This window comes from Pseudomonas sp. GV071 (assembly GCF_003050835.1).
Classification (GTDB): Bacteria; Pseudomonadota; Gammaproteobacteria; order Pseudomonadales; family Pseudomonadaceae; genus Aquipseudomonas.
This window is the reverse complement of the sequence record NZ_QAOJ01000001.1, coordinates 230,025-287,343: the sequence shown is the minus strand read 5'-3', so window position 1 is coordinate 287,343 and position 57,319 is coordinate 230,025. Positions and strand designations below refer to the sequence as shown.

Here is a 57,319-nt window from a genome sequence, read left to right as displayed (position 1 = left end):
TGCCAGCTATGGGAGCGTGTTACGGGGCGATCTACATATAGTCCAAGGTGCGGCGGACATCAGGTCCTATGCGTCTTCTGAATCGGTCATTCGTCAGTTCTGTGGCGAATGTGGGTCGTCGCTGTTTTGGTCTAGAAGTGAAGGTGAGTACCGGGATTGGGTATCAGTGGCGCTGGGGACATTGGACACCTTGTTTGTGCCGGTAAAGCAGCGGCAAGTCGAGGTAGCGTCCAAAGCATCGTGGTGCGACACCGAAGATCAATGACCGAAATATGACTGACTATTTATCGTCCAACGCGGTAGTTTTAGTAGAAAATAAAACTGTCACCTTTTGCGATTCATCTACTCCGAATCCGAGCGCAAGCCAGCCCCTCACCGCCGCATGCCAACCACCACCGAATCCCGCCACACCAGCAATCCGCCCCTCTCCCGCTTGCGGGAGAGGGGCGTGAGGGCAACAATCTCAGCCCCACTTCAACAGTGGAGTTCGCCACGTATCTAAACAGCCGAAACCTGCACAGAACGCAAAAACTTGGACTCTCGCCCTTCAAGTTGCGCTTCCAACCTTTCAACGATATGAGGGTGCGCCCATACCGCAACAGTCTCTAAACCTTCGACTTCAGCGTACGTCGCCCGCGTTTCGTTGCCCTCAAAGTAAATAGAGATCGCACCAGAAATGGGGTTTCGCTTGGCATACCGCTGAGGGGAGGAAAACTCGTCTGGCATGGCGCCCTTGCCAACCTTGGTCCAGCCATACCGATTGGGCGTATCCCGGAAAACAAGCACACGAAACGCGACAGGGAGCGCAAGGATTTCTGAGGGTGAAAAATCTTGAGAGGACGCACTAAGAAAAAAGCGCGCTGTGCCGTCCGCGAGCCATTGGCAACACCCGTACTTGCCCTCCGCTGATAACGGAAATATCAGCAGGTCACCGGGCTTCTTGACTATTCGGGCCACAATCCGCATTCCTTGCAGGGGTCTTAAACGGGATTGCCATTCTGCCAGCAATAAACCGACCCCAAAACGCAAAGAAGGGGACCAAAGCCCCCTTCTCACTTAAAGCGTAAAGGGGACGGATTTATTTTTGACTCTAAAAACCGAACAGCGCACGTCGATGGGCTCCTGTGCACCACTCACAGGCGCTCCATCCGTCGCTTACGCCGTTTGCGTTTTAACCAGGGCAATAAATAGTGCCGCAACACAACCATATTGAATCGCAAGGTAGAGCTTTTTGAACCGCTGAATATCGGTACCGCTGAGCTTGATAACTTCAGGGACAGCCACTACCACAGCCAGCAATACGGTTAGCGCAGACAACAGCAGCGCGCTTTCGCCAGCAACTTCGGCGCTGTTTTTTGAGGGGAGAAAGTAACGGCCTGAAATCAGCCCGTACACGCCAACCAGGAGGAATGGCAGGGTGGCAAACATGGTGCCTTGGCTAAGCATTTTTTCTTTGTACGTCATGGTTCTTCCTTGAACGAGTAGTGCGGCGAATGGCTGAATTAGCGCATAAAAGGTGACCGTATAAAAGAGCAACCTCTATGGATTATTGCTCCAACGCTCAACGAGCCGCCCGGAGTGTAGCGTCCCGCATCACCTCCACAAACTCCCCCACCATCCCCCCTGCCCCACGCCCAAAAGCCACGGCCACCGTACTGCTACACCCCTCCCCCTCCAATGGCACAAACCGCACGGTTTCATCGGCCAAAGCGCGCATGCCTTCCGGCAGCAACGCCACGCCAAAGCCGGCCTGGATCAATTGCAGCTGCGTGGTCTTGCGCGACACCACTTGTGCGGCGCGCGGGAAGAAGCCGGCTTGCATGCACAATGAGGCGGACAGGTAGCTGAGGCCGCCGCGTTGGCCGTGGGGGATGGAGATAAAACGTTCTTCGCGCAGTTGGCTGAGGGGCACGCTGGCGGCGTTGGCCAGGGGGTGGCCGGCGGCGACGGCGAGGTACAGGGGTTCGTCGAATAACGGCTGAAGGGTTACGCCGTCGTGTTGGCGCAGCACCGGCAGGCGCAGCAGGCCGATGTCGAGGTTGCCGGCGGCGATGTCGTGCAGTTGCGCTTCGGAGCCTTGTTGGGCGATGTCGATGGAGACGTCGGGGTTGACGCTCAGGTAGCTGCTCAGGCGCTGCAGCAGGCGGCCGGTGAGCGGCACGGTGCTGGAGTGGTTCAGGCGCAGGCTGCCGCGTAGGCCTTGGCCGACTTCCTGGGCCAGGCGTTCGGCTTGCTCGAGGTCGGCGAGCAGTTTGCGCGCGCGGGGGTAGAAGGCTTCGCCGGCCGGGGTCAGGCGCGGTTGGCGGGCGGTGCGTTCGAACAACGGGGTGCCGAGCTGCTGTTCGAGTTCTTTGATCTGCCGGCTGAGGGCGGATTGGGCGATGTACAGGTGCTCGGCGGCCGCAGTGAAGCTGCCGGATTCGGCAATTTCGACGAAGTAGCGCAGTTGGCGAATGGAGGTCATGGGGCTATCTCGTTTCGAGATGTCTTTTGGGGATTTTGCATATTAGTCGGCATGGCTCTGCGCTGGCTAACCTAATGCCTGGTTCAACCGCTGATGGAGCGCCCATGCTGGATTCTGTAACCACCCTGCTGCCCTTTTCTGCCCTGGACTGGTGGGTGATTGGCGTGGGCATAACGGCGGCCTATGTGGTGTTTGGCTTTGCCGGGTTTGGTACGGCGTTGGTGGCCGGGCCGGTGATGATTCACTTTATGCCGCTGTCGCGGATCATCCCGCTGCTGGTGCTACTGGATTTTGTCGCGGCGTTCGGCAACTGGCTGCCGGCGCGCAAGGCGGTGGCGCGCGAGGAGTTGCTGCGTTTGCTGCCGTGCATGGCGCTGGGGTGCACGCTGGGGGTGGTGTTTTTGCTGCAGCTCAAGGCCGATGTGCTGCTGTTGCTGATGGGGCTGTTTGTCAGCGGTTATGCGCTGTACAGCCTGGCGGTGAAGGCACGGCCCACCCAACTGAGCGCGGCATGGGCGGTGCCGGCCGGTACGGTGGGTGGGCTGTTTGGTGCGTTGTTCGGCAGCGGTGGGTTTTTGTATGCGCTGTATCTGAATGCGCGGCTGAGCTCGGTCGAACAGGCGCGGGCGACGCAGAGTGCGTTGATCAGTTGCAGCACGTTGGTGCGCCTCAGCCTGTTTCTGCTGGCTGGGGTGTATGCCGATGCGTCGTTACTGCTGCTGGCGGCGGTGTTGTTGCCGGTGATGGCGTTGGGGTTGTGGCTGGGGCGTCGGTTGGCGCAGCGCCTTTCTCGGGAAGCGTTTGTGCGGGTGGTGACGTGGTTGGTGCTGGGCAGTGGGTTGGCGTTGGTTGGGCGGTATTTTAGTAGCTAAGGGGATTGATCAAGTTGTGAAGGGCAAGATCAAAAGATCGCGGCTAAAGCCCCTCCCACAATTGATCTCGGTTTCCTGTGGGGGAGGCTTCAGCCTCGATGGGTTGGCCTGAAAATAGTGGGGTTCTGCCCTAACCAATAAGGTCAAAAGCATCGCGGCTAAAGCCGCTCCTACAGGTCCCACGAGCCCATGTGAGAGAGGCTTCAGCCTCAGTGGGTTGGCCTGAAAACGGGTGGGGTTCTGCCCTACCAATAGGGTCAAAAGCATCGCGGCTGAAGCCCCTCCCACAGGGATCACGGGTTGCCCATACGGCTGCGATCGTTGTGGGAGGGGGCGGTCCGGCGCTCCGGTTAGCCGCACTCCTGGAAACGCAGTTCAGTGCTTTTTCTTCTTGCGGGTCTTGCCGCCCATGGCTTTCAGGCGCTTTTCGGCTTCGGCCAGCACCTCGCGCTTGTGCGGTTTGTCCATTTTCTTCCAGGCTTTGATTTCGTCCTTGCTGCGCCCACAGCCGATGCAGATTCGGTCGTCGAATTTACAAATGCTGATGCAGGGATCTTTTGTGTCGCCCATGGCCGTTACTCAGTCGCGGGAGTATTGCTGTTCTTCGCGGATGGCGCGTGCCAGGGCCTCTTCTTCGCTTTCTTCCTCGGGCTCTGGCGTAAACGCCGGCGCCGGTGGCGTTACTGGTTGAGTAGCCACCTTGTTGCGCAGCACCTCTAGCGCCTCTTCGGCGGACATGGGCTCTTCGTCTTCGTCGTCGGCCCATGCGGCATCGGCGCGGGCTTGCAGGTCGGAGGGCACGGGCTTGTCGTCGCTGTATTCTTCGACAGGGACCGCCACGGGGGGCGGTTCATAGTCGTCGGGCACGTCGTCGAAGTCGGTTTTCAGGCCTTGTTCCATGTTGTCCAGTTCGGCCAGCAGGCTGCTGAAGCTCTTCTCTTCGCTCGGTGCCGGTGCGGCGCCATCTTCGCCTTCGCCGGCCACGTCGGCGCGGGCTTGCAGGCTTTCGGGTACGGGCAGGTCATCCTGGTCGAAGCCGAGCATGGGCTCGGGTTCCAGTTCGCGCAGGGCGGCGAGTGGCGGCAGTTCGTCGAGGTTCTTCAGGTTGAAGTGGTCGAGGAACTGTTTGGTGGTGGCGAACATGGCCGGCTTGCCGGGCACGTCGCGGTAGCCGACCACGCGAATCCACTCGCGTTCGAGCAGGGTTTTGACGATCTGGGTGTTTACCGCCACGCCGCGTACGTCTTCGATTTCGCCGCGGGTAATGGGCTGGCGGTAGGCGACCAGGGCCAGGGTTTCGAGCATGGCGCGCGAGTAGCGTTGCGGGCGTTCTTCCCACAGGCGGCCGACCCACGGCGCGTAGATTTCGCGCACTTGCAGGCGGTAGCCGCTGGCGACTTCTTTGAGTTCAAAGGCGCGGCCGGCGCAGGATTTTTCCAGGGCGGCCAGGGCTTTTTTGAACACGGCAGGCTCGGGCCGCTCGTTTTCTTCGAACAGCTCGTACAGGCGCTCCAGCGATTGCGGTTTGCCGCTGGCGAGCAGAAAGGCTTCGAGCAGTGAGGCCAGTTCTTTGGGGTCGTTCAGGTTCATGCGTGAGCCACTCTCTTCGGGGCGTTCTTATTCGGCACGTGCGCGCACATGGATCGGCCCAAAAGCCTCGTTCTGTACCAGTTCTACCAGCTGTTCTTTGATCAGCTCCAGTACCGCCATAAAGGTCACCACCACGCCCAGCTTGCCTTCTTCGGCGAGGAACAGGCTGACGAAGGGCACAAAGCCCGCGCCTTTCAGGCGCTCCAGCACGTCGCTCATGCGCTCGCGGGTGGACAGTTGTTCGCGGGTGACCTGGTGGCTTTCGAACATGTCGGCGCGGCGCAGCACTTCGGCCATCGACAGCAGCAGCTCTTCCAGGCTGACATCGGGTAGCAGCTTGCGCGCCCGCGCTTCCGGGGCGTCCAGGCGCGGTACGGTAAGGTCGCGGCCAACGCGGGTGATCTGGTCGATGCCCTCGGCGGCGGCTTTGTAGCGTTCGTATTCCTGCAGACGGCGGATCAGTTCGGCGCGCGGGTCGTCTTCTTCTTCCTCGGCCTCGGCGGAGCGCGGCAGGAGCATGCGCGATTTGATCTCGGCGAGCATGGCGGCCATCACCAGGTATTCGGCAGCCAGCTCCAGGCGCACCGACTGCATCAGTTCGACGTAGCCCATGTACTGCTTGGTGATCTCGGCCACGGGAATGTCGAGCACGTCGATGTTCTGTTTGCGGATCAGGTACAGGAGCAAATCGAGCGGGCCTTCGAAGGCCTCGAGGAATACCTCTAGCGCATCCGGCGGAATGTACAGGTCCACCGGCATTTCGGTGATGGCTTTGCCATACACCAGGGCGAACGGCAGCTCTTGCTGGGCGCTGGCCTGGGGGTCGACTTCGCTGGCGGTGGTGTCCTGCATGGTGTCTGGTCTGCTGCTTCTGTTAGCGGTAGTTAAGGCCGAGTGCGGCACGCACTTCGACCAGGGTTTCGCGGGCCTCGTCGCGCGCCCGTTCGGCGCCCTCGGCGAGGATATTACGCACCACTTCCGGGCTGTCCTGGTAGTCCAGGGCGCGCACGTGCAGCGGTTTCAGTTCGGCCTGCACGGCCTCTATCAGCGGGCCTTTGCAGTCGATGCAGCCAATCCCGGCGCTGCGGCAACCCTGTTGCACCCACTCGCGGGTGGCGTCGCTGGAGTACACCTCATGCAACTGCCAGACCGGGCAGCGCGTGGGCTCACCGGGATCGGCGCGGTGTACCCGTGCCGGGTCGGTGGGCATGCGCCGCAATTTGTCGTCGATCTCGGCCGGGGTGTCGCGCAGGTAAATCGCGTTGCTATTGCCGCCCTTGAAATGGGAAGTGGACATTTTGCCGCCGTCCAGCCCGGCCAGCCTCGGCGCCTCGCTAAGCAGCGCGTGGGGCTCGGGCAGCAATACTTTACCGCCGCCTTCGAGGTAGCCAAACAGGCGTTCTTTGTCGCCCAGGGTAATGCTCTGCACTTCTTTTAGCAGCGCGCGGGCGGTGTCCAGTGCTTCGCCGTCGCCCTGCTCCTGGAACGCTTTGCGCAGGCTGTTGTAGAGCTTGGCGGTCTTTTTCCCCAGGCGCAGGATGGCCGCTTCGGCCTTGGCTTCAAAGCCGGGCTCGCGACCGTACAGGTGGTTGAAGCGGCGCGCCACTTCGCGGGCGAATTCAATGTGCGGCAGCTGGTCCGAGCCGACCGGTACCAGGCCTGCGCGGTACAGCAGAATGTCGGCGGCCTGCAGCAGCGGGTAGCCAAGAAAGCCGTAGGTGCTGAGGTCTTTGTGGTGCAGTTGGTCTTGCTGCTCTTTGTACGAGGGCACGCGCTCCAGCCAGCTGAGCGGGCAGATCATCGACAGCAGCAGGTGCAGCTCGGCGTGTTCGGGCACTTGCGACTGAATGAACATGTTCGCCGAGCTGGGGCTGACGCCGGCGGCCAGCCAGTCGACGGCCATGTCCATCACGTGCCCGGCGATTTGCCCGACTTCGTCGTAGTCGGTGGTCAGCGCGTGCCAGTCGACGATGCAGAAAAAGCACTCGTATTCGTGCTGCAGCTTCACCCAGTTTTTCAGCACGCCGTGGTAGTGGCCCAGGTGCAACCGGCCACTGGGGCGCATGCCAGACAGCACACGGCGTTGCGGGTCGACCAGGCTCACGCGCGGGGTCCTGTCGCCATTTAGGCGTCAGCCTCGAATGGTGTCGGGTCGCCGCAGCCGACGCGCACCAGCACCACTTCGTCGTCCACCAGGCTGACCACGGTGGAGGCCTCCAGGCCGCCGAAGCCACCGTCGATAATCAGGTCGACCTGGTGTTCGAGGATCTGGCGCATTTCATAGGGGTCGCTCATCGGCTCTTTTTCACCGGGCAGAATCAGGCTGGTGCTCATCAGCGGCTCGCCCAGTTCTTCCAGCAGCGCCTGGGCAATCGGGTGGCTCGGCACGCGCAGGCCGATGGTGCGGCGCTTGGGGTGCAGGAGCATGCGCGGCACTTCGCGGGTGGCGTTCAGAATGAAGGTGTACGGCCCCGGGGTGTGGCCTTTGAGCAGGCGGAAGGCGCCGGTGTCGACCTTGGCGAACAGGCCGAGCTGCGACAGGTCGCGGCACACCAGGGTGAAGTTGTGTTTGTCGTCCAGTTGGCGCAGGCGGCGGATGCGCTCCACCGCCGTCTTGTCGCCGATGTGGCAACCCACGGCATAGGAGGAGTCGGTGGGATAGACGATCACGCCACCGGCTTTGATGATCTCGACCGCTTGCTTGATCAGCCGCGCTTGCGGGTTTTCCGGGTGCACCTGGAAAAATTGACTCACGGGAGTTCCCTTCTCGAAGGTTTGCGGCTCAGCCGGCAGCAGCGGGTTGGACATGATCGAAGCGCAGCCACAATGGTGCCAGGTCCTCGGGCAGCGGGCGGTACATGCCCAGCTCCGACCAGTCTCCCGGCGCATGGAAGTCACTGCCGACACTGGCCAGCAGACCGAATTCACGGGCAAGAATCGCCAGGCCGCCAATTTGCTCGGCCGGCTGCATGCCATTGACCACTTCCAGCGCCTGGCCACCGGCGGCGACAAAGTCGATCACCAGTTTGCGCCGCTTGCTGCGGGTGAAGTCGTATTGCCAGGCGTGCGCCAGGCTCACCCAGGCACCCGCTTCGCGCAGGGTGCCCACGGCGTCTTCGAGGGTTGGCCAGTGCTGTTTGACGTCGCCGAGCTTGCCCGAGCCCAGCCACTTGCGGAACGCTTCTGCGCGGTCCTTTACATAGCCTTCGCGCACCAGAAAGTCGGCGAAGTGCGGGCGCGCCGGGGCGTTGCCGCTGTCGCCGAGCTCCTGCTGAATGGCCCGTGCGCCTTCCAGCGCACCAGGCATGCCTTTGAGCGCCAGGCGCCGGTCGATCTCTTCGGCGCGCAACCAGCGGCCGCTGTGCAGGTCGGCAATCGCCTGCACCAGGGCCGGGGCGTTGGCGGCAAAGCCGTAGCCGAGCACATGAATGGTGGCGCCGCCCCAGGTGCACGACAGCTCGACGCCGTTGACCAACTGCATGTCCAGCTCGACGGCGGCGCTGCGCGCTTCGTCGAGGCCTTCGAGGGTGTCGTGGTCGGTGAGGGCCAGAACCCGCACGCCGCGCTCATGGGCGCGGGCAACCACCACGGCGGGCGCGAGGGCGCCGTCGGAAGCGGTGCTATGGCAGTGCAGGTCTACGGTCATCGGATACACATCTCGGTTTCAGGCTGTTTGTCTGTAATAGATCACAGAGCAGATAAACAGTTGGTACGAAAAAAACCACGCGGTGGCACAAAGTCTGCGCCGCTGCGCCTAGCTCTACGGTTCGGGTTTGTTATTATGCCGGCACATCCAGCTTCTGGCTTGCCACTGTGAAACAATTCCTCGACTTCATCCCGCTTATCCTGTTTTTCGTCGTTTTCAAGCTAGAACCCCGCGCCGTCGAACTCTTCGGCTACACCTACATGCTAGGCGGTATTTTCAGCGCCACCGCCATGTTGATCGCCAGCTCCATCGTGGTGTACGGCATTTTCTTCATCGTCCAGAAGCGTCTGGAAAAAAGCCAATGGCTGACCCTGATCGCCTGCCTGGTGTTCGGCAGCCTGACGCTGGCCTTCCACAGCGAAACCTTTCTGAAATGGAAAGCCCCGGTGGTCAGCTGGCTGTTCGCCCTGGCCTTCCTCGGCAGCCACTTCATCGGCGACAAACCACTGATTCAACGCATGATGGGCCACGCCATGAGCCTGCCCGAGCCGATCTGGGTGAAGCTGAACATCGCCTGGATCGTGTTCTTTATTGTCAGCGGCGCGGCCAACCTGTTTGTTGCGTTCACCTTCCAGAGTATCTGGGTGGACTTCAAGGTATTCGGCAGCCTGGGCATGACCCTGCTGTTTTTGATCGGCCAGGGCCTCTTCCTGGCCAAACATATTCATGACGTCGACGGCGACACCGCCAAGACCGCCGCCCCCGAAAACAAGGACTGACATGCTCTACGCGATCATCGCCACCGACGTGGCCAACTCCCTGGAACACCGCCTCGCCGCCCGCCCTGCCCACCTGGCCCGCCTGGAACAGCTGAAAAGCGAAGGCCGCCTGGTGCTCGCCGGCCCGCACCCGGCCGTGGACAGCAATGACCCCGGCGCCGCCGGTTTCAGCGGCAGCCTGATCGTGGCCGAGTTCGAGTCGCTGATCGCCGCCCAGACCTGGGCCGATGCCGACCCGTACCGCGCCGCTGGCGTGTACGCCAACGTGACGGTCAAGCCGTTCAAGCTGGTGTTGCCGTAAGTTTCAACGAGCCCCTGCCCTAGCGATTAACACTGCCGGTCATTTACACGCCAAGGAAAGCCGATGCGCCAAGGTCCACTGTCCCTGATGTTCGCTGCATCGCTGTTGATCGTTACCGCTGTCCACGCTGAAGAAACGCCCCTGGCGCCGACCACTCCGGCGCCGGACAGTAGCGCGGCGCTGAGCGCCCACCAGGCTCAACTCGACAGTCTGGAACAACGTCTGGCCGAAAGTGAGCGCTTGCGCGCTGAGCTCAATACGCAACTGCAAGGCAGTGCCGAGCTGCGCGAAAACGCGGTGGTTTCGCGCCTGCGCCAGGAAAACCAGCGCCTTAACCTGCGCCTCAAAGAGGCCCAGGCCAAGCAGGACCCGTCACTGCTCAACGAAGAGCAAACCTGGTTTGCCCTGGGCGGCGTCACCGTACTGGTGGCCATGCTCTGCGGCTCGCTGCTCACCGGTGGCCGGCGTAAAAGCCGCCGTGAATGGATCAACTGACAGCCCTCAACCTTGGCGACGTAGACCAGCCTTATGTCCACGCTCTTACTGATCGACGATGACGTAGAACTCTGCGAGCTGCTGAGCAGTTGGCTGAGCCAGGAAGGTTTTCATGTGCGCGCCTGCCATGATGGCCGCAGTGCCCGCGCGGCGTTAGCCAGCGAGTCGCCGGCCGCCGTGGTGCTGGATGTGATGTTGCCCGATGGCAGTGGCCTGGAGCTGCTCAAACAACTGCGCAGCGACCACCCCGACCTGCCAGTGCTGATGCTCTCGGCCCGTGGCGAGCCGTTGGACCGCATCCTCGGCCTGGAGCTGGGCGCCGACGACTACCTGGCCAAACCCTGCGACCCCCGCGAACTCACCGCCCGCCTGCGCGCCGTATTGCGCCGCAGCGTGCCGGTGGCGACGCCGAGCCAGGTGGAACTGGGCGACCTGGCGTTCAGCCCGATTCGCGGCTCGGTGACCATCGCCGGCCATGACGTGGTGCTCACTGTCTCCGAAAGCCGCCTGCTCGAAGCCCTGCTGCGCCAACCCGGCGAGCCGGTAGACAAACAGGAACTGGCGCAGCTCGCGTTAGGCAGAAAGCTGACCCTGTACGACCGCAGCCTGGATATGCACGTCAGCAACCTGCGCAAAAAGATCGGCCCACACAGCGACGGCCGCCCCCGCATTCTGGCCTTGCGTAGCCGCGGATATTACTACAGCGCCTGAGGCCCCACGATCTCGTAGGAGCGGCTTTAGCCGCGATGCTCTTGCCGTTTGCAGCCTCGATTCCTGGAAAAGGCCATTTCCCGGTAATTGCCCTGTGTAAAGGTGCAGGCCGGTTATGTAGCAACGTCTTTACCTAAGCTTTACTGCCACCTGACCGCGCTTGACCTTGCGTTCCCTAGACTGGGCACATCCGGCAAACGTGCCGGTTTGGAGACAAGGAGATACCCCATGCGTAAGACCCTCATCGCCGCTCTGTTCGCTGCTGCCCTGCCAACCATGGCCATGGCCATGCCATCGCCGGGCGAAGACGGCCCACGCCCCCCTTTCGCCCATGACGGCGGCCCTCGCGGTGAGCATCGCGGCCCAGGCCCGTTTGCCGACCTGGACCTGAACAAAGAACAGCGCCAAGCCATCGGCAAGATCATGGGCGAACAGGCCCACAGCCGTGACGAACTGACCAAGCGCTACCTGGACAAACTGTCGGACGCCGACAAAAAGGCCATGCACGACGAGATCAAAGCCAAGCGTGACGCCACCGACGGCAAGATCCGCGCCCTGCTGAACCCTGAGCAACAGAAGGCGTTCGACGAGAAACACAAACAGATGGAAGCGCGTCGCGCCGAGTGGCAAGAGTTCCAGGCGTGGAAGGCCAGCAAGGCTAAAGCGCAGTAACTGACGGAGACCGTACTAAAAACCACCGTCGTTCCAGCGCAGGCTGGAATCCAGAATGCTGGCCGGTGCACGATATCGCGCACGGCTCAGGACTCTGGTTCCCAGCCTGCGCTGGGACGACGGTGGTTTCCCATAGTTCTTGGTTAGATCCGTGACGGAAGATTCAACCCATCCGACCTAACCGTCGGATGGGTTTTGTTGGTTTATGAGGAATCGTTGTGCGCTCACTTTTTTGGCGAATCTTTGCCAGTTTCTGGCTGGCCATCGTGCTGGTGGCCGGGCTGTCGATCCTGCTCGGGCGGATGCTTAATCAAGACGCCTGGATTCTCAGCCAGCACCCCGCGCTGCAAGGGGTACCGGAAGCCTGGGCGAGCATTTACGAAAGCAAAGGCGCCGATGCCGCTCAGAACTATCTGCAGCAGCGCAAACGCGATTACCACATCGACACCCAGGTGCTCGACGACAGCGGCAACGCGCTGATTCAAGGTACCTTCCCACCGCGCGCCGCCGCCTTTGAAAAGCGTCAGCATGACGACCCGCGCCGCCTGCCCTGGCGCCGCCTGACCACCGACTACACCAGCCCCGGTGGCGACACCTACCTGTTCATTTACCGCATTCCCCACCCGGAGCTGGACGACTGGCACCGTGGCAGCCTGCTGATGCCCGCCAGCGCGCTGGGCATTGCCTTGGTGGTGCTGACCGCCCTCAGCCTGCTGCTGACGCTGTCGATCACCCGCCCGCTCGGGCAACTGCGCGGCGCCGTGCATGACCTCGGCCAGGCGGCCTACCAGCAACACACCCTGGCGCGCCTTTCCACCCGCCGCGATGAGTTCGGCGTACTGGCCGGCGACTTCAACCGCATGGGCGAACGCCTGCAGGACCTGATCAGCAGCCAGCGCCAGTTGCTGCGCGACGTCTCCCATGAACTGCGCTCACCGCTGGCGCGCCTGCGTATCGCCCTGGCCCTGGCCGAACGCGCCGCGCCGGAAGACCGGGTGAAACTGTGGCCGCGTCTGGAGCGTGAATGTGATCGCTTGGAGGCGCTGATCAGCGAGATCCTCGCCCTGGCGCGGATGGACGCCAATCTCGGCGCCGCGCAAGCAGTGGACGTCACCGCGCTGCTCGAAAACCGCCAGCAAGACGCCGAGCTCAACGAACCGGAGCAGCCGGTCAGCGTGCAGGTTGAACCAGGCCTGAGCCTCACCGGCTGGCCGGACATGCTCGAACGCGCCCTGGACAATTTGCTGCGCAATGCCCTGCGCTTCAACCCGACCGGGCAAGCCATCGAGCTGCGTGCCGAACGTTTAGGTGAGCAGGTGCGCTTGAGTGTGCGTGACCATGGCCCCGGCGTGTCGCCCGAGCACCTGGCGCGCCTGGGCGAACCCTTCTACCGCGCCCCCGAGCAGAGCGCCCCGGGCCACGGTCTGGGCCTGGCCATCGCCCGCCGCGCCGCGGAACGGCACGGCGGTACGTTGGAATTGGCCAATCATCCAGAGGGTGGGTTTGTGGCCAGTTTGGTATTACCCGAAGCATAAAAAAACCGTCTTTCGACGGTTTTTATGGCGCGCTTCGATCCAACCATCTGGACCCCAGCTTTCGCTGGGGTGACGGCAGTTTTGACCGCCATCACCGTCGCCCCAGCGCAGGCTGGGGCCCAGAATCTACCGTCTTACGCGTCCAGCAATGCCAGCGCCTCCCGGCTCACCTGCTCCACCCGCGCCCAATCCCCAGCCTTGGTCCAGGCGCTATCCAGCATCCAACTGCCGCCCACGCACATCACATTCGGCACGGCCATGTAGGCCAGCAAATTGTCAGGTTTCACCCCGCCAGTCGGGCAGAAACGCACCTGGTTGAACGGGCCGCCCAACGCTTTCAACGCGGGAATGCCGCCACAAGCTTCTGCCGGGAACAGTTTGAAACGGCGATAACCCAGGCCGTAGCCGAGCATCAAATCCGACGCGCCACCTACACCTGGCAAGAACGGCACCGGGCTGTCGACGGCAAAGCGCAGCAGTTCAGCGGTGCAGCCTGGGCTGACGATAAATTGCGCGCCCGCCTCTTCCGCGGCCTGGAACATTTGCGCATCGAGAATGGTACCGGCGCCGATGCACAGGTCCGGGCGCTCTTTGCGCAGCACTCGAATGGCGGTGAGGCCGTGCTCCGAGCGCAGGGTGATTTCCAAGGTGCGCAGGCCACCGGCGGCCAAGGCGTCGGCCATCGGCAGAATCTGTGCTTCGTTGTCGATGGTCACCACCGGCAGGATGCGCGCCTGGCGGCAGATCGCGTCGATCTGCGCGGTTTTCTCGTCCATGCTCGGGGTCACGCTGTTGAGGAGGGTCATCTTAGGGGCACCAGTAAATAGCCAGCGGCGAGCGCAGGAAAGCACGAATCGGCATGGCCAGGGCGTCGTCGCCGGCCAGTGCAGTACGCAAGGTCGCCAACTTGGCGGGGCCTTGCACGGCAAGGAAGATCGACCGCGCCGAGGCCAGCAGCGGCAGGGTCATGGTGAGGCGTTGATGGGGCACGCTGGGCGCCAGCATCGGCAGGCAGCGTTGCGGGCAATCGGCGCTCAAGGCCAGGGCCAGCTGCGGGCTGTTGGGGAACAGCGAGGCTGTGTGGCCGTCGTCGCCCATGCCCAGCACCAATACGTCCAGCGGTTGCGGCAATTCGCTCAGAGCCAGGTTGGCACCGGCCACCGAGGCGTCCAGGGTTGCCGGGCTGCGGTACAGGCCAATGAAATGCGCGCGCGCCGCTTCACCACGCAGCAGGTGGCGCTTGAGCAGCGCTTCGTTGCTGTCGTTGTGTTCGGTCGGCACCCAGCGCTCGTCGGCGAGGCTGACCACCACCCGCGCCCAGTCGAGTTTGTGGCTCGACAAGGCTTCGAGAAACGCCACCGGGCTGCGCCCACCGGACACCACCAGGCTGGCGAAATCGCGTTCACGCAGGGCCGCCGTCAGGGCGTCAGCTACCGCTTGCGCCAGCTCACTGGCTTGTTGTTTTGCCGAGGCTTGGCTGAGCGCCTGCACACCAGCGGGGAATTGCAGTTCAGAGATCGCCATACCAGGACCTCCCATCACGGGTAATCAACGCCATCGCCGCCATCGGTCCCCAGGAACCGGCCGCGTAAGGCTTGGGTGGGTCGCCGAGCTGTTTCCAGCCGGCAATCAACTGGTCGCACCACAGCCAGGCGTGTTCGACCTCGTCTTTGCGCACGAACAGGTACTGGTTGCCCTGAGTCACTTCCAGCAACAGCCGTTCATAGGCATCGGGAATGCGTGCCGCTTTGTAGGTTTCCGAGAAATTCAGCTGCAACGGGCCGCTGCGCAGTTGCATGCCTTTATCCAGGCCCTGGTCTTTGGTCATCACCTGCAGGGAAATGCCTTCGTCCGGTTGCAGACGGATGATCAGCCGGTTGCTCACCAGCGGCCGCTGCTCGGGGGCAAAGATGTAGTGCGACGACTCTTTGAAGTGGATGACGATCTGCGACAGCTTCTGCGGCATGCGCTTGCCGGTACGCAGGTAGAACGGCACGCCGGACCAGCGCCAGTTGCGGATTTCCGCACGCACGGCAACGTAGGTTTCGGTGTCGCTCTGCTGGTTGGCATTGTCCTCTTCGAGGTAGCCCGGCACCGGTTTGCCGGCGCTGCTGCCCGCCACGTATTGGCCACGCACCACCTCACGGCTCATGTGCTCGGGGGTGATGGGCGCCAGGGCTTTGAGCACCTTCACTTTCTCGTCACGGATGCTGTCGGCCGAGAGGTCGCTGGGCGGATCCATGGCGATCAGGCAGAGCAACTGCAACAGGTGGTTCTGGATCATGTCGCGAAGTTGCCCGGCCTGGTCGAAGTAACCCCAGCGGCCTTCGATGCCGACCACTTCGGCCACGGTGATTTCCACGTGGGAAATGTGGTGCTGGTTCCACTGGGTTTCGAACAGGCTGTTGGCAAACCGCAGGGCGATCAGGTTCTGCACCGTCTCTTTGCCCAGGTAATGGTCGATGCGGTAAATCTGCGATTCGGGGAAATGCGCGGCCACCGCGTCGTTGATCTTGCGCGACGACTCGAGGTCATGGCCGATCGGTTTTTCCAGCACCACGCGGGTTTTCTCGGCCAGGCCACACGCCGCCAGGTTGGCGCAGATGGGGCCGTAGACGAATGCCGGGGTCGCGAAATAGGCGATCAGGGTGTCCGCGTTGCCGACTTCCTTGACCAGCGCCGGGTAACTCTCAGCCTCGGTGAACTCCATGGTCAGGTAGCTCAGGCGCTGACGGAAACGCTCCAGCACTTCGCCGTCCAGGTCCATCACCGGGATATAGCGGTGCATCCAGTCATCGATAAACGCCAAGTGGGTGCTGGGCTCACCTTGATCGCGCGCCAGGCAGACGATGCGCGTATCGGTGTGCAGCAGACCGGCGCGGTCGAGCTGATAGAGGGCAGGAAACAGCTTGCGCAACGCCAGATCGCCAAGGGCGCCGAACAGGATAAGGGTGCAGGGTTTTGCAGTGATCACAGGCATGATATTTGTTCTTTTATCAAGTATTGGAAGAAATACCGCGTTAACAGGACTAAATCAAGCTTAAATGTTGTAAACAAAACAACATTTCACAGCAATCACCGGCGACAGTGGCCGTTGGCACGGCCCCACAGTTAGGATAGGCCGCCCTGCCCGCGCCTCAAGCGCAACGGCTGCATTGGCGTGCAATCACCGAGGACACTAGATGGAACGCGTGCGTAACCTGTTGGAGCAGATCCAGAGCCGGCTCAGTGAGTTGAACAAAGCCGAGCGCAAAGTGGCCGAGGCCATTCTGCGCAGCCCGCAACAGGCCACCCGTTTCAGCATCGCTACCCTGGCGCAGGAAGCCCAGGTCAGCGAACCCACGGTCAACCGTTTCTGCCGCTCGTTCGGGGTCAGTGGCTACCCGGAACTGAAAATGCAGCTGGCGCAAAGTCTGGCCAGCGGCGCCGCCTACGTGAGCCGCGCGGTGGAAGCCGACGACGTGCCCGAGGCCTACACGCAGAAGATCTTTGGCAGCGCCATTGCCTCGCTCGACAGCGCCTGCCGCCAGCTCGACCCTGTGAAAATCAGCCGCGCCGTCGACCTGTTGATCCAGGCCCGGCAAATCAACTTCTTCGGCCTCGGCGCCTCGGCCTCGGTGGCGCTGGATGCGCAGCACAAATTCTTTCGCTTCAACCTGGCGGTGACCGCCCACGCCGACGTACTGATGCAGCGCATGCTCGCGTCGGTGGCACACACCGGCGACTTGTTCGTGATCATTTCCTACACCGGCCGCACCCGCGAACTGGTGGAAGTGGCGCGCGTGGCACGCGAGAACGGCGCCTCGGTACTCAGCCTGACCGCGGCCAATTCGCCGCTGGCCAAGACCAGCACCTTGAGCCTGGACATTCCGCTGCCCGAGGACACCGACATCTATATGCCGATGACCTCGCGGATCATTCAGCTGACCGTGCTCGACGTGCTGGCCACCGGCGTGACCTTGCGTCGCGGAGTGGATTTCCAGCCGCACCTGCGCAAGATCAAAGAGAGCCTGAATGCCAGCCGGTATCCCAACGAAGACGATCCGGGCTGAAGGGGCGTGCTTGCAGCCACCCCCTCTCCCTAACCCTCTCCCCCACGGGGGCGAGGGGACTAGAACGAGTTGGAGCAGCTAGCTCCACCCCCAGCCTTATGCCGCTTAGGCTCCCCTCTCCCGCTTGCGGGAGAGGGGCTGGGGGAGAGGGCCGGCCTCACGCCATTACACAAGCCGCGCGTGCAACCTCAGCTCCGCCGTTTCCCCCGGCCCAATCGTCACACTATCTTCCCGACAACTCGCCGCCTGCACCGAGACAAACCCCAACGCCTCATGCCAGCCGACATCGGCCAGCGGCCTGGAGCCGGGATGCCAGACCACGGTGTTGGCGCCGCCGCTGGTGTCGATCTGCAAACGCCGACGCCAAAGCTGATCTTCCAGATCCACCCGCCCGGCCCGCCGGTAGACGCGGTGGCAGCCGTTGTCCAAACGCAGCGGGCTGGTCTGCTGAAAGTCTTCACGGGCCAGCAGGTCAAAACCCTCCGCCCGCTCCAGACCGCGCAAGGCCACTTGGGCCATGTCGCCTACTCGCCAATAGCCATGCAGCGCATGGCTGAGCTGACACGGCTCGCTGTCCTGATGCTGGGTCACCAAGCGCAGCTTCAGCTCGGCGCCCAGTTCGGCAAACAGGTCGACCTGCCACTCACACAACTCCAGCCGCCAATGCAGGCGTACACCGCTGGCATCGGCCTCGTGTTCGAGCAACTCCCAGTCACTCAAGCGCGCCCAGCCGTGGGACGGCCAACCGCTCTCGGTGGGGTGGCGGCTAAACCACGGCCAGCACACCGGCACGCCGCCGCGAATGGCACCGTGCTTCGGCCAGCGTGCGGCGCACCATAACCACGGGCGTTGGCCTTTGGGTTGGAAATGCAGCAACTGCCCGCCCTGGCGGCTGAACACCGCTTCGCAGGTCGGGTGGCTGATTAAAAACAGGTCGCGCTCCTGATGGCGCGTCCAGCTGAAAAGGGGCTTGCCAGCTCCAGCCAGCAGTGCGCTCAGAGGGTTCTCCTCCACACGCATCTGCTCGCTGGCAGCTACAAGTTCCGGGCGCGGCACGATGGGCCTGGCTGTTCTCCGGGTCATCGACCGCGCTCAGGCATCACTTCCACCAGTACTCGACTTGCACACCGAAGTTGGAACCGTGCAGATCGGTGCCGAAGGCGCCGGTATCCGACAGTGCCGAACCTGCGGCGACCATGCTGGCCGAACGTTGTGCCGCTTCGTTCCAGCTCGCATAGGTGTAGTACAGACGGAACTCGGGACGGGTGGTGAAACCCGGGCCCATTGGCGACCAGGTCGGTGCCACGGTGAACTTGGTCAGCTTGCGGGTGCCGCCAGGGGCTTCCACCTGGTCGCGACCCAGTTCGGTGACGAACTTGAAGGTGTCGGTAATCGCATACACCGGACGCACGCCAACGGAGAGCCAGTTCTGGTCCTGACCGTCTTCACGCTTGTCTTTTTCGTAGACGATTTCGAACTGGCCACCGAAGTGCTTGGTCACCTGCCAGTCGAAGAACTCCACTACGCGCCAATTCTTCGCGCTGCTATCCAGTGTGGTATCGCCGGTGTAGCCCAGGCCGGTGCCCGGACCTTCACCGTATTGCAGGGCCAGGGTGTTGACGCCGCCGAGGAATTCTTTTTGTTTGTGCTGCACGGTCACCGAGTAACCGCTGTTCTTTTCAGCGTCGTTGTTGCTGGGCTTGTCGATGTAGCTGACGCCCACCTGCACGGTGCCGTTGGGGTTGGTGTTGAAGCCATCGACGTTGAAGTCGTGACGGTTCACGTAGGGTTTCTGGTCGTAGTTGTCTTTACGCGAGAACACGTAGCTGTACTTCAGGTCACCGAGCTGCACTTCGTCAAAACCGAAACCGGTGGCGCTCTGGTTCCAGTAGTAGAAGTCGGAGATATGGATGTCGTTTCGTTTGTAGAAACGCCGCCCCGCCCAGAACGAACCGCCATTGAGTGCGGGCATGTTGCTCCACTCGGCGTACATCTGGTTCATCCGCGCAAAACCGTAGTCGCCGGTGTACTTAGGAGTCTTGTCGTATTGGTTGTAGAGCTGGGCCATGCCCTCGACGCTCAATACCGAACCGTCATCAAGCTTGAACAGGTCCTGACGCAGATCCAACTCGGTGTACTGCTCGCATTCGTTACCAAGACGGTATTTGGATTTGGCACCTTGCAACTGGAAGCATTGCTGACCGGAACTGTTCACCGAGGTACCAACACCGTTACGGGTGTAGCCACTGAATTCCAGGGCCTGGGCAGACCAGGGAAACATTGCCAGGGCACACGGCAGCGCCCAGAGGCCTTTCTTCATTGTGTTCATATCCACTCCACTCATTTTTATTGTTGTTGCGCTTCGGATAACACCCAGACGGGAGCGCACGAAAATCGATGCCCATCCCGCGCTGATCTGAGCGACCTTGCGGCCGCGTAAATCGCCCTGCCTTGCAGCAGAGGTACTTATCCATCCCCTCCCCCGGGCTACGTCCTTGCGGGTAAAAAAACAGCCGGGGCGCTAGCCAAAGGAACCGCGCACCACAGCTGCAAACCACGCAAACCCGGTCTCACTCCCACGCCTTAGCGCGGGATCAAACGCGTGACGCGGCCTGCCTTCTCAGCAGGCTGCGACTTTCCCAACAGCCCCAGGCGCTCTCCGCTTTTCGCGTCGAACAGCAGCACCTTGTCGGGATCAAATTGCAGTTCCAGGGTTTCGCCGACTTTCGGCGCCATGTCCGGTGCCAGGCGGCAGCAGACCTTGGTCTGGTTGAGGTTGACGAACACCAGGGTGTCCGGGCCGGTCGGCTCGATCACTTCCACCTCGGTGAGAATGCTCGGCAGGTTCGAACCGCTGGAGGCCAGGCTGATCTGCTCAGGGCGAATGCCGAGGATCACTTCGCGGTTCTCCAGGCCTTCGTCCTGCATCGCCAGCGGCAGCTCGCAGCGCGCCTGGCCGGAGTCCAGCAACGCCAGCAAACGGCCGTCACGGCGCTGCAGACGCAGGGGAATGAAGTTCATTGGCGGCGAGCCGATGAAGCTGGCCACGAACAGGTTGGCCGGGTCGTTGTAGATCTGTTGCGGGGTGCCGAACTGCTGAACGATGCCGTCCTTCATCACCGCCACTTTGTCGCCCAGGGTCATCGCTTCGATCTGGTCGTGGGTGACGTAAACGGTGGTGGTTTTCAGGCGCTGGTGCATCAGCTTGATTTCGGTCCGCATCTCCACGCGCAGCTTGGCGTCGAGGTTGGACAGCGGTTCGTCGAACAGGTAGATCTTCGGCCGCCGCGCCAGGGCCCGGCCCATGGCCACGCGCTGTTGCTGGCCGCCGGAAAGCTGGCCAGGCTTGCGGGTGAGCAGGTGTTCGATCTGCAGCAGCTTGGCCACCCGCGACACTTCTTCTTCGATGGCCGCCGGGCTCATCTTGCGCATCTTCAACCCGAAGGCGATGTTCTCGCGCACGTTCATGGTCGGGTACAGGGCGTAGCTCTGAAACACCATGGCGATGTCACGGTCTTTCGGGCTCATGCCGCTGATGTCGGCACCGTCCACCAGGATCTCGCCACCGGTGATGTTTTCCAGGCCGGCGATGCAGTTCATCAGGGTCGATTTACCGCAGCCAGATGGCCCGACCAGAATCAGAAACTCGCCAGACTCGATCTTCAGTTCGATGTCTTTGAGGGTGTCCGGCAGGCCGCTGCCGTAGGTCTTTTTGACGTTCTTGAGTTCGAGAGTTGCCATGCTTTACCCCTTGACCGCGCCGGCCGTGAGCCCACGCAGGAAATACTTGCCCGCGACGATGTAGACCAGCAGCGTTGGCAGGCCGGCGATCATCGCCGCCGCCATGTCTACGTTGTATTCCTTGGCCCCGGTGCTGGTGTTCACCAGGTTGTTGAGGGCCACGGTGATCGGTTGTGCGTCGCCGCTGGCGAACACCACACCAAAGAGGAAGTCGTTCCAGATCTGGGTGAATTGCCAGATCAGGCAGACCATGATGATCGGCACCGACATGGGCAAAAGAATCCGCCCGAAGATCGTGAAGAAGCCGGCGCCGTCGAGGCGCGCTGCCTTCACCAGGGCGTCCGGAATCGCCACGTAGTAGTTACGGAAAAACAGCGTGGTGAAGGCCATGCCGTACACCACGTGAATCAGCACCAAGCCTGCGGTGGTGTTGGCCAGGCCGAACTTGCCGAGGGTGAACGAGGCTGGCAGCAGCACGGTCTGGAACGGCAGGAAGCAACCGAACAGCAGCAGACCGAAGAACAGTTGCGAGCCACGGAAGCGCCACATCGACAGCACGTAGCCGTTCATGGCACCGATAAAGGTGGAGATCAGCACCGCTGGCACGGTGATTTTCACCGAGTTCCAGAAGTAGCCGCCGACGATGTCCCAGGCCTTGATCCAGCCGATGCCATCGACCACTTGCGGCCAGCTCAGCAGGTTGCCGGTGCGGATGTCATCGGGGCTTTTGAAGCTGGTCAGCAACATCACTACCAGTGGAATCAGGTAAACCGCCGCCGCGCCGAACAGGGTGACGTAGATCGCCAGCCGGCTGAAGCTGAAGGAGGACTTGGCGAACGGACGGGCCATTGGCGTTACAGCAATCGAATCAGTCATGGCGTTTGTTCCGCAGCTCGGAATACAGGTACGGCACCAGAATGGTCAGGATCGCGCCCAGCATCAGCATGGCGCTGGCTGAACCGATGCCCATCTGGCCGCGGCTGAAGGTGAAGGAGTACATGAACATCGCCGGCAGGTCGGACGAGTAGCCAGGGCCACCGGCGGTCATCGCCGCCACCAGGTCGAAGCTCTTGATCGAGATGTGCGCGAGGATCATGAAGGCGCTGAAAAATACCGGGCGCAGGCTCGGCAGTACGATGCGCAGGTAGATGGTCGGCAGGCTGGCGCCATCGACCTGGGCGGCGCGGATGATCGACTGATCAACGCCACGCAAACCGGCGAGGAACATCGCCATGACAAAGCCCGAGGCCTGCCATACCGCAGCGATCACCAGGCAGTACACCACGCGCTCCTGGTCCACCAGCCAGTCCAGGCGAAAGCCTTCCCAGCCCCAGTCACGCAGCATCTTGTCCAGGCCCAGGCCCGGGTTGAGCAGCCATTTCCAGGCGGTACCGGTGACGATCATCGACAGCGCCATCGGGTACAGGTAGATGGTGCGGATAAAGCCTTCCTTGCGGATGCGCTGGTCCAGCAGCACCGCCAGAAACACCCCGAGCACCAGGCTGATGCCGATGAACAGGCCACCGAACATCACCAGGTTCTTGCTCGCCACCCACCAGCGATCGTTGTCCAGCAGGCGCACGTATTGCTGCACGCCGACCCACTTGTAGCTCGGCATGAAGCTGGAATTGGTAAAGGACAGAATGAACGTCCAGAGGATGTATCCGTAGAAGCCCACCAGAATCAGCAACATGCTCGGCGCGACGACCAACTTCGGTAGCCAGCGCTGCAGTGCGTCGAATGGTGAAGCCTTGTTAAATACCGCCACGGTGCTCATCGGCAAAACCCATCTTGGAGAAATTCAGCCCGAATGCTCCCAGCGACAGCCGCAGGGGCCGCTGTCGTTGGCAGGGTTCGGATGTTTAAAGGGCCGCCGGCGAACCGGCGGCCGCATGCCTTACAGAGCAGCCTTGATAGCCGAAGCCATCTGCGCACCGGCCTTGGCCGGGTCGGCGTTCTTGTCGCTCATGAAGTTGGTCACCACATCGAAGATCGCCCCTTGTACCGCCAGGGAGGTCGCCATGTTGTGGGCCATGCTTGGCTTCAGGGTGCCGGCCTTGTCGGCGGCCTTGAAGTCGGCCATGGCGGCTTGGCCACAGCTGTCGAACTTGGTCATGTCCAGGTCATCACGCACCGGGATGGAACCTTTGTTCTGGTTGAACACGTACTGGAACTCAGGCTCGAGGATGATCTTCGCCACTTCGTTCTGCGCAGCAATGTTGCCCGGCGTGTTGTTCTTCGCCGAGAGTTTGAACATGGCCAGCGAGTCGATGTTGTAGGTGAAGCTGCCTTGGGTACCCGGGAACGGAACGCACTCGAAGTCGGTGCCGGCTTTCTTGCCTGCCGCGCTCCACTCGCTCTTCGCCCAGTCACCCATGATCTGCATACCGGCTTTGCCGTTGATCACTTTGGCCGCTTCCAGGTTCCAGTCCTGGCCAGTGCCGTCCGGGTCCATGTAACCCTGGAGTTTTTTCAGGGCCTTGAACACTTCGGTCATTTTCGGGCTGGTGAGGGTGGCCTCGTCCTGCTCGATAAAGGCTTTGGTGTAACCGTCAGCGCCCATGATGGAGAGCACCAGGTCTTCAAAGACGGTGCTGTCCTGCCATGGCTGACCACCGTGGGCCAACGGGATCAGGCCAGCAGCTTTGAACTTCTCGGCAGCGGCGAACAATTCGTCGAGGGTGGTCGGTGCTTTTTCCACGCCGGCTTTCTTCATCGCCACCGGGTTGACCCACAGCCAGTTCACGCGGTGAATGTTCACTGGTACGGCGACGTAGTGATCGTCGTACTTCATGGTGTTGGCGACGGTTTTGGACAGCAGCTTGTCCCAGTTGTTGGCCTTGGACACATCGTCCAGATTGGTCAGCAAACCGAGTGCGCCCCAATCTTGCAGGTCAGGGCCTTTGATCTGTGCAGCCGACGGCGGGTTGCCGGATACGGCGCGGGTTTTCAGTACGGTCATGGCTGCAGCGCCACCACCGCCGGCCACGGCGCTGTCTTTCCAGGTGTAGCCGTCTTTTTCCACCAGCTTGCGCAGCACATCAATGGCTTTTGCTTCACCACCGGACGTCCACCAATGCACCACTTCTACAGTGCCTTTTGACTCTGCAGGGGTATCGGCGGCAAGGGCGCTGAGGGGGAACAACGAGGCGAGGGAAATTACAGCAGCGAGTCGGTTGATCGCGTTCATCTGAAGTACCTTCTTGTTGTTATACAGGCAAGTCGGAAGCTTGCGTTGCGATGGATTCTAATCAAGCCGTTCGGCTCCTGAGGTAACGAAGGGATGCGTAAATGTCACCGCCTGGTTACATAGCGTGTGACTGTGTAGAAAGCTCGACAAGCGCCGCCGTCAGGCTTGGCGCCAAGCCCACTTGGGGTAGGCATACAGCCTGGTAAGCGTGGTACAGATCGGGCTTGCCGGCCCAAATAGTGGCCGCAGGTTTATTGCCGGTATCCAGCTCGTGGTGCCAGCTGCCCTGCTCGCGGTCGATGAAATGGCGCTCGATGAAATCCCAGAACCGCCGGTACCAGACTTCATAGCGCTGCTCCCCCGTGCGTTTGAGCAACGCCGCTGCGGTGGCACTGGCTTCGGCATGCACCCAATGCAAACGCGGGCGCACCACGGGTTTGTTCTGCCAGTCGAGGGTGTAAACCAACCCTGGCGCGCCATCGACATTCCAGGCGTAACGGCAGGCGCTGTCGAACAGGCCGACGGCGTCGTGCAGCAACCAATCCGGTGCGGCGTAACTGGCGCGCTGCAATGCCGCCTCCAAGTGCAACACCAGGCGCGCCCATTCATAGGCATGGCCCGGTGTGGTGCCATAAGGACGGAAACCGTCGGCGGGGTTCTCGGCGTTGTACTCGAGCTGGGGTTGCCAGTTGCGATCGAAATGCTCGATCACGGCGAAATCGTTGTTGGCCGCATGGCCATGAATCAGACGCTCGACAATCTCCAGCGCCCGTTCCAGCCAGCGGCTGTCGCCGGTCGCATCGGCCAAGGCGAGAAACGCCTCGGTGCCGTGCATATTGCTGTTGGCGCCGCGGTAGGCCTCTTCCTCGGTCCAGTCGCGAGCGAAGGATTCGCGCAAGGCGCCTTCCTCCTCGCTCCAGAAATGCGCGTCAATCACCTGCACCGCCTGCGCCAGCAATTCCTCCGCTCCCGCCGCGCCAGCCTGCACGGCAGAACTGGCCGCCAACGCGACAAACGCATGCAGGTACGCGGCCTTGCCGGTATTGCCATCGCGGTGCTCGGCCTGGGCATACCAGCCACCGAACTCGGCATCACGCAACGGCCCCAGCAAGGCAGCGACGCCGTGCTCGACCAGCTCCAGGCAACCGGGAACACCTTGCACATGGGCCATGGCAAAACTGTGGGTCATGCGCGTGGTGTTCATGGTTTCAGCGACGGCATCGGCCGGCAACCGGCCCCGGGCATCCAGATTGGCAAACCCCTGCTCGACCTTCGACGCCTTGGCAAACGCCAGCAGGCGCAGGCCTTCGGTTTGCAACCAGAGATGGTGGGTCGGGGCATTGAGCCAGCTGCCGAAATAGGCGTTGGTGCTGTCGCCGGTCATGGGCGTTTCCCTCTGCGGTTTTTGGATTTTAGGGGGTGGCCGGATTCTACCCAGCGTAGGAGCGGGATTACCCGAAACAGTGCAGAGAATAGTGTCACAGGGTTGTGACAAAGGGCGGGCTAGAGCGGCCCTTCAGATCAAGACCCCCTCTCCCCTAGCCCCTCTCCCGCAAGCGGACGAGGGGAACTGGATGGCGATCGACCGTCACATCATCACGCGGTCTAGCCCCCCTCCCGCTTGCGGGAGAGGGCTGGGGAGAGGGGCCTTTGATTTTCCCCGCGCAGACACTCAGTCCGAGAATCGCGGCAGATAAAGGGTCACACGCAACCCCCCTTCCCGCAGATTCTGCAGCGTCACTTCGCCGCCATGGCTGTGGGCAATATTGCGCGCGATGCCGAGGCCCAAACCGTAGCCCTGCTGCTTACCCGAAAGGCGAAAATGCGGCTCAAACACCTGCTCCAGGCGCTGCTCCGGCACGCCCGGGCCTTCGTCGTCGACATGCAGAATAAACGCGCTGTCGTTATCTTCGATATGCAGGTGCGCCTTGGTGCCGTATTTCAGCGCGTTGTCGATCAGGTTGCCCATGCATCGGCGCAAGGCCAGCGGCTTGCCGGCATAAGCGGCCATCGCCCGTCCGTGCAGGCTGACCCGACCATTACCCTGCGGCGGCAGATACGGTTCGATCAGGCAGTCGAGCGCGAGGTTGAGGTCCACCGGTTCGATATTTTCGTGTATGTCGGTGTCTTTCACGCACTGCAACGCGCCTTTGACCAGCATTTCCAGGTCATCCAGATCTCGGCTGAATTTGGCCTGCACCTTCTCATCGTCGAGCAATTCCACCCGCAGGCGCAGGCGCGTAATGGGTGTGCGCAGGTCATGGGAAATGGCGCTGAAGAGCTGGCTGCGTTCGATCAGGTAACGACTGATGCGCTCGCGCATGGCGTTGAAGGCTCGCCCTACTTCCACCACTTCACTGCCGCCGCCCTCCGCCACTGGCCGCACTTCGGCGGCGCCCAGCGACATATCCCGCGCAGCCCGCGCCAGGCGCTTGAGTGGCCGGCTTTGCCAGTGCACCAGCACACCGATGAACAGCAGCAGAAAGCTGCTGGTGAGGATGATGAACCACACCTGCTGCGCCGGCAGGCCCTCTTCTTCCAGGCTGGTGTAGGGCTCGGGCAGCAACGAGGCGATGTACAGCCATTCGCCGGGCGCCATCTGAATCTGGGTGACCAGCACCGGCGGTTTCACCGGTTCCAAGGTCAGCGCGTAGTGGGCCCAGGAACGCGGCAGTTCGTCGAGTTTCAGGCCGCCGTTAAAAATCCGCAGGTCATCGGGGCTGACGAAGGTCACCAGAATGTCGACGTCATTACCCATGGCTTCACGCAACACCTCATGCACCGATTCCAGCACGGCGGTTTTGCGCGGTGTGGCCGGCAGCACCTGCATGTCCAGGGGTTTGTCGTTGAGGGTCACCACGAAGCGGGTACCGCCCATGCTGCGCAGTTGGTCGAGTACCAGCGGCCGGTAGGCCAAGGGCAAAGAGCGCAGGTAGCTGACGCTGGCGGACATCGAATGGGCCAGGCTACGGGCGCTGGTGACCAGGCCTTCCAACTGGGTGGCACGCAGTTGCGACAGCCAGATCACGCTGGACAATCCCTGCGCCATCAGCACTGACAACAAAGTCAGCAGCAACATGCGCCCGAGCAAGGAGCGCGGCACCGGCACCCAGCCGAACCAGCGCTGGTACCAAGGTTTCGGCGCAACGGGCGGGCTAGGCAGCATTGTGCGGCGTCACCTGGGCGGCCAGAAGGTAGCCGGAGCCGCGCACGGTGCGGATCAAGCGCGGCGCCTTGCCGGTGTCGCGCAGGCGTTGGCGCAGACGGCTGACGGCCATGTCGACGATGCGATCGAGCGGCATCGGTTCACGGCCACGGGTGGCGTTGCCGATGGTGTCGCGGTCGAGGATCTGTTGCGGGTGATCGAGGAACAGCTTGAGCAAGGCGAAGTCGGCCCCAGAGAGAAACACCTCTTCGCCGTCGAGGTGGAACAGCCGGTGGCTGACCATGTCCAGCCGCCATTCATCAAAGGCCAGCACTTCCACGCGGCTGCGTTCCTGGCCGAACTGGGCGCGGCGCAGCAGGGCCTTGATCCGCGCTTGCAGCTCGCGCGGGCTGAAGGGTTTGCCCAGGTAGTCGTCGGCGCCCAGTTCCAGGCCGATCACGCGGTCGGCTTCGTCGGAACTGGCGGTCAGCATGATGATCGGCACCTGGGCCAGGCGCGGGTGTTGGCGCACCCAACGGCACAGGCTGAAGCCATCTTCGTCGGGCAGCATCACATCGAGAATCAGCAGGTCGGCGCTTTCCTCACCAAGGGCGGCGCGAAAGCCGGCGCCGTCAGCCACGGTGCGAACCTGAAAGCCGGCGCGGCTCAGGTAGGCTTCCAGCAGCTCACGGATTTCCTGATCGTCATCCACCAGCAGGATGGATTTTCCGGTCTGGCTCAAGGGGCCTTCCTTATAGTTTTTGTCGTAAAGGGCACTTGGATGTATTGCCTGCCAACTGGTTCAGCCGGCGATTCTAACGGTTACGCGCCCGGAGTGAACTGACGCTGCTCAAGGAGTTGCTGAAGGGCCACACCGGCGCCCATCAACCCCGGGTATTCGGCGGTCACCAGCCACACCGGCACATCGACCATGTACTTGCTCATCGGCCCCTTGGCAGCAAAGCTCTGGGCAAAACCGCTGCGCAAGAATAGCTCGGTGAAACGCGGCACGATGCCACCGACTATGTACACGCCACCGCGGCCGCCAAGGCTCAACACGTTGTTACCGGCCACCCGGCCCAGCCAGCAGGAGAACTGGTCGATCACGGCGCCGGCCACTTCGTCACCTGCCAATGCCGCTGCGGTAATCGCCGCTGGCGTTTTCAGAGTTTCTGCGTGGCCATCCAGCGCACACAGGGCGCGATACAGCAGCAGCAAGCCGCCACCGCTCAGCACGTCTTCGGCGCGCATATGGCCATTGAGGCGATACAGCTCCTGCCACAGCTGCGCTTCGCGCGGCGTGCCGATCGGCAGGTCGACGTGCCCGCCCTCGCCCGGCAATGCCTGCCAGCCGGCTTCGGCCGAGCCGATCAGGGTGCCGACGCCCAGGCCGGTGCCTGGGCCAACCACCACGGCCGGGCGATCCGCTTCAGCGGTGCCTGGGCAGACTTGCACGCGCTCATGGTCTTGCAGGCGGGTCATGCCCAGGGCCATGGCGGAAAAATCGTTGATCAGCAGCAGCTCGTCCACCTGCAGGTCGCGGCAGAACGCCGAACGGCTCAGGCGCCAGTGGTTATTGGTGAACACAAACAGATCGCCGCTGACCGGCCCGGCACAGGCCAGGCAAACCGCGTGCACGGCACCGACGGCCAGACCAAGGCCTTCGAGGTAGGCCACGATGGCCTGCTCGACGCCAGGAAAATCCGCCGTGGCCAGCACCTGCACCGACTCCAACTGGTTATCGCGCCACAGCGCGAAGCGTGCATTGGTGCCGCCGATATCGCCGACCAGGGCTAACTTCATTTCAATCCTTCCAAACTGGTAGTAAAGGCACTGGCGCCCTGCTCGGCGGTGCTGAACGAGGCGCGCATAAAGGCAAACAATTCACGCCCGGTACCGAAGGCCACGGGCAGACCTTCAGCATTGGGACGTTTGGCCAGTTCCGCTGCGTCGACCATCACCCGCAACTCACCTTTGGTGCCGTCGACGCGGACAATATCGCCGTCGCGCACGCGGGCCAGCGGGCCGCCATCGAAGGCTTCCGGGCAGACGTGAATGGCGGCCGGGATCTTACCCGAGGCACCCGACATCCGGCCATCGGTGACCAGCGCCACTTTGAAACCACGGTCCTGCAGCACGCCGAGGAACGGCGTCATCTTGTGCAGCTCGGGCATGCCGTTGCTGCGTGGCCCCTGGAAGCGCACCACCGCAACGAAGTCGCGCTCCAGCTCGCCGGCCTGGAAGGCGTCGGCCAGTTCCTGCTGGTCGTGGAACACCCGCGCCGGCGCTTCTACGATCTGGTGCTCAAGCGCCACGGCGGACACCTTCATCACCCCACGACCCAGGTTGCCATCCATCACGCGCAGGCCGCCCTCGGGCGAAAACGGGTTGGACAGCGGACGCAGAATGCTTTCGTCGAGGCTTTTGCTCGGGCCTTCGCGCCACACCAGTTTGCCGTCGTCGAGGAACGGCTCCTGGGTGTAACGGCGCAGGCCTTTGCCGACCACGGTGTGCACGTCTTCATGCAGCAGGCCGCCGTCGAGCAGCTCGCGAATCAGGAAGGCCATGCCGCCAGCCGCCTGGAAATGATTGATGTCAGATTTGCCGTTGGGGTAGACGTGGGCCATGGTCGGCACCACTTCCGAGAGGTCGGCCATGTCCTGCCAGGTCAGCAGAATGCCGGCCGAACGGGCAATCGCCGGCATGTGCAGGGTGTGGTTGCTGGAGCCACCGGTGGCGTGCAGGGCGACGATGGAGTTGACCAGCACCTTCTCGTCCACCAGTTCGCCGAGCATCAGCCGGTTGCCCGATTGCGCGGTCAGGCGGGTGACTTGTTGCGCCGCTTCGCGGGTCAGGGCATCACGCAGCGGTGTGTAAGGGTTGACGAACGAAGCGCCGGGCAAGTGCAGGCCCATCACTTCCATCAGCAATTGGTTGGTGTTGGCGGTGCCGTAGAAGGTGCAGGTGCCGGGGCCGTGGTAGGCCTTCATTTCCGACTCCAGCAGCTCGTCACGGCTGGCTTTGCCTTCGGCGTAGCGCTGACGGACTTCGGCTTTTTCCTTGTTGGAGGAACCGGTGGTCATAGGCCCGCCTGGCACGAACAGAATCGGCAGGTGGCCAAAGCGCAGCGCACCCATCATCAGGCCAGGCACGATCTTGTCGCAGATGCCCAGGCACAAAGCGGCGTCGAACATGTTATGGGACAGCGCCACAGCGGTGGACATGGCAATGGTTTCGCGGCTGGCGATGCCGATTTCCATGCCCGGCTCGCCCTGGGTCACGCCATCGCACATGGCCGGCACACCGCCGGCGAACTGACCGACCGAGCCGATATCGCGCAGCGCCTGTTTGATCTGTTCAGGGTAATGCTCGTAGGGCTGGTGGGCCGAGAGCATGTCGTTGTAGGCGGAGATGATCGCCACGTTGGCGGAATCCATCAGCCGCAGGCGCTGTTTGTCTTCACCGCTACAGGCCGCCACACCATGGGCGAAATTCGCGCATTGATGCTTGGCGCGGGCCGGCCCGTCTTCGGCGGCCGCGTGAATCATCTTCAAATAATGCTCACGGGTGGCGCGGCTGCGGGCAATCAAACGCTCGGTAACTTCTACGACACGGGGATGCATATCATCGGCTCCACACAGGCTTAATTTTTATATAAAACAAAATTTCGTAGGTATTTCGGCTTGGTTTTTTATATTACCGAGCCTAATCTTGTAATTCCAACAACAAAAAACAAGATTCGGTGATTCCATGACACTGCGTATCGCAATCAACGGCTTTGGCCGCATCGGCCGCAACATTCTGCGCGCCCTGTACACCCAGGACTACCGCGAACAGCTGCAGGTAGTCGCGATCAACGACCTCGGCGACAGTGCCATCAATGCCCACCTGTTCAAGTACGACAGCGTGCACGGCATTTTTGACGGTAGCGTTGAGGCACAAGCCGACGCATTGTTGGTCAACGGCGACCGCATTGCCGTCACCGCCATCCGCAACCCGGCCGAGCTGCCATGGCGCGACCAGCAGATCGACATCGTCTTCGAATGCACTGGCCTGTTTACTGACCGCGATAAAGCGGCAGCGCATTTAACCGCCGGCGCCAGGAAGGTAATTATCTCGGCCCCGGCCAAAGGTGCCGATGCCACCATCGTCTACGGCGTTAACCACGACACGCTGCGCCAGTCGCACCAGATCATTTCCAGCGCCTCCTGCACCACCAACTGCCTGGCGCCGATTGCCCAGGTGTTGCACCGCGAGCTGGGCATCGAAAACGGCCTGATGACCACCATTCACGCCTACACCAACGACCAGAACCTCTCGGACGTCTACCACAGCGACCCCTACCGCGCCCGCTCGGCCACTCAGTCGATGATCCCGACCAAGACCGGCGCCGCCGAAGCCGTGGGCCTGGTGCTACCGGAACTGGCCGGCAAGCTAACCGGCATGGCGGTGCGGGTGCCGGTGATCAACGTGTCGCTGGTGGATTTAACCCTAGAACTAAAACAGCCGGTCAGCGCCGAAACCGTCAATGCGCTGATGCTGTCGGCTAGCCAGCAGTTGCCGATTCTCGGCTACAACGCTTTGCCGCTGGTGTCCCACGACTTCAACCATAACCCGCTGTCGTCGATCTTCGACGCCAACCACACCAAAACCAGCGGCAAGCTGCTCAAGGTGCTGGCCTGGTATGACAACGAATGGGGTTTTTCCAACCGCATGCTGGATAACGCGTTGGCCCTGCGGGACGCGCCGTGAGCCGCGTCCCCTTCACCACTGCGCAACTGCCAGCGCGTAAACGCATCGCCCTGGTGGCCCATGACCACTGCAAGGAATTCCTCCTCGACTGGAGTGAACGCCAGCGCCCACGCCTGGCCCAGCACGACCTGCTGGCCACCGGCACCACCGGCCTGCTGCTGACTCGCCGCCTGCACCTGCCGGTGGAAAGCATGATCAGCGGCCCGCTCGGCGGCGACCAACAGATTGGTGCGCGCATCGCCGAGCGCCGCGTGGACATGCTGGTGTTCTTCTGGGACCCGTTCGAGCAACAACCCCACGACCCCGACATCAAAGCCCTGCTGCGGGTGGCGGCGGTGTGGAATATTCCCGTGGCGTGCAATGAAAGCAGCGCCGACTACCTGTTGAGCAGCCCGTTGCTGGAGCAGCGGCATGAGCATCGGGTGCCGGATTACGCCACGTATCTGGCGGCACGCGCCTAGGTTGGGTTGAGCGCTGCGAAGCCCAACGCCTGCCCCAGCTGCGCACAACCGAGCCTACAAATTGGGAAGGTGATTGCGGGCAAACACCTCCTCCCCCATCGCCTCGATCTGCCCCTCGATCAGCGCCTCAAACGGTCGCAACAGCTCGCCGAACGCGCTTGGCGCTTCGACAACTTCCAACGCCTGAACAATCGCCTCGATGGTCGACAACGCCCCCGCCATCGGCGCCTTGCGCAGGCGGTAACGCGACACGCCACCTGCCGGCAACATCACCTGCGGCAAGGCAGCCAACAGCGGGTTCACATGCAGCAGTTTGCTCGCCTTGCGCCAAGTGCCATCGGGCACCACCAGTTGCAGCGGCAGTTCGTTGGGCGCCGCTGCCAGCACAGTTGCCCCCTCCCCCGGAAATAACAGGCAGCTGCGATAGCCTGGCGGGTTCAGCAACCGCTCCAATTCACAAAACATCTCGCCCACGCACAGCTCGGCATTGGTCAACCCCAGGGCCGCCAGGCGTGCAGTGTTCAGGGCATGTTTGACTTCACTTGGGTGCTGCAGGATGAGCACGCGGGTACGGCTATCCAGGCTTGGGATCAGCGCACACAGGCAGTGGCTGAGTGGGCGGCAGCAGCGGGGGCATAGCGGGCGAGACATGGGCACTCCTTGGGAGCGCCAAGTTTGCCAGATAGACGGCCGGACTTCCCTGTCCGACCTTTGGGGAACACGGGGTTATTTGTTGAAACGCTCTGCCAGGCTGTGCAGATACTCAGCCATGTGTTCGAGGTCCTGGCTGATCACCACGCCTTCCTGGGCCTGACCGGCGCTGCGGTCAGAGAGCTGGGCGATGCGGGTGATCTGCTGACTGATGTCTTCAGCCACATGGCTTTGCTGCTCGGAGGCAGTGGCCATCTGCTGACTCATGCCGGTGATGCGCGTAACCGCCTGGCTGATGCCATCCAGCGCGTGGCGCACTGCCTCGACGCTGTGCACGCTATCGCGGGAAATATCCTCGCCCTTGCTGGCGGTGGCCACGGCGCGGTCGGCGCCGCTGCGCAGGGAAGAAATGATCTGATGGATCTGCTCGGTGGACTCGCGGGTGCGTGAGGCCAGCGACCGCACCTCATCGGCCACCACGGCAAACCCTCGGCCTTGCTCGCCGGCGCGAGCTGCCTCAATGGCCGCGTTCAACGCCAGCAGGTTGGTCTGCTCGGCAATCGAGGTAATTACGTCGGCGACGCTGCCGATCGACTGGGTCGAGTTGGCCAGGTCTTTCACCGCCTGCCCGATCTCGGTGACCGCATCAGCCATATGCTGCATCGCCCCCAGGCTGTCATTGGCCAGGCCACGGCCTTGCTGGGCGAGCTGGTCAGCCTCTTCGGCGGCATGCGCGGTGTTTGCAACGTTGGCGGCGACTTCCTGAATGGTGGCAGCCATCTGGTTGATGGCGGTGGCCGATTGGTCGGTTTCGCTGCGCTGCTGTTCCAGCAATTCAGCGCTGGAGTTGGACAGCTTCGACGACTCGGCGGCGCGCAACTTCACATTGACGCCGGCATCTTCCAGCCGCGTCAGCGCCGTTTGCAGGCGCGCTTCCTCGCTGATCATGGCCATGTCCAGCAGGCCTTGGGCGCCTCGGTTATCGGAATAGGTCAACGCCACCAGGGCACTGGTAAAGGCTTTCGGATGCGCGGCCAGGGTCTCGCGCACGCCCATGCGTTTGCGGTAGAGCTGAAAGGAGCCCAGGCAGAACATGATCACCAGCACTTGCAGGGCCTGAGCCCAGCCTTCGAGCAGGTAATCGCCGGCCAGAATCAGCAGCGCGGCGAGAATCACCGGCCAGGACTGAACAAAATCGCGGGTCCAATTTTCCACCGCAGGCACCGGCGCTTTGCCGGCACGCAGGCGCGCGTACAGCGCATCGGCTCGGGCCACCTGCTCACGGGTGGGCAGAGAGCGCACCGACTCGAAGCCGGACATGTGGCCGTTTTCATACACCGGGGTGACGTAGGCGCTGACCCAGTAGAAGTCGCCATTCTTCGAGCGATTCTTCACCAGCCCCATCCACGGCTTGCCCTGTTTGAGTACGTCCCACATATGGGCGAACACAGCAGGCGGCATGTCCGGGTGGCGCACCAGGTTGTGCGGCTGGCCAATCAATTCTTCGCGGGTGAAGCCACTGATCTCGACGAAGGCGTCGTTGCAGTAGGTGATTTTGCTCTGCAGGTCGGTGGTGGAAATCAGGCGTTCGTGCTCAGGAAAGGTTCTTTCCCGCTGTGTCACAGGCAGGTTCTGGCGCATCACTTCAATCCCTGGTCAGTAGGAGCATACGAACTTCCTTGCTCATGGGAGTTAGGTGTAGCACAGCGATGGCTAGGCGCCAGCAGGGACTAGGGACGTGGGTACATCAATTGCGTAGGAGCGGCTGAAACCGCTCCTACGAGACCAGGCTCAACTCGCCCGCGGCTGCGTCAGCTGGGTTTTCAGCAGATCACGGAAGGTTTGCAACAGGGGCTCGCGTGAGCGGCCGCGGCGGTAGGTGAGGGAAAACGGCGCCTGATAGCCAAAGGTGGTGGGCAGCAGCGGGCGCAGGCGTTTCTGGTCGACCCAGGCTTGCGCGTAGTGCTCCGGCAGGTAGCCGATATAGGCGCCGGAGAGCACCAGAATCAGTTGCGCTTCCATACTTTCCACGGTCGCGGCGCTGTGTTTGAAGCCGTGGCGGGCCAGTTCGGCCTGGCTCCAGTAACTGCGCCCGACCATGCGCTGCTGGGTGATCAGCTCCGGCGGAATACGCCGCTCGCCGAACAACGGGTGGCGGTCGCTGCAGTACAACCAGTGCTGCTCGCGATACAGCGCCTGGTACAGCAGGCCGTTCATGCGCGTGGAAAACGAACCGATGGCCAGGTCCAGGCGGTTTTCCAGCACCCCCAGTTGCAGCTCATAGGGGCTGAGCACCGACAGGTGCAAATGCACGGCCGGGTGCTCTTCGCTGTAGGTACCGATCACTTCGGCGAACGGCAAGGAACGGTCGCTCACGGTGGAATCGATCACCCCCAGATTCAGCGTGCCGCGCAGTTCGCCCTTGAGCGCGGCGGCGTAGCGCTCGAAGCCTTCCATCTCACCGAGCAGGCGCAGGGTTTCCTGGAAGAACAGCTCGCCCTTGCTGGTCAGGCTGAAACCGCCACGGCCTCGGTGGCACAGGCTCAAGCCGAGCTGGCCTTCGAGCTGGCTCATGTAGGTGCTGATGGCCGAAGTCGACAGGTTGAGTTCTTGCTGGGCAGCGGCAAAACCCTGGTGGCGCACCACACTGACGAAGATGCGCAGCAGTTTCAGGTCGGGCAGGACTTGGGACATGGAGGCTCCGGCTTTATCGAAGAGCATCGCGGCTGAAGCCGCTCCTACGGATTGTGCGATCTCGTAGGAGCGGCTTCAGCCGCGATAGCGTTTAAAGCTTACCCAATAGTTTAGAAATCTCTGAACTAAGAATTTGCCGGCCCCGGATTTTTCTCTGTCCTACCCCCTGCGCAGAATCGGCGCCATTACTAAAACCATAAAAACCGTGAGGCCACCCCGTGGACAAGAAGCTTCATCAACCCCTGGGCGGTAATGAAATGCCGCGCTTCGGTGGCATCGCCACCATGATGCGCCTGCCGCATATCCAATCCGACACTGAACTCGATGCCCTCGACGCCGCCTTCGTCGGCGTGCCCTTGGACATCGGCACCTCCCTGCGCTCCGGCACCCGCTTCGGGCCGCGCGAGATCCGCGCCGAGTCGGTGATGATCCGTCCGTACAACATGGCCACCGGCGCCGCCCCATTCGACTCGTTGAACGTGGCCGACATCGGCGATGTGGCAATCAACACCTTCAACCTGCTGGATGCCGTGCGCATCATTGAAGAGTCTTACGACAAGATCATCGGCCACGGCATTCTGCCCATGACCCTGGGTGGCGATCACACCATCACCCTGCCGATTCTGCGCGCGCTGCATAAGAAGCACGGCAAGATCGGCCTGGTGCATATCGATGCCCACGCCGATGTGAATGACCATATGTTCGGCGAGAAAATCGCCCACGGCACCACCTTCCGCCGCGCCGTGGAAGAAGGCCTGCTGGACTGCGACCGCGTGGTGCAGATTGGTCTGCGTGCCCAGGGTTACACCGCGGAAGACTTCAACTGGTGCCGCCGCCAGGGTTTCCGTGTGGTGCAGGCCGAAGAGTGCTGGCACAAATCCCTGACCCCACTGATGACCGAAGTCCGCGAGAAAGTCGGCGGCGGTCCGGTGTACCTGAGCTTTGATATCGACGGTATCGACCCGGCCTGGGCGCCTGGTACCGGCACCCCGGAAATCGGCGGCCTGACCACCATTCAAGCGATCGAGATCATTCGCGGTTGCCAAGGCCTGGACCTGATCGGTTGTGACGTGGTGGAAGTCTCTCCACCCTACGACACCACCGGCAACACCTCGCTGCTGGGCGCCAACCTGCTGTACGAAATGCTCTGTGTTCTGCCAGGCGTCTCCCACAAATGAGTGCCGCACAAATGAGTGACGCCCTGAAAGAACAGCAAGTGCTTAACGCGGCAGAACGTTTGGTCGCCGCCTTCGCCAGCACCAACACCGAAGCCTACTTCGCCGCCTTCAGCGAAGACGCCAGCTTTGTCTTCCATACCCTGCCAGAGCCGCTGCTGAGCCGCGCGGCGTACCAGAAGGTGTGGGCTGAATGGTTGGCGGGTGGCTTTGAAGTAGTCGAATGCACCTCAAGCAAACAGTTCGTCAGCCTGCAGGGCGACGTGGCGATCTTTGTTCACGACGTACGCACTCAGCTGCGCATCGCCGGCGAGGAAAGCACCAGTTACGAGCGCGAGACCATTGTGTTTCGCCAGGTAGAAGCCGGCCGCTGGTTGGCCTGCCATGAGCATTTGTCTGCAGTACCGCAATAAACGCTTTGAAAACGGCAATACAACAAAAACCGTAGCCATTAAAAACGCTTTGAAAACGTAGCGAGCGACGGTATGGCAAGGCAAAAACAGGCGAGCAAGCGGAGTTGGCTGTAGCCAATGAGCATTGCGAGTCTGTTTTTAACGCCGCCAGACCGAGCGCAGTAGTTTTCAGAGTGTTTTTCCCGGGGAGGGGAAAATGCATAACAACAATGAACACGCTTTGACGCGTATCGAAACCTTCGGGGTTGAGCAAATCCCCGACAACGAACGCAGCGCCAAACCGCTGGACCTGTTCCGCATGATTTTCGGCGGCGCCAACACCTTCGCCACCGCCGTCCTCGGCAGCTTCCCGGTGCTGTTCGGCCTGTCGTTCCAGGCCGGCGTCTGGGCGATTCTGCTGGGCGTGCTGGTGGGCTCGGTGATCCTCGCGCCGATGGGCCTGTTCGGTTCGCTGAACGGCACCAACAACGCCGTTTCCTCCGGCGCGCACTTCGGTGTGCATGGCCGGATCGTCGGCTCGTTCCTCTCGCTGCTCACCGCCATCGCGTTTTTCTCGCTGTCGGTGTGGAGCTCGGGGGACGCCCTTATCGGTGGCGCCAAGCGCCTGATCGGCCTGCCCGAAACCGACCTGACCCTGGGCCTGGCCTACGGCCTGTTCGCCCTGCTGGTGCTGACCGTATGCATCTACGGTTTCCGCTTTCTGCTGTGGGTCAACAAGGTCGCGGTATGGAGCGCCAGCGTGCTGTTCCTGCTGGGCATCTTCGCCTTCGCCAGCACCTTCGACAGCGCCTATGCCGGCAGCGTCAACCTCGGCACCGAAGGCTTCTGGGCCGCGTTTATCGGTGCCGCACTGGTGGCCATGAGCAACCCGATTTCCTTCGGTGCGTTCCTCGGTGACTGGGCGCGTTACATCCCCAAGGAAACGTCCAAGGGCCGCATCATGCTGGCGGTGATCTTCGCCCAACTGGCCACCCTGATTCCGTTCCTGTTCGGCCTGGCCACCGCCACCATCGTCGCCGTAAAAGCGCCGGACTACATCGCCGCCAACAACTATGTTGGCGGCCTGCTGGCCGTGTGCCCGACCTGGTTCTTCCTGCCGGTGTGCCTGATTGCGGTGATCGGCGGCATGTCCACCGGCACTACGTCGCTCTATGGCACCGGGCTGGACATGTCCAGCGTGTTCCCCCGCGTATTGAGCCGGGTGAAAGCCACCCTGCTGATCGGTGTGCTATCGATTGCCTTCATCTTCATTGGCCGCTTCGCTGCCAACCTGGTGCAGAGCGTGTCGACCTTCGCCGTGCTGATCATCACCTGCACCACGCCGTGGATGGTGATCATGATCCTCGGCCTGATCATTCGCCGTGGCGCGTACCACGCCGATGACCTGCAAGTGTTCACCCGTGGGCAAAAAGGTGGCAGCTACTGGTTCACCCACGGCTGGAACTGGCGCGGTATGGGCGCCTGGGTGCCGAGCGCGTTGATCGGCCTGTGCTTCGTTAACCTGCCGGGGCAGTTCGTTGGCCCGCTGGGCAACCTGGCCAATGGCATCGACATCAGCTTGCCGGTGACCCTGGGGCTGGCGGCAGTGCTGTACCTGGTGCTGCTGGTGCTGTTCCCGGAACCGGCTGAAGTCTATGGCCCGCAGGGCCCGCGCTGGATGCCGCTGCCCAAAGATGCCGAGGTAAAGGGCACTACTGAAATCGCGTAAGAAAAGCATCGCGGCTAAAGCCCCTCCCACAGGGGATCGCATTTCCTTGTGGGAGGGGCTTCAGCCGCGATAAATCGTAAGTCGTACACCGATGTAACCGGTTTTGCATAACAACAAACGGCTCTACAAGCCCTCGCTGGCTTGATTCTTGAACTGCCAATAACAGATGCACCCAGCCCCTTGAGGAATAACCGATGCGCACTCGTTCGACTCGCCTTATCGCTGTTCTCGGCCTGCTGGCCGCCGCTCTTAGCCCTGCTACCCAAGCGGCTGAAAAACCTTCTTTCGTCAGCGGTGGCAGCTTCAATGTCTGCTCCGACCCAACCTTCCCACCATTGGAATTTTTCGAAAAAACCGGTGACCGCGAACCCAGCGGCTTCGACGCCGACCTGATCCGCGCCATGGCGAAAACCTGGGGCGTGCCGGCGCGTTTTATCGTCACAGAGTTCACCGGCTTGCTGCCGGGCCTGGATTCAAAACGTTGCGACGTGGTCATCAGCGGTGCATTGATTACCCCGGAACGCACCCAGAAACTCGACGCCGTGCCGTACCTGGCCAGTGCCACCATCGTGTTTGGCAGCGGCAAGAGCGACGTTTCCCTGAGCAAGCTGGAAGACCTGTCCGGCAAAGTGGTGGCCGTGCAATCCGGTACCCGTTATGTGGCGATCATGGAGAAGCTCAACACCGAGCTCAAAGCCGCCGGCAAAACCGAAGCGACTATCCAGACCTACCCCAAAGGCAGTGACGTAGCCCAGCAAGTACTGGTCGGCCGTGCCGCCGCCGGCTTGTCGCAGGACACCGAACTGGCCTACCGCGAACTGCAAACCCCAGGGCAGTTCAAGACCCTCTACACCTTCCCCGAGAAGGACGTGTTTGGCGCCTATCTGCCAAAAGATCCGGCCAACAAGAAGGCTGTGGCAGAGGCGATCAAGGCGTTGAAAGCCGACGGCACGCTGAAAGCCATCAGTGAGAAATGGAAGCTCGACCCGGTCAACGTTGAAGGCGCTGGCGAGTAATACCGGACGAGCCTCGTTGCCCGTCCCCCTCTCCCCAGCCCCTCGCCCGCCTGCGGGAGAGGGGCTGGGGGAGAGGGCCGGGGCCAACACCGTTGCAAGCTGCTGACCCGCTAAAGCCAGCGCTTTTTCTCACCGCTCCATAGGGGATACCCCCATGCATTTCGACGTTGCCGTGTTCTGGGACGCGCTGTTTTCCTACCCCTTCTTCAAGGGCGCCTGCATCACTTTGCTGCTGGCCCTGCTCGCTCACTCGGTGGGCATCGCGCTATCGATTCCCGCCGCTTTGGCCCTGGATGGTCCACCAAATCCGCTGCGCATCATCTTGCGCGCCATCCTCAGCGTGTTCCGCGGCGCGCCGACGCTGTTGCAATTGCTGTTCGTGTGGAACGCTCTGCCGCAGTTCTTTCCGATTTTTCGTGAGAGCTGGTTCACGCCCTTTTTCGCCGCCTGGATCGCCCTGAGCCTGAATGAAATGGCCTACCAGGTGGAGATCAACCGCGCCGCGCTCAAGGCCCTGGATAAAGGCCAGCACGCCGCCGGCCACGCCCTGGGCCTGTCGGGCTGGCAGATCTTCCGTTACGTCACCCTGCCGCAAGCGGCGCGCATTGCCATTCCGCCGACCGCCAACGAGTTCATCACCCTGCTGAAAATCACCTCGCTGGCCTCGGTGATTTCCCTGCAGGAACTGATGGCCGTGACCTCGCAGACGGTATCCACCACCTTCCAGTTCTCCGAGTACTACGCGGTGGCCTTGGTCTACTACCTAGTGATGGTTTACACCCTGACCTGGCTGCAGAGCCGCCTGGAACGACGCCTGTCTTGGGACCACGTGAGCCCGGCGGCAAAGAACGTCGGCCTGGTGCAACGCACCCTTGCCCGTATGCGTCGCATCTAAGGAGCACGCCATGAACGAAGAAATCATCCGCCTGGACAACGTCGGCAAACGCTACGACGACTTCCAGGTGCTGCAAGGCATCAACCTGTCGGTGCGCCAGGGCGAGAAGATCGTCATCTGCGGGCCGTCGGGCTCGGGCAAGTCCACCCTGATCCGCTGCATCAACCGCCTGGCACCCCATGACACCGGCACCATCACCGTGGAAAACCAGGACGTGGCGAGCAAAGCCGGCAGCGCCAATGTGCGCCGCGAAGTGGGCATGGTGTTCCAGAACTTCAATCTGTTTCCGCACCTGACGGTGTTGGAGAACTGCACCCTGGCACCGATGAAGGTCCGTGGCGTGTCGCGCGCCCAAGCCGAAGAGCAGGCGCTGCGCTACCTAAACCGTGTGCATATCGGCAGCCAGGCGCAGAAGAAACCCGGCCAGCTGTCCGGCGGCCAACAGCAGCGCGTGGCGATTGCCCGGGCGCTGTGCATGAACCCGAAGGTGATGCTGTTCGATGAGCCGACCTCGGCGCTCGACCCGGAAATGGTCGGCGAAGTGCTGGAGGTGATGACCGAACTGGCGCTGGAAGGCATGACCATGCTGTGCGTCACCCACGAGATGGGTTTTGCCCGCAAGGTGGCCGACCGCGTGGTGTTTATGGACGCCGGGCAGATTGTCGAAACCGCACCGCCCACCGAGTTCTTCGAGCAGCCCAAGCACCCTCGCCTGCAAGCCTTTCTGTCGCAGATCAGCCATTGAGCGCGCCTATGTCCACTGCACTCAGGCCCACCGAAGCCACCCTGCGTCGTGACCTTGCCGCGGCCTATCGTTTGGCCGCGCTGTTTGGCTGGGACGACACGCTGTACACGCATTTTTCCGCGCGCCTGCCAGGGCCCGAGCCGCGCTTTCTGATCAACCCGTTCGGCCTGTTGTTCGAAGAAGTGCGCGCCAGCGACCTGCTGGTGGTGGACATGCATGGCCACGTGCTGGACGGCAACGCCGACTACAACGTTGCCGGCTTCACCATTCACAGCGCCGTGCACATGGCCCGCGACGACGCCCATTGCGTGATCCACACCCACACCCTGCCAGGCATGGCAGTGGCGGCCAGCGATCAGGGCCTGGCGCAGCTCAACCAGATCAGCGCCGAGTTCTACCGCCGCGTCGGTTACCACGCGTACGAAGGTATTGCCCTCGATCTCGGTGAGCGCGAGCGCCTGATTGCCTCGCTGGGCGACAACATCGCGATGATCCTCCGTCACCACGGTTTGCTCAGCGTCGGCACCAGCGTCGCCGATGCCTTCTACGTCATGTACTACCTGAACAAGGCCTGTGAGATTCAACTGACGGCTGCCGTGCTCGATGGCGTCAGCGAGATTCCCGGCAAGCTGGCCCAGCATGCGTGCGAGCAGTTCCAGGGCTGCGAATGGCAGCGGCCGCTGTTGTGGGATGCCTGGCTGCGCAAACTCGACCGGCTCGACCCCACCTATAAAAATTAAGGAAGGCCCATGACCACCTGCGGCGAATTTCTGGTTAAGCAACTCGAGGCCTGGGGCGTCGACACCGTGTTCGGCATTCCTGGCGTGCATACCGTGGAGCTGTATCGCGGTTTGCCGCAGAGCGGCATCCGCCATATCACTCCGCGCCATGAACAGGGCGCCGGCTTTATGGCGGATGGGTATGCGCGGGTGACCGGCAAACCGGGGGTGTGTTTCATCATCACCGGTCCTGGGATGACCAACATCCTCACCGCCATGGCCCAGGCGTACGCCGATTCGATTCCGATGCTGGTGATTTCCAGCGTAAACGAGCGCTCGCGCCTGGGTAGCGGCAACGGCTACCTGCACGAACTGCCGGACCAACGCGGTCTCACGGCTGGGGTTACCGCCTTCAGCCACACCGTGCTCAGCGTTGAACAATTGCCTGAGGTGCTGGCCCGGGCCTTTGCCGTGTTCGACAGCGAGCGCCCGCGCCCGGTGCATATCGAGCTGCCGCTGGACATCATCACCGCCAACGCCGCGCACATGCGCGTGTTACCGCGCGCCAGGCTGAGCCGCCCTGCTCCGGCCTTGGCGCTGATTCGCGAAGCCGCCTCCAAGCTGAGCGCAGCGCAACAGCCACTGCTGCTGATCGGCGGCGGTTGCCTGGACGCCGCCGAAGAAATCGCCGCCCTGGCCAACGCCCTCGATGCGCCGACAGCGCTGACCATCAACGCCAAAGGCCTGCTGCCCGCCGACCATCCGCTGCTGCTTGGCAGCAACCAGTCACTGATTCCGGTACGTGAACTGGCGGCGGCTGCCGACGTGATTCTGGCCATCGGCACCGAGCTCGGCGAAACCGATTACGACGTGGTGTTCAACGGCGGTTTTGCCCTCAATGGCGAGCTGATTCGCATCGATATCGACCCGCAGCAACTGGTGCGCAACCACGCCCCGACCCTGGCGATTCACAGCGACGCCAAGCAGGCAATGAGCGCACTGCTGGCCGAGCTGCCGGCGCGCGCCAGCGACGCCAGCAGCCCCGGCGCCCAACGCGCCGGTGATGTGCGCGGACAACTGGCCGAAGACTTCAGCGGCTGGGCGCACTACCGCGCGCTGTTCGCCACCCTGCTGCGGGTTCACCCGCAGGCGCGGTTTGTCGGCGATTCGACGCAGACCGTATACAGCGGCAACCACCTGGTGGACCTCGACGGGCCGCGCCGCTGGTTCAACTCTTCCACCGGCTACGGCACCCTCGGCTACGCCCTGCCCGCCGCCATCGGCGCCAAACTGGCAGAGCCAGAAACTCCGGTGATTTGCCTGATCGGCGATGGCGGCCTGCAATTTTCCCTGCCGGAACTGGCCAGCGCAGTCGAAGCCAAGGTCGGCATCGTGCTGCTGCTGTGGAACAACTTCGGCTACGGTGAGATCAAGGGTTATATGCAGCGCCGGGATATCACCCCGATTGGAGTGGATATCTATACCCCGGACTTTATTGCCATTGCCCGTGGGTTTGGTTGCGTGGCGGAACGGGCCCGCGATATGCCGCATTTGGCCGAGCTGTTAGAGAGTGCGCCGAGCGATCGGCCACTGGTGATCGAGATCGTTCAAGCGCCGCCGTTTGCTCCATAAATTCTGGATCCCAGCCTACGCTGGGATGACAGATTTTTTTGCAAAGATCGCCGTCATCCCAGCGAAGGCTGGGATCCAGAATAGTGAGAACAACCGAGACACCCCATGAAAATCGTCAGCCGTGACAAATGGTTCGAGGTACGGCACTGCTACGACGGCATCAGCCTGATCCACGAGCCCTATATCCGCCCCTTCTACCGCTGCAACCTGTGGCATATCCAGGGTCGCGACAAAGACCTGCTGCTGGACAGTGGTTCCGGCCTGGTCAGTCTGCGTGAACAGCTGCCTTGGCTCACCGAGAAACCCTTGCTGGCGGTGGCCAGCCATTGCCACTTCGACCATATCGCCGGCCACCACGAATTCAGCGAACGCCTGGTGCACCCGGCCGAAGCAGACATCCTCGCCCACCCCGATGGCGCCAATACCCTGAGCACCGCCTTCGTGGGCGACGACATGTTCGAGGCCCACCCCGACTGCCCGCTGTGCTACGCCGAATACCAGGTGAAAGCTGCGCCGGCCACCGGTTTTGTCGAAGACGGCGACGTGCTGGATCTGGGCAACCGCGTGCTACAGGTGCTGCACACGCCCGGCCATTCACCCGGTGGCATCAGCTTGTGGGAAGCCAACACCGAAACCCTGTTCAGCGGTGACATCATCTATGACGGCCCGCTGATCGAAGACGCCTACCACTCCAACCTCGAGCACTACGCCGCTAGCCTGGAACGCCTGCGCCGGTTGCCCGTGCGCACCGTGCATGGCGGGCATTTCGACAGTTTTTCCGGGGAGCGTTTGCGCAGCATGATTGATGATTGGTTCGCCGCTCACAAATAAACACGGAGATCCTTGTAGGAGATCAAAAGCGCGACCTATACAGATTGAGAAGCAAAAAAAACCGCAGCTCTTGGCTGCGGTTTTTTTGTTGCGGTTGCGGCTTAGTGCGCGAGCAGCGAACCACCGACCTTGCCGGCCAACTTCTCCGGTTTGATCAGGAAGCGCGCCAGTGCTGGCAGCAGCCACAGGGCGCCAAACATGTTCCAGAGGAGCATGAAGGTCAGCATCAGCCCCATGTCGGCCTGGAACTTGATCGCCGAGAAGATCCAGGTGCACACGCCGATGGCCAGGCACAGACCGGTGAACAGTACCGCTTTACCGGTGGACTTCAGGGTCTGGTAGTAGGCCTCTTGCAGCGGCATGCCGGCACGCAGGAAGCTTTCCAGACGGCTGTAGATGTAGATGCCGTAGTCGACCCCGATACCTACACCCAGCGCGATCACTGGCAGGGTTGCCACCTTCACGCCGATGCCCAGGAAGGTCATCAGCGCGTTACCCAACACCGAGGTGAGGATCAGCGGCAGCACGATACACAGGGTCGCAGCAATCGAGCGGAAGGTGATCATGCACATGGCGGCGACGCAGATGTACACCAAGATCAGGATGGTGAACTCGGTTTCCTTGATCACTTCGTTGGTCGCAGCTTCGATACCGGCGTTACCGGCGGCGAGCAGGAACTGCAGGTCCTCGGTGTCGTGATCCTTGGCGAAGGCTTTCACGGCATTGACCGCGCGATCCAGGGTCTCGGCTTTGTGGTCGTTGAGGAACACCAGCACCGGGGCCAGCGAGCAGTCGTTGTTGAACAGGCCATCGGCACGGGCGATGGAGTTGTTCAGCACGTCTTTGTTGCGCGACAGGGTTTCCCACTTCAGGTTGCCCTCGTTCATGCCCTTGATCATCTGCTTGGACACAGTGACCAGGGAAATGGCCGATTGCACGCCCTCGGTGTTGCTCATGGTCCACATCAGCTCGTCGATCGGCTGCATGGTTTCATGGATCGAGCAGCCTTCCGGTTTGCTCTTGACCATTACCACCAACACATCCGAACTGGTCGAGTAGTTGTTGATGATAAAGGCGTTGTCCTGGTTGTAGCGCGAGTCCGGACGCAGCTCCGGTGCACCCTGATCGAGGTCACCGATTTTCAGCCCGTGGCCGTACCACAGGCCGCCACCGAAGGCTGCCAGGGCAATGACCACCGAGATCGGTGCCACCACCGGGTGAGCGAAGTTCGACAGCAGGCGCCAGAACGGGTGTTCACGCACGGCGTCTTTCTTGCTGCGCTCGATGGCCTTCTTGCTGATGCCGACATAGGAGATGGCAACTGGCAGCAGGATCAGGTTGGTGAAGACGATCACGCCCACACCAATCGAAGCACCGATGGCCAGCTCGCGGATCACGCCGATGTCGATGATCAACAGGGTGATAAAGCCCACGGCGTCGGCCAGAATCGCGATGGCGCCCGGCAGGAACAGTTGGCGGAAGGTCAGGCGCGCGGCGGTCAGCGAGCTGTCCGCTTCACTCGATTGCAGGGCGATACCGTTGATTTTCTGTACGCCGTGGGAAATACCGATGGCGAAGATCAGGAATGGCACCAGCATCGAGTACGGGTCCAAGCCAAAGCCCACGGTGTGCATCAGGCCCAGTTGCCAGACCACCGCCACCAGGGTGGTGAACAGCACGGCAACGGTGGAGCGGATGCAGCGGGTGAACCACATCAGCAGCACCAGGGTGATCAGGAATGCGATGGCAAAGAACGCTACCACCATTACCAGACCATCGATCAGGTCACCGACCTTCTTGGCAAAGCCGACAATGTGAATTTCCACATTGGGGTTCTGTGCTTCGTACTTGTCGCGGATCTTCTCTTCCAGTTCATGGGAGAACTGGCGGTAGTCGAGTTTCAGCAAGGTGCCTTGGTCTTGCGGGTCCGGGTAGGACTCCAGCAACGGCACGTCGACGATGCTCGACTTGAAGTTGTTGGCGACCAGTCGGCCGATCTGGCCCGACTTGAGCACGTTGTTGCGCAGTTCGTCGAGACTGTCGGGCGAGCCGTCGTAGGTCTGCGGGATTACTTCACCGCCGGCAAAACCTTCTTCGGTCACTTCGGTCCAGCGAACGCTCGGGCTCCACAGCGACTTCAGACCGGAACGGTCGACGCCTGGAATGTAGAACACCTCGTCGTTCACCTGACGCAGGGTTTCCATGTATTCCTTGCTGAAGATATCGCCATCTTTGGCTTCCACCGAGATACGCACGGTGTTGCCCAGGTTGGCCAGATCATTACGGTGCTCGAGCATCTTCTGAATGAACGGATGCTGCAGCGGAATCATCTTTTCGAAGCTGGTGGACGGACGCACCTGCAACGCTTGGTAGAACAGGAACACGCTGACCAGCAGGCAGATGAGGATCACTGTCGGCCGGTTGTTGAAGATCAGGCGCTCGAGAAGGGAGCCCTTATCCTGATGATGGTTACTCATCGTACTCATACCTCAAAGCCACGGCTTATTGTTTTGGGCTAGCGTCTTCGCCGGAAGGCGAAGTGACATGGACGCCACCTTGGCCGACCAGGACCAGATCACCTTTGTCGTCACCCGCAACGCCGGACAAGGACAGGCGATCGGGACGGTTGATCAGGCTGAAGGTCAGGCCGTTATCGGTGCTTTTCAGTACGCTGCCGCCGTGCCCGACGATGACAATCGAGCCATCTTTGAGCAGTGCGCCACCGGACAGACCGAAGTCGAGTTTGCCGCGTGGCGACTTGACTTTGATGGCGGTCCAGGTGGTACCGAAATCGGTAGAGCGGAACAGGTTGCCGCGCAGGCCGTAGGCCAGAACGGTGCCCGGCTGGTTGGTGCCGAGGACGCCGAACAACGAACCCTCGTAAGGGCCCTTGATGGTTTCCCAGGTTTCGCCATCGTCCGAGCTTCTGAACATGCTGCCCATTTCACCGACCACGAAAAGGCCGGAGCCTTTCACTTCGGTAATGGCATTGAGGTGGTAGCCGTCGGGGTTGTCGAGACGGTCACCGGCATCTTCCCAGTTCTTGCCGCCATCGGTGGTGGCGAACAGCGCACCATAAGCACCTACGGCAAAACCGGTGGAATCATCTTTGAACCAGACGTCGAGGAAAGGCGCGCCCTCCTCCCGCTCCTGGTCACTGAACTGTTGAGTCCAGGTGCTGCCACCATCTTCAGTGGCGAGGATCAGTGCATCGTGACCAACCGCCCAGCCGTGCTTGTCGTCACCGAAGGCCACCGCCGTGAGCATCATCCGGGTCGGCACTTTGGCCTGGGTCCAGGATTTGCCTTCGTCGTCGGAATACAGAATGTGGCCACGATCACCTACAGCCACCAGGCGCTTGCCGGCGTTGTCGATGTCGAGCAACAGAGAGTCTGCAGCCTTGGCGGATTCGATCGAGTAAACGGTGGCCGACGCATCGGTCGCCGCTTGCACCTGAAGCGGTGCCACGAAACTCAGAACGGACAACACACTACACAGCGAAAGCACGTTAGCCAGCGGCGAGTGGAAGCGGAACGCTGGTGTGCGGAACTTCGTAGCTTCACCAGACTGGGTGCGCCGCATGACGGGCTCACTCATACACCTTTCCCCTTTATTGTTATGGGATATCAGCCTTTTAGCAGGCCGCCTATCCTATCCAGCTTTCGAAAGGTCTGACAATCAACGTGACGTTATGTTTTGTTAAGGCAAACCCGCGTGATTGACACGTTATAGGCACCTCTGATGCACCGGAATAGATACTCCTGATGCACAAAGGCCGCTACGACTGTAGCGGCCTTTGCCGAACACTACACAACTGGCGTTGTGTTGCCTATGGTCAACCTCGACCGCAGCGTATGTTTGTCGATTGCGTTGGGCCGGCCCGTGTTGGGCTTCGCTTCGCTCAACCCAACCTACCCCAGGACGCGTAGGTTGGGTTGAGCCGCAGGCGAAGCCCAACAGTTCAACCCATCAACGAGTACCGCGACGACGCAGAGCGGCTGGCTTGAAGTAGCCATCGTCTGGAATCGGCTGGCTGAAGTCGATGGTGGTCGGCTCTTCGTTGTCCAGGTTCTGTACGTGGTAACGACGGGCTTGCAGGTCGTGGAACACGTCCAGTGCAGACCAGGTGGTCGGCAGCTCGTAGAAGTTTTTCAGGTACGCCAGGGACACGCGCCACAGTTCGCCACGGCCGTCGTACTGGTCAACTTCTGCTGCTTGCCAGCTGTCCTCGTCGAGGAACAGCACACGCTTGGAGTAGATGTGACGAGCGCCGGCTTTCAAGGTGCCTTCTACAACCCACACACGGTGCAGTTCGTAGCGGGTGTAGGCCGGGTTCAGGTGACCCACTTTCAGCAGGTCGGCGTATTTCACGTCGGGGCTGCTGACCTTGTAGTTGTTGTACGGAATGTAGATCTCTTTCTTGCCGACCAGCTTCCAGTCATAACGATCTGGCGAGCCGTTGAACATGTCGGTGTCGTCTGCAGTGCGCAGGCCATCAGCGGCAGCGATCGGGGTGTCGTAAGCCAGGTTCGGCGCGCGACGGACGCGACGCTGACCGGCGTTGTAGCCCCAGGCCTGACGCGGCTCTTTAACCTGATCCAGGGTCTCGTGTACCAGTACTGCACCGCCGGCCAGACGGGCTGGGCTCTTGGTGAAGGACAGGTAGTAGAACAGGATGTTGTTCAGGTTCGAGTAGTTACTTTTCGGGTCGTAGAAGCGGAACATCGCTTCTTGCTGCGAGGTCACCAGGGTGTAGTCGCCATTGCGCTGTACAGCTACTTCCGAAGCGCGACGCACGATGTAGGTACCCCGGTAGCGAGCAATGTGGTTCCAAACCGCTTCCACGCCGTTTTGCGGGATCGGGAATGGCACGCCGCCGTAGGCGTCAGCGAAGCCGTTGCCGCCGTCCAGCAGTTTGGCGGTGGTGGCGTTCTTCACGGTGTTGTCATACACCCACTGCGGCGCGGAGCCGGAGCGACGGGTCTGGTACACCGGCAACTGGTAGTCCGCCGGGTAGGCGTTGAACAGGGCGATCTGACCCGGGGTCAGGTTGGCCTTGTACTGGTCCAGGTTGGCTTTGGTGATGGTGAACAGCGGCTTGTCGCCCGGGAACGGATCGACGTGGTGCTGGCCAGGGGTTTTATACTCGGCCGGGGCCTTGGTGATACCACCGGTCCAAGCCGGAATGGTATTGGCGGCGTTACCGGCTTTTTCAGCACCGAACGGCGTCAGAGTGGTACCCAGCTTGGCCGCTTCGGAAGGCGAAACGGCTGCCAGCGCGCTACCGGCGGTCAACGCCAGAGCGATCGCGGCGCTAATCAGCGTGTGCTTTTTCAGCATCATAGTTCTCCGTGGTCAATCATCGTCCGAGCGCCCGTAGGCGCCCGGCTTCTTTTATAGAGGGGTGTTAGAACGAGTACTTAACGTTGACGCCGATGTTGTCGCGGTCACGGCTGGAGTTGTTCTCGCCGGCACCGTAGAACTCGGTGTAGGCCAGTTCGCCTTCCAGGCTGTTCAGGTAGCTGGCTTTGACGCCCAGGGTGTAAGCCTTACGACCTTCGATGAAGTTACCGGTCTGATAGGAGTTACCCTCGAAGTCGTCCTTGTAGACCACGTACGGGGAAACGTTCACGCCAGCGTATACGTCGTTCCAGGTACCCGAGAGCACCAGGGTGTAGCCGTAGGCGTTCTTGTTGACCTGGTCGTCACGGTCGCCGCCACTCACGTAAGAGTTGTTGCCGCGGCCGGAGTAGTAACGGGTGGTGCCGTCATAGGCGGTGTACTTCAGATCGTCGCCACGCAGGTGCTCGGACGCCAGTTCGGCAACACCGAACAGCGAGTCGAAACCAGCAACTGGACCGAAGTTGTAAATGGTACCCAGGGAGGTGTTGTACGCCTCGACACGCGTCACGTTGTGGATTTCGTCGCCCAGGTGAACGGCCTGGCCGCCAATGTTGACGGTCTGACGAGTTGCCAATGCCGGCGCTTGCAGCAGCAGATCACCCAACAGGTCGTTGGTGGTTGCGATGCCGATTGGAAGGTTCGGACGGTAGGCCAGCTCACCAAACACCGAGGCGTTGCCAAGGGTGGTGTTGAAGCTGAAACCGTACATACGGATGTCTTCGGAATACTCACGCTGGGCGTTGACTTGGTTGGCCACATCGAGAGTCGCCAAGCCACCGGCGGCGGTAGCGAAGTTCGCCAGCACAGCAGGGTTCGCACACGCCCCAGCCAGCCCTTGAGCCACACAGGCGGCGCCGGCGAGAGTAGTCAAGCTAGTAATACCGTCGTAATCACCCAGGTTGGCCGCGATGGTCGGCTCTTTAGAGTGATAGTTAACGAAGTAAGCTCCGAACTCGGTGGAGTTCAATTCTTCAGCGATGTATTTGAAGTTAACGCCGTACTGACCGTCGTTCTTCGCGTTGATATCAGACCCAATTTTCGCAACCTGGATATTGCCGTTGCTGTCGATTGTCCGACCGCCATTCAGGCCACCAGTGCCCAGACGACTCAGGCCGGAGTACAGCGCAGCAAGCGGTTGCAGTTTTGGCTGGGTGGAGTAGGCAGTATTACCACCTTCAGCAAACAGGTCGGTCTCGGAGAAGTAAGTACCAGCCGGGTCGATGGCCGACTCTTTCCAGTTGAACTGGTAGAAGGTTTCCATCGACAGGTTGTCGGTCAGGCCCAAGTTGAAGCTCAGCGCCTCGACCGGCACCAACACTTCTTTCAATTCAGAACCTGGCAGACGGAATTTCGCAGCGTCGACCGGGTTGGTGGTGTTGACGCCACCACGGTAGAACAGGCCTTCACCCCAGTTGAACACCTGGTTACCCAGACGGGCGGTAACCGGCATATCGGCTACGTCCCAGTTGCCATAAACGTAGGCATCGAGAATCTGAGCATCACGACCAGCCTTGTGGCGAGCGTCGTAAGTCAGGCTGTCGTTGTTCGGGTAGTTCTGGCTTGGCTGAGACGGGCTGTTGTTGTCGCCGTAGTCGGTGCGCTTGTCCATGATCTGAGTGTCATAGAAAGCGGTACCGCGCACGAACAGACCGTAGTTCTTGTAGGTCGCTTCCAGGTCGGAAGTGATCTTGTACACCTCGGAAACCAGACCGGTGTCGAAGTTGCGGTTGCCGTCGTTGGTATTGATGTCGTCGTTGTTCTTGTCACGACCCTGTACACGCCACAGTTGGCCGTAGGACACGGTGGTGTCGATGGAACCGGTGACTTCGTCGTCGGCAAAGCTGAATTCCACCGCTTGAGCTTGTACAGCAACCAGCAACGGCAGGAGACCGGCGAAGGCGAAACCAGCCTTGGACGGTGCGAAACGCAACATAGGACTACGGGACTTGAATTCCATCGAGACTTTACTCCGTGGACAGATCGTTATTCTTATTGGCCCTCTCTAGTGAGAGAGCTCATTCAACGCCGCTGGCTCGTGCTGAGCAGGCGGTCTTTTTGGTTGATCGGAAGATTTCCTTCCAACGCGTCTAGCACGCACCCCCGAGCATTACCTGCACCATTGCGGGGCCAATTACAGTCGAGCAATGCAACCATGGTGCCAAACAAGCGTTTCAATCCAATTAAATGGCGCCAACGTTTTATGGTTTGCCAGCCGCAACGTGACTGATCATTCATTAACCAGCTCGCGCATCATTCAGGAAACATTTGCACAATTTGTCCTACGATCTGGCGCGCATAGTCACTCGGGGTGTTTGTAAGTTTTTTTCCTGGCCGCACAATCAGAAAACAGTCAAGAGCAAAGCCCCAACCTATTAAGGGTTTTCTAATAAAAAGTGGGCGCGTTATTTCGGTAAGTAACAGAAAAGTGTTACCGGCCAGGTGCCAGTAACACTTCCCAGATGTTGCGGGGAGGTAAGGACCAACTGTTACGCCAGGCTCTTGCTGACCACTTCGTAGACGTCGGAAGACAGCTCACCAGAGGCGAGAATCCGCTCTAGCTCGGCCTTCATCAGCGCCTGACGGCTGGCGTCGTACTTGCGCCAGCGGGTCAATGGCGCCAATTGCCGCGAAGCGATCTGCGGGTTGAAGCCATTCAGGGTAATCACCAGATCCGCCAGGAAGTGGTAGCCCGAACCATCGGCGCGGTGGAAATTGACCAGGTTCTGACCGGCGAAAGCACCGATAAGTGCCCGCACCTTGTTGGGGTTTTTCAGGGTGAAGGCCGGGTGTTCCATCAGCACCTTGACCCGCTCCAGGCCGCCAGGTAGAGCGCTCGCCGCCTGCACGCTAAACCATTGATCCATGACTAGCGGGTTGTCTTTGAAGTGTTCGGCAAACGCCGCCAGGGCTTTGGCCTTCTCCGTTTCGAAGGCGGAATTGACCAACACGGCCAGCGCGGTGAGGCGTTCGGTCATGTTGTCACAGGCGTCGTACTGCTCCAGGCAGGCTGCCAGTACTTCCGGTTTGCCACTCAGCATTAAGTATGAGAGCGCGATGTTCTGCAGGCTGCGGCGGGCGAAATGCTCGGCCTGGGCCACGTACTCACTGTTACGAGACACCTCGCGGTTCTGCTGATAACGCTGCCACAGCGGCGCATACAGGGCGTCGGCCAGCTCTTTACGGACGAATTCACGGGCGGCGTGGATGGCGTCGACTTCAGCTACTTCACTTATTTCGGTGAGGTAGGCCTCGCTCGGCAGCGAGAGCATTTCCGCGACCATGGCCTGATCCAGGCTGTCATCAGTCAGCAAGGTTTCGAAGGCGCTGACCAGACGCTTGTCCAGCACCAGCGTTTCGCCGCGCTGGTAGTGGCCAATCAGCTCTTGCAGCACCTGTACCGACAATTGCTGGCCGGCTTCCCACCGGTTGAAGCCGTCAGCGTCGTGCTGCATCAAAAACATCAGTTGGTCGCGGTTGTAGGGGAAGCTCAGCTTCACCGGCGCCGACAGGCCACGCAGCAACGACGGCAGTGGCTGCTCGGCCACCTCGACGAAGGTGAAGCTCTGCTCGGCTTCGGTGACCGCAATCACAGTGGACTCACCGCGAGCAGCGCCCTCACCCGCCAGCTTCAGGGTCAATGCCTGGCCTTTGGCGCCGAGCAAGCCCAGCTCCACCGGAATCACGAATGGCAGCTTCTCGGTCTGCCCCGGGGTCGGCGGGCAGCTCTGACGGAACGTCAGCGTGTAGGTTTTCGCGGCAGCGTCATACGCCTCGCTCACTTGCAGGCGCGGCGTGCCGGCCTGGCTGTACCAGCGTTTGAACTGGGTGAAGTCGGCGCCGTTGGCATCTTCCATGGCCTTGATGAAGTCATCGCAGGTCACGGCCTGGCCGTCGTGGCGCTCGAAGTACAGGTCGCTGCCTTTGCGGAAGCCTTCGCCGCCCAACAGGGTGTGGAGCATACGCACCACTTCCGAGCCTTTTTCGTACACGGTCAGGGTGTAGAAGTTGGAGATCTCGATAAAGCTGTCCGGGCGCACGGCGTGAGCCATGGGGCCGGCGTCTTCGGCGAACTGGTGGGTGCGCAGGTAGGCCACGTCTTCGATGCGTTTGACTGTGCGCGAATTCATGTCCGCCGAGAACTCGGCGTCGCGGTACACGGTGAAACCTTCTTTGAGCGACAGCTGGAACCAGTCGCGGCAGGTCACGCGGTTGCCCGACCAGTTGTGGAAGTACTCGTGCGCTACCACCCCTTCAACGCGCTGGTGCGCAGCGTCGGTGGCGGTGTCGGCCTTGGCCAGTACGCAGCTGGAGTTGAAGATGTTCAGGCCCTTGTTTTCCATGGCGCCCATGTTGAAGTCGTTGACGGCGACGATCATGAAAATATCCAGATCGTATTCGCGGCCGTACACCTCTTCATCCCAGCGCATGGATTTTTTCAGGCTGTCCATGGCGTGCTGGCATTTGTCGATGTTTTCCGGCTCGACATAAATACGCAGCGCCACTTCGCGCTTGCTCATGGTGTCGAAGGTGTCTTCGATGGCCCACAGGTCACCGGCTACCAGGGCAAACAGGTAGGCCGGTTTCATGAACGGGTCTTCCCAGGTCGCCCAATGACGACCGCCGTCTTCCGGGCCGCTGGCAATCGGGTTGCCGTTGGACAGAAGCACCGGGTACTTGTGCTGCTCGGCGCTGAGGGTGGTGGTGAACTTGCTCATCACGTCCGGGCGGTCGAGGTAGTAGGTGATCTTGCGGAAACCCTCGGCCTCGCACTGGGTGCAGAACATGCTGCCAGACTTGTACAAGCCTTCCAGCGCAGTGTTGCTTTCCGGGTGGATGCGCACGCTGCTGTCGATCACGAAGGTATCGGCGGCCGGTTGCAGGGTCAGGTGGCTGTCGGTGAGCTGATAGTCACCCTCCTCCAGGGCCTTGCCGTCCAGGCTCAGCGACACCAGCTCCAGTTCCTGGCCATCCAGCACCAACGCCGGCAAACCGCTGCCGTGCGCCGGGTTGCGACGCATCACCAGCTGCGCGTGGACCAGGGTGTGGTCCTCGAACAATTCGAAAGTCAGATGGGTCTCGTCAATCAGGTAATCCGGCGCCTGGTAGTCCTTCAGGTAAATCATCTTCGGTTGTTCGGTGCGCATGACGGGTTCCCTTCACGTTCAGGAATGCACGGCCAATTGGTAGGCCGTGTATTTGCGAATATTGATGACGCCGGTATCGAACATCAGGTACTGGCCCTTGATGCCCAGCAAAGTGCCTTCGGCAACCGGGTCTTTATCCAGATTAAAGCTGGTGATCTTCGCCGGGTAGGCTTCGATCGGATAAGTAATTTCAATCGGCTCGACGTCTGTGATCGGCTGAATCGCCTGCAAGCCAAAGCGCTGCTGCAACCCCAACAGACCATCGGCGCAGGTGGCGAACAGTTCGTCGCGCACAGCGGCGAGATCCACCGGCGCAGCATGGCTTTTCAGCAGTGCACGCCAGTTGGTTTTATCCGCTACCTGGCTGCGCAACACGTCTTCGACGAAACCGGACTGCTGGCGGGTGCTGACGCGCATGATCGGTAGCGCCTGGCTGGCTCCCTGGTCGAGCCAGCGGGTCGGCACCTGGGTGGCGCGGGTAATGCCGACCTTCACCCCCGAGGAGTTGGCCAGGTAGACGATATGGTCCGTCATGCAGAACTGCGCTGCCCACTCCGGCTCGCGGCAGGTGCCGGCCTCGTGGTGGCAGCGCTCGGGGCTCATCATGCAGGTGTCGCACTGCGCCAGCGAGGTCATGCACGGGTAGCAATAACCCTGGCTGAAACTGGTTTTGGTTTTGCGCCCGCAGTGGCTGCAATGAATCGCACCCAGGTACTCAAGCCGCACGGTCTGACCGATCAGTGGATTGACCGGCACTTCTTCATCGCCCAGACGAAAGGCGTACTGCACGGGCGCGCCCAAACGGGCGGCCATTTTGCTCAAGGCACCACGACCCAATTCACTCAATGGATAGCGTCCGACTTGAACAAAATATTCGGCACGGGCTTGGACTTGGAGCTGCACTCCTGCAATTCCATGTAACCGGTGCGCTGGTCTTCCGGCAGGTTCTGCAGCTCCCAGGCGATCACTGCCTGCAGGCTCAGCTCTTTCTGCTCCTGGGTCAGTTTGCGGCCGTCGGACCATTTACCGATTTCCACTGCCAACTTCAGGCTTTCGTAGATATCCGGGGTGATGTTTTCAATCATTTCAGCAAAGGACGACATAGACGCCTCCAAAAACAAAGTCGCAGTTTAACGGCGACGGCGCGCCAGTGCACCGCCCAACAGACCGGTGAGGCAGCCCGCCACCAAGCCGCCGGTGTGCGCGGCGTTGGCAATCCCGAAGCCTGCTAGCTCTGTAATGCCGCTCATGCAGATAACCCACATGATCAACATCATCACCACCACGCCCTTGGGCAGGTGATACGCGCGATTGGGCGCCAGCAGCTGGTAAATCCAGCAGTAGCCGAGCAAACCGTAAAGCACACCCGACAGCCCGCCAAAAATCGACGGCCCTGCCCACCAGAACTGCACGGCGTTGGAGACCAGGCCAAAGAACAGCGTCAGCCCCAGCAGCAGCCACTTGCCCTGATAGAACTCGATGCGCCGGCCCAACTCCCAGTACCACATGCTGTTCATGGCCAGGTGCAGGATGCCGAAGTGGATAAAGATCGGCGTGATCAGCCGCCAGTATTGGCCGGCGGCCATGCTGTCAAGCCAGGGCACGAAATAGGCGTATTCGCCCTGCACGCGGTAGTCGAACCAGCTCAGCCAGTGAATGGTGCCGTGGTTGTCGCCGAGCAAGGTGATGCCGGCAACGATCAAGGTCAGCAGCAACACTGCCGCCGTCAGCGGGCTGTCGCGCAGTTGCTGAACGAAGCCGCCGGCCTTGGGCTGCACGGCGGGTGGCAGCTGTAAACGCTGCTCCGGATCGCCCTCGGGGTACTGCTGATACAGACCGCGCACCTGGCCAGCCAGCTCCTCGCCCGGCACCCACAACACCTGCTCG

54 protein-coding genes (2 of these 54 only partly in view) are annotated in these 57,319 nt (G+C 61.4%); 20 read left to right on the top strand and 34 right to left on the bottom strand.

The window, feature by feature from the left end:
* Positions 1-265, top strand: partial view of a GFA family protein gene (locus C8K61_RS01225; RefSeq protein ID WP_108094357.1) — the 3' portion only. Its footprint begins 122 nt before the window's first position; only the last 265 of its 387 coding nucleotides appear in the window; its start codon lies off the left edge, out of view; its stop codon occupies positions 263-265.
* A gap of 233 nt (positions 266-498) precedes the next feature.
* Here the strand turns inward: C8K61_RS01225 and C8K61_RS01220 are convergent, their stop codons facing one another.
* From C8K61_RS01220 to C8K61_RS01210, 3 genes are all read right to left on the bottom strand, one after another.
* Positions 499-957: a hypothetical protein gene (locus C8K61_RS01220; protein ID WP_108094356.1), complete on the bottom strand. Its 459-nt coding sequence runs from the start codon at positions 955-957 to the stop codon at positions 499-501.
* Positions 958-1,155: 198 nt separating this feature from the next.
* Positions 1,156-1,464 (bottom strand): hypothetical protein, encoded by a 309-nt coding sequence (locus tag C8K61_RS01215; RefSeq protein WP_108094355.1) that lies wholly within the window; start codon positions 1,462-1,464, stop codon positions 1,156-1,158.
* 97 nt (positions 1,465-1,561) lie between these two features.
* A complete protein-coding gene (locus C8K61_RS01210; protein WP_108094354.1) occupies positions 1,562-2,464 on the bottom strand; it encodes a LysR family transcriptional regulator in 903 nt (300 codons plus the stop codon).
* Positions 2,465-2,568: 104 nt separating this feature from the next.
* On the opposite strand from C8K61_RS01210, the gene C8K61_RS01205 reads away from it, so the two are divergent.
* The gene (locus C8K61_RS01205) at positions 2,569-3,336 is read left to right on the top strand and encodes a sulfite exporter TauE/SafE family protein (RefSeq protein ID WP_108094353.1); all 768 of its coding nucleotides are present in this window, start codon (positions 2,569-2,571) and stop codon (positions 3,334-3,336) included.
* 375 nt (positions 3,337-3,711) lie between these two features.
* On the opposite strand, the gene C8K61_RS01200 is transcribed toward C8K61_RS01205, so the two are convergent.
* From C8K61_RS01200 to C8K61_RS01175, 6 genes are all read right to left on the bottom strand, one after another.
* Complete coding sequence (locus tag C8K61_RS01200; RefSeq protein WP_108094352.1) at positions 3,712-3,906, bottom strand: DUF1289 domain-containing protein; 195 nt, start codon at positions 3,904-3,906, stop codon at positions 3,712-3,714.
* A 9-nt stretch (positions 3,907-3,915) separates the two neighbouring features.
* Positions 3,916-4,926: an SMC-Scp complex subunit ScpB gene (gene scpB / locus C8K61_RS01195; RefSeq protein ID WP_108094351.1), complete on the bottom strand. Its 1,011-nt coding sequence runs from the start codon at positions 4,924-4,926 to the stop codon at positions 3,916-3,918.
* 27 nt (positions 4,927-4,953) lie between these two features.
* A complete protein-coding gene (locus C8K61_RS01190) occupies positions 4,954-5,685 on the bottom strand; it encodes a ScpA family protein (RefSeq protein WP_256589357.1) in 732 nt (243 codons plus the stop codon).
* A 115-nt stretch (positions 5,686-5,800) separates the two neighbouring features.
* Complete coding sequence (locus C8K61_RS01185) at positions 5,801-7,030, bottom strand: tryptophan--tRNA ligase (protein ID WP_108094349.1); 1,230 nt, start codon at positions 7,028-7,030, stop codon at positions 5,801-5,803.
* 20 nt (positions 7,031-7,050) lie between these two features.
* Entirely contained in the window at positions 7,051-7,680 is a 630-nt protein-coding gene (locus C8K61_RS01180) for an L-threonylcarbamoyladenylate synthase (protein WP_108094876.1), read from the bottom strand.
* Positions 7,681-7,708: 28 nt separating this feature from the next.
* Positions 7,709-8,572 carry a PHP domain-containing protein gene (locus C8K61_RS01175; RefSeq protein WP_108094348.1) on the bottom strand — a complete coding sequence of 288 codons (864 nt, stop codon included), beginning with the start codon at positions 8,570-8,572 and terminating at the stop codon, positions 7,709-7,711.
* Between the two features lie 167 nt (positions 8,573-8,739).
* Here C8K61_RS01175 and C8K61_RS01170 point away from each other — a divergent pair, with 167 nt between their 5' ends.
* From C8K61_RS01170 to C8K61_RS01145, 6 genes are all read left to right on the top strand, one after another.
* Complete coding sequence (locus C8K61_RS01170) at positions 8,740-9,351, top strand: septation protein A (protein WP_108094347.1); 612 nt, start codon at positions 8,740-8,742, stop codon at positions 9,349-9,351.
* A 1-nt stretch (position 9,352) separates the two neighbouring features.
* A complete protein-coding gene (locus C8K61_RS01165; protein WP_108094346.1) occupies positions 9,353-9,652 on the top strand; it encodes a YciI family protein in 300 nt (99 codons plus the stop codon).
* A 63-nt stretch (positions 9,653-9,715) separates the two neighbouring features.
* Positions 9,716-10,147: a hypothetical protein gene (locus C8K61_RS01160; RefSeq protein WP_108094345.1), complete on the top strand. Its 432-nt coding sequence runs from the start codon at positions 9,716-9,718 to the stop codon at positions 10,145-10,147.
* A gap of 33 nt (positions 10,148-10,180) precedes the next feature.
* Positions 10,181-10,858, top strand: a complete 678-nt coding sequence (locus tag C8K61_RS01155) for a response regulator transcription factor (RefSeq protein WP_108094344.1) — start codon at positions 10,181-10,183, stop codon at positions 10,856-10,858.
* A gap of 228 nt (positions 10,859-11,086) precedes the next feature.
* Positions 11,087-11,530, top strand: a complete 444-nt coding sequence (locus C8K61_RS01150) for a Spy/CpxP family protein refolding chaperone (protein ID WP_108094343.1) — start codon at positions 11,087-11,089, stop codon at positions 11,528-11,530.
* Positions 11,531-11,748: 218 nt separating this feature from the next.
* Complete coding sequence (locus C8K61_RS01145; protein ID WP_108094342.1) at positions 11,749-13,065, top strand: HAMP domain-containing sensor histidine kinase; 1,317 nt, start codon at positions 11,749-11,751, stop codon at positions 13,063-13,065.
* Between the two features lie 134 nt (positions 13,066-13,199).
* Here the strand turns inward: C8K61_RS01145 and C8K61_RS01140 are convergent, their stop codons facing one another.
* The 3 genes from C8K61_RS01140 to zwf are packed head-to-tail and all read right to left on the bottom strand — an operon-like array spanning position 13,200 to position 16,045.
* Positions 13,200-13,871, bottom strand: coding sequence for a bifunctional 4-hydroxy-2-oxoglutarate aldolase/2-dehydro-3-deoxy-phosphogluconate aldolase (locus C8K61_RS01140; RefSeq protein WP_256589334.1), 672 nt, complete (start codon positions 13,869-13,871; stop codon positions 13,200-13,202).
* Position 13,872: 1 nt separating this feature from the next.
* A complete protein-coding gene (pgl, locus tag C8K61_RS01135; protein WP_108094341.1) occupies positions 13,873-14,589 on the bottom strand; it encodes a 6-phosphogluconolactonase in 717 nt (238 codons plus the stop codon).
* On the bottom strand, positions 14,576-16,045 hold the full coding sequence (gene zwf / locus C8K61_RS01130; protein ID WP_108094340.1) for a glucose-6-phosphate dehydrogenase: 1,470 nt from the start codon (positions 16,043-16,045) through the stop codon (positions 14,576-14,578). Before zwf ends, pgl begins: the two co-directional genes overlap by 14 nt.
* Before the next feature lie 211 nt (positions 16,046-16,256).
* Here zwf and C8K61_RS01125 point away from each other — a divergent pair, with 211 nt between their 5' ends.
* Positions 16,257-17,117, top strand: coding sequence for a MurR/RpiR family transcriptional regulator (locus C8K61_RS01125; RefSeq protein ID WP_178086417.1), 861 nt, complete (start codon positions 16,257-16,259; stop codon positions 17,115-17,117).
* Positions 17,118-17,282: 165 nt separating this feature from the next.
* On the opposite strand, the gene C8K61_RS01120 is transcribed toward C8K61_RS01125, so the two are convergent.
* The 11 genes from C8K61_RS01120 to edd all read right to left on the bottom strand — a co-directional run bounded on the left by C8K61_RS01120 (position 17,283) and on the right by edd (position 30,816).
* Entirely contained in the window at positions 17,283-18,131 is an 849-nt protein-coding gene (locus tag C8K61_RS01120) for a D-hexose-6-phosphate mutarotase (protein ID WP_371919960.1), read from the bottom strand.
* An 85-nt stretch (positions 18,132-18,216) separates the two neighbouring features.
* Positions 18,217-19,437, bottom strand: a complete 1,221-nt coding sequence (locus C8K61_RS01115) for a carbohydrate porin (RefSeq protein WP_108094873.1) — start codon at positions 19,435-19,437, stop codon at positions 18,217-18,219.
* Positions 19,438-19,700: 263 nt separating this feature from the next.
* Positions 19,701-20,858, bottom strand: a complete 1,158-nt coding sequence (locus tag C8K61_RS01110) for an ABC transporter ATP-binding protein (protein WP_108094338.1) — start codon at positions 20,856-20,858, stop codon at positions 19,701-19,703.
* A 3-nt stretch (positions 20,859-20,861) separates the two neighbouring features.
* Positions 20,862-21,707, bottom strand: coding sequence for a carbohydrate ABC transporter permease (locus C8K61_RS01105; protein WP_108094337.1), 846 nt, complete (start codon positions 21,705-21,707; stop codon positions 20,862-20,864).
* Positions 21,708-21,726: 19 nt separating this feature from the next.
* Entirely contained in the window at positions 21,727-22,635 is a 909-nt protein-coding gene (locus tag C8K61_RS01100; RefSeq protein ID WP_108094335.1) for a carbohydrate ABC transporter permease, read from the bottom strand.
* Positions 22,636-22,755: 120 nt separating this feature from the next.
* On the bottom strand, positions 22,756-24,048 hold the full coding sequence (locus C8K61_RS01095; RefSeq protein ID WP_108094333.1) for an ABC transporter substrate-binding protein: 1,293 nt from the start codon (positions 24,046-24,048) through the stop codon (positions 22,756-22,758).
* 115 nt (positions 24,049-24,163) lie between these two features.
* On the bottom strand, positions 24,164-25,432 hold the full coding sequence (locus tag C8K61_RS01090) for an AGE family epimerase/isomerase (RefSeq protein WP_108094331.1): 1,269 nt from the start codon (positions 25,430-25,432) through the stop codon (positions 24,164-24,166).
* 288 nt (positions 25,433-25,720) lie between these two features.
* On the bottom strand, positions 25,721-27,214 hold the full coding sequence (locus tag C8K61_RS01085; protein WP_108094329.1) for an ATP-binding protein: 1,494 nt from the start codon (positions 27,212-27,214) through the stop codon (positions 25,721-25,723).
* The gene (locus C8K61_RS01080) at positions 27,204-27,935 is read right to left on the bottom strand and encodes a response regulator (RefSeq protein WP_108094327.1); all 732 of its coding nucleotides are present in this window, start codon (positions 27,933-27,935) and stop codon (positions 27,204-27,206) included. Before C8K61_RS01080 ends, C8K61_RS01085 begins: the two co-directional genes overlap by 11 nt.
* Positions 27,936-28,015: 80 nt before the next feature.
* Positions 28,016-28,996, bottom strand: a complete 981-nt coding sequence (locus C8K61_RS01075; RefSeq protein WP_108094325.1) for a glucokinase — start codon at positions 28,994-28,996, stop codon at positions 28,016-28,018.
* Complete coding sequence (gene edd / locus C8K61_RS01070) at positions 28,993-30,816, bottom strand: phosphogluconate dehydratase (RefSeq protein ID WP_108094323.1); 1,824 nt, start codon at positions 30,814-30,816, stop codon at positions 28,993-28,995. Before edd ends, C8K61_RS01075 begins: the two co-directional genes overlap by 4 nt.
* Positions 30,817-30,943: 127 nt before the next feature.
* Between edd and gap the strand changes: the two genes are divergently transcribed.
* Entirely contained in the window at positions 30,944-31,945 is a 1,002-nt protein-coding gene (gap, locus tag C8K61_RS01065) for a type I glyceraldehyde-3-phosphate dehydrogenase (RefSeq protein ID WP_108094322.1), read from the top strand.
* The gene (locus tag C8K61_RS01060) at positions 31,942-32,406 is read left to right on the top strand and encodes a methylglyoxal synthase (RefSeq protein WP_108094320.1); all 465 of its coding nucleotides are present in this window, start codon (positions 31,942-31,944) and stop codon (positions 32,404-32,406) included. Before gap ends, C8K61_RS01060 begins: the two co-directional genes overlap by 4 nt.
* 54 nt (positions 32,407-32,460) lie before the next feature.
* Here the strand turns inward: C8K61_RS01060 and C8K61_RS01055 are convergent, their stop codons facing one another.
* The 3 genes from C8K61_RS01055 to C8K61_RS01045 all read right to left on the bottom strand — a co-directional run bounded on the left by C8K61_RS01055 (position 32,461) and on the right by C8K61_RS01045 (position 35,751).
* Positions 32,461-33,057 (bottom strand): tRNA-uridine aminocarboxypropyltransferase, encoded by a 597-nt coding sequence (locus C8K61_RS01055; protein WP_108094318.1) that lies wholly within the window; start codon positions 33,055-33,057, stop codon positions 32,461-32,463.
* 75 nt (positions 33,058-33,132) lie between these two features.
* A complete protein-coding gene (locus C8K61_RS01050) occupies positions 33,133-34,698 on the bottom strand; it encodes a PAS domain-containing methyl-accepting chemotaxis protein (RefSeq protein ID WP_108094316.1) in 1,566 nt (521 codons plus the stop codon).
* Between the two features lie 150 nt (positions 34,699-34,848).
* Entirely contained in the window at positions 34,849-35,751 is a 903-nt protein-coding gene (locus tag C8K61_RS01045; protein ID WP_108094872.1) for a LysR family transcriptional regulator, read from the bottom strand.
* A 218-nt stretch (positions 35,752-35,969) separates the two neighbouring features.
* Here C8K61_RS01045 and speB point away from each other — a divergent pair, with 218 nt between their 5' ends.
* The 9 genes from speB (at position 35,970) to C8K61_RS01000 (ending at position 44,885) form a co-directional block, all read left to right on the top strand.
* The gene (gene speB, locus C8K61_RS01040; protein ID WP_108094314.1) at positions 35,970-36,929 is read left to right on the top strand and encodes an agmatinase; all 960 of its coding nucleotides are present in this window, start codon (positions 35,970-35,972) and stop codon (positions 36,927-36,929) included.
* A gap of 11 nt (positions 36,930-36,940) precedes the next feature.
* Positions 36,941-37,339, top strand: a complete 399-nt coding sequence (locus tag C8K61_RS01035; protein WP_108094312.1) for a nuclear transport factor 2 family protein — start codon at positions 36,941-36,943, stop codon at positions 37,337-37,339.
* 196 nt (positions 37,340-37,535) lie between these two features.
* Entirely contained in the window at positions 37,536-39,047 is a 1,512-nt protein-coding gene (locus C8K61_RS01030) for a cytosine permease (RefSeq protein WP_108094310.1), read from the top strand.
* A 194-nt stretch (positions 39,048-39,241) separates the two neighbouring features.
* Positions 39,242-40,063 carry a transporter substrate-binding domain-containing protein gene (locus C8K61_RS01025; RefSeq protein WP_108094308.1) on the top strand — a complete coding sequence of 274 codons (822 nt, stop codon included), beginning with the start codon at positions 39,242-39,244 and terminating at the stop codon, positions 40,061-40,063.
* 154 nt (positions 40,064-40,217) lie between these two features.
* The gene (locus C8K61_RS01020) at positions 40,218-40,958 is read left to right on the top strand and encodes an amino acid ABC transporter permease (protein ID WP_108094306.1); all 741 of its coding nucleotides are present in this window, start codon (positions 40,218-40,220) and stop codon (positions 40,956-40,958) included.
* A 10-nt stretch (positions 40,959-40,968) separates the two neighbouring features.
* Positions 40,969-41,703: an amino acid ABC transporter ATP-binding protein gene (locus C8K61_RS01015; protein WP_108094304.1), complete on the top strand. Its 735-nt coding sequence runs from the start codon at positions 40,969-40,971 to the stop codon at positions 41,701-41,703.
* Between the two features lie 8 nt (positions 41,704-41,711).
* Entirely contained in the window at positions 41,712-42,443 is a 732-nt protein-coding gene (locus tag C8K61_RS01010) for a class II aldolase/adducin family protein (protein WP_108094302.1), read from the top strand.
* A 9-nt stretch (positions 42,444-42,452) separates the two neighbouring features.
* A complete protein-coding gene (locus C8K61_RS01005; RefSeq protein ID WP_108094300.1) occupies positions 42,453-44,054 on the top strand; it encodes a 5-guanidino-2-oxopentanoate decarboxylase in 1,602 nt (533 codons plus the stop codon).
* A gap of 105 nt (positions 44,055-44,159) precedes the next feature.
* Positions 44,160-44,885 carry an MBL fold metallo-hydrolase gene (locus tag C8K61_RS01000; protein ID WP_108094298.1) on the top strand — a complete coding sequence of 242 codons (726 nt, stop codon included), beginning with the start codon at positions 44,160-44,162 and terminating at the stop codon, positions 44,883-44,885.
* Between the two features lie 101 nt (positions 44,886-44,986).
* On the opposite strand, the gene C8K61_RS00995 is transcribed toward C8K61_RS01000, so the two are convergent.
* The 8 genes from C8K61_RS00995 to C8K61_RS00960 all read right to left on the bottom strand — a co-directional run.
* Entirely contained in the window at positions 44,987-47,371 is a 2,385-nt protein-coding gene (locus C8K61_RS00995; RefSeq protein ID WP_178086403.1) for an RND family transporter, read from the bottom strand.
* A gap of 16 nt (positions 47,372-47,387) precedes the next feature.
* Positions 47,388-48,482 (bottom strand): YCF48-related protein, encoded by a 1,095-nt coding sequence (locus C8K61_RS00990; RefSeq protein WP_256589331.1) that lies wholly within the window; start codon positions 48,480-48,482, stop codon positions 47,388-47,390.
* Positions 48,483-48,854: 372 nt separating this feature from the next.
* On the bottom strand, positions 48,855-50,225 hold the full coding sequence (locus tag C8K61_RS00985) for a DUF1329 domain-containing protein (protein ID WP_108094292.1): 1,371 nt from the start codon (positions 50,223-50,225) through the stop codon (positions 48,855-48,857).
* 67 nt (positions 50,226-50,292) lie between these two features.
* Positions 50,293-52,245 carry a DUF1302 domain-containing protein gene (locus C8K61_RS00980; RefSeq protein ID WP_108094289.1) on the bottom strand — a complete coding sequence of 651 codons (1,953 nt, stop codon included), beginning with the start codon at positions 52,243-52,245 and terminating at the stop codon, positions 50,293-50,295.
* A 529-nt stretch (positions 52,246-52,774) separates the two neighbouring features.
* On the bottom strand, positions 52,775-55,432 hold the full coding sequence (gene pepN, locus C8K61_RS00975) for an aminopeptidase N (RefSeq protein WP_108094287.1): 2,658 nt from the start codon (positions 55,430-55,432) through the stop codon (positions 52,775-52,777).
* Between the two features lie 18 nt (positions 55,433-55,450).
* Positions 55,451-56,278, bottom strand: a complete 828-nt coding sequence (locus C8K61_RS00970; protein WP_108094285.1) for a DUF2797 domain-containing protein — start codon at positions 56,276-56,278, stop codon at positions 55,451-55,453.
* Positions 56,275-56,535, bottom strand: coding sequence for a YeaC family protein (locus C8K61_RS00965; RefSeq protein ID WP_108094283.1), 261 nt, complete (start codon positions 56,533-56,535; stop codon positions 56,275-56,277). Before C8K61_RS00965 ends, C8K61_RS00970 begins: the two co-directional genes overlap by 4 nt.
* Positions 56,536-56,562: 27 nt before the next feature.
* Positions 56,563-57,319 carry the 3' portion of a rhomboid family intramembrane serine protease gene (locus tag C8K61_RS00960; RefSeq protein WP_108094281.1) on the bottom strand. It continues 107 nt past the right edge of the window, so the window shows 757 of its 864 coding nt (coding positions 108-864); its start codon lies off the right edge, out of view; the stop codon is at positions 56,563-56,565.

Coding starts and splice junctions, on each gene's coding strand:
- scpB (WP_108094351.1), bottom strand. CDS start 4,926: ATGAACCTGAACGACCCCAAAGAACTGGCCTCACTGCTCGAAGCCTTT.
- gap (WP_108094322.1), top strand. CDS start 30,944: ATGACACTGCGTATCGCAATCAACGGCTTTGGCCGCATCGGCCGCAAC.
- C8K61_RS01140 (WP_256589334.1), bottom strand. CDS start 13,871: ATGACCCTCCTCAACAGCGTGACCCCGAGCATGGACGAGAAAACCGCG.
- C8K61_RS01005 (WP_108094300.1), top strand. CDS start 42,453: ATGACCACCTGCGGCGAATTTCTGGTTAAGCAACTCGAGGCCTGGGGC.
- pgl (WP_108094341.1), bottom strand. CDS start 14,589: ATGGCGATCTCTGAACTGCAATTCCCCGCTGGTGTGCAGGCGCTCAGC.
- C8K61_RS01115 (WP_108094873.1), bottom strand. CDS start 19,437: ATGAAGAAAGGCCTCTGGGCGCTGCCGTGTGCCCTGGCAATGTTTCCC.
- C8K61_RS01075 (WP_108094325.1), bottom strand. CDS start 28,996: ATGAAGTTAGCCCTGGTCGGCGATATCGGCGGCACCAATGCACGCTTC.
- C8K61_RS01095 (WP_108094333.1), bottom strand. CDS start 24,048: ATGAACGCGATCAACCGACTCGCTGCTGTAATTTCCCTCGCCTCGTTG.
- C8K61_RS01165 (WP_108094346.1), top strand. CDS start 9,353: ATGCTCTACGCGATCATCGCCACCGACGTGGCCAACTCCCTGGAACAC.
- edd (WP_108094323.1), bottom strand. CDS start 30,816: ATGCATCCCCGTGTCGTAGAAGTTACCGAGCGTTTGATTGCCCGCAGC.
- C8K61_RS01210 (WP_108094354.1), bottom strand. CDS start 2,464: ATGACCTCCATTCGCCAACTGCGCTACTTCGTCGAAATTGCCGAATCC.
- C8K61_RS01215 (WP_108094355.1), bottom strand. CDS start 1,464: ATGACGTACAAAGAAAAAATGCTTAGCCAAGGCACCATGTTTGCCACC.
- zwf (WP_108094340.1), bottom strand. CDS start 16,045: ATGCCTGTGATCACTGCAAAACCCTGCACCCTTATCCTGTTCGGCGCC.
- C8K61_RS01030 (WP_108094310.1), top strand. CDS start 37,536: ATGCATAACAACAATGAACACGCTTTGACGCGTATCGAAACCTTCGGG.
- C8K61_RS01000 (WP_108094298.1), top strand. CDS start 44,160: ATGAAAATCGTCAGCCGTGACAAATGGTTCGAGGTACGGCACTGCTAC.
- C8K61_RS01020 (WP_108094306.1), top strand. CDS start 40,218: ATGCATTTCGACGTTGCCGTGTTCTGGGACGCGCTGTTTTCCTACCCC.
- pepN (WP_108094287.1), bottom strand. CDS start 55,432: ATGCGCACCGAACAACCGAAGATGATTTACCTGAAGGACTACCAGGCG.
- C8K61_RS01045 (WP_108094872.1), bottom strand. CDS start 35,751: ATGTCCCAAGTCCTGCCCGACCTGAAACTGCTGCGCATCTTCGTCAGT.
- C8K61_RS01010 (WP_108094302.1), top strand. CDS start 41,712: ATGTCCACTGCACTCAGGCCCACCGAAGCCACCCTGCGTCGTGACCTT.
- C8K61_RS01025 (WP_108094308.1), top strand. CDS start 39,242: ATGCGCACTCGTTCGACTCGCCTTATCGCTGTTCTCGGCCTGCTGGCC.
- C8K61_RS00985 (WP_108094292.1), bottom strand. CDS start 50,225: ATGCTGAAAAAGCACACGCTGATTAGCGCCGCGATCGCTCTGGCGTTG.
- C8K61_RS01205 (WP_108094353.1), top strand. CDS start 2,569: ATGCTGGATTCTGTAACCACCCTGCTGCCCTTTTCTGCCCTGGACTGG.
- C8K61_RS00980 (WP_108094289.1), bottom strand. CDS start 52,245: ATGGAATTCAAGTCCCGTAGTCCTATGTTGCGTTTCGCACCGTCCAAG.
- C8K61_RS01200 (WP_108094352.1), bottom strand. CDS start 3,906: ATGGGCGACACAAAAGATCCCTGCATCAGCATTTGTAAATTCGACGAC.
- C8K61_RS01105 (WP_108094337.1), bottom strand. CDS start 21,707: ATGGCCCGTCCGTTCGCCAAGTCCTCCTTCAGCTTCAGCCGGCTGGCG.
- C8K61_RS00995 (WP_178086403.1), bottom strand. CDS start 47,371: ATGAGTACGATGAGTAACCATCATCAGGATAAGGGCTCCCTTCTCGAG.
- C8K61_RS01015 (WP_108094304.1), top strand. CDS start 40,969: ATGAACGAAGAAATCATCCGCCTGGACAACGTCGGCAAACGCTACGAC.
- C8K61_RS01050 (WP_108094316.1), bottom strand. CDS start 34,698: ATGCGCCAGAACCTGCCTGTGACACAGCGGGAAAGAACCTTTCCTGAG.
- C8K61_RS01035 (WP_108094312.1), top strand. CDS start 36,941: ATGAGTGACGCCCTGAAAGAACAGCAAGTGCTTAACGCGGCAGAACGT.
- C8K61_RS01090 (WP_108094331.1), bottom strand. CDS start 25,432: ATGACCGGCGACAGCACCAACGCCTATTTCGGCAGCTGGCTCAATGCC.
- C8K61_RS01175 (WP_108094348.1), bottom strand. CDS start 8,572: ATGACCGTAGACCTGCACTGCCATAGCACCGCTTCCGACGGCGCCCTC.
- C8K61_RS01190 (WP_256589357.1), bottom strand. CDS start 5,685: ATGCCGGTGGACCTGTACATTCCGCCGGATGCGCTAGAGGTATTCCTC.
- C8K61_RS01110 (WP_108094338.1), bottom strand. CDS start 20,858: ATGGCAACTCTCGAACTCAAGAACGTCAAAAAGACCTACGGCAGCGGC.
- C8K61_RS00965 (WP_108094283.1), bottom strand. CDS start 56,535: ATGTCGTCCTTTGCTGAAATGATTGAAAACATCACCCCGGATATCTAC.
- C8K61_RS01160 (WP_108094345.1), top strand. CDS start 9,716: ATGCGCCAAGGTCCACTGTCCCTGATGTTCGCTGCATCGCTGTTGATC.
- C8K61_RS01100 (WP_108094335.1), bottom strand. CDS start 22,635: ATGAGCACCGTGGCGGTATTTAACAAGGCTTCACCATTCGACGCACTG.
- C8K61_RS01155 (WP_108094344.1), top strand. CDS start 10,181: ATGTCCACGCTCTTACTGATCGACGATGACGTAGAACTCTGCGAGCTG.
- C8K61_RS01085 (WP_108094329.1), bottom strand. CDS start 27,214: ATGCTGCCTAGCCCGCCCGTTGCGCCGAAACCTTGGTACCAGCGCTGG.
- C8K61_RS01150 (WP_108094343.1), top strand. CDS start 11,087: ATGCGTAAGACCCTCATCGCCGCTCTGTTCGCTGCTGCCCTGCCAACC.
- C8K61_RS00990 (WP_256589331.1), bottom strand. CDS start 48,482: ATGAGTGAGCCCGTCATGCGGCGCACCCAGTCTGGTGAAGCTACGAAG.
- C8K61_RS01055 (WP_108094318.1), bottom strand. CDS start 33,057: ATGTCTCGCCCGCTATGCCCCCGCTGCTGCCGCCCACTCAGCCACTGC.